Annotated in this window: 64 protein-coding genes (1 of these 64 only partly in view); 25 read left to right on the top strand and 39 right to left on the bottom strand. The window is 43.9% G+C overall.

Going from position 1 to position 55,839, the window contains the following annotated elements; all coding sequences use genetic code 11:
* On the bottom strand, positions 1–449 hold the start of the coding sequence (locus tag ICN37_RS03505) for a DUF3422 domain-containing protein (protein ID WP_215320159.1). It extends 889 nt beyond the left edge of the window; only the first 449 of its 1,338 coding nucleotides appear in the window; it begins with the start codon at positions 447–449; the stop codon falls past the left edge of the window.
* Between the two features lie 70 nt (positions 450–519).
* Complete coding sequence (locus ICN37_RS03500) at positions 520–1,944, bottom strand: TAXI family TRAP transporter solute-binding subunit (RefSeq protein ID WP_216154908.1); 1,425 nt, start codon at positions 1,942–1,944, stop codon at positions 520–522.
* 87 nt (positions 1,945–2,031) lie between these two features.
* On the opposite strand from ICN37_RS03500, the gene ICN37_RS03495 reads away from it, so the two are divergent.
* The 4 genes from ICN37_RS03495 to ICN37_RS03480 all read left to right on the top strand — a co-directional run bounded on the left by ICN37_RS03495 (position 2,032) and on the right by ICN37_RS03480 (position 5,690).
* A complete protein-coding gene (locus tag ICN37_RS03495) occupies positions 2,032–2,733 on the top strand; it encodes a pirin family protein (RefSeq protein ID WP_216154906.1) in 702 nt (233 codons plus the stop codon).
* A 53-nt stretch (positions 2,734–2,786) separates the two neighbouring features.
* The gene (locus ICN37_RS03490) at positions 2,787–4,334 is read left to right on the top strand and encodes a UxaA family hydrolase (protein ID WP_216154904.1); all 1,548 of its coding nucleotides are present in this window, start codon (positions 2,787–2,789) and stop codon (positions 4,332–4,334) included.
* Between the two features lie 61 nt (positions 4,335–4,395).
* Positions 4,396–5,376, top strand: coding sequence for a DnaJ C-terminal domain-containing protein (locus tag ICN37_RS03485; RefSeq protein WP_216154902.1), 981 nt, complete (start codon positions 4,396–4,398; stop codon positions 5,374–5,376).
* 5 nt (positions 5,377–5,381) lie between these two features.
* Positions 5,382–5,690, top strand: a complete 309-nt coding sequence (locus ICN37_RS03480; protein ID WP_216154899.1) for a chaperone modulator CbpM — start codon at positions 5,382–5,384, stop codon at positions 5,688–5,690.
* A gap of 9 nt (positions 5,691–5,699) precedes the next feature.
* Here the strand turns inward: ICN37_RS03480 and ICN37_RS03475 are convergent, their stop codons facing one another.
* Positions 5,700–7,640, bottom strand: a complete 1,941-nt coding sequence (locus ICN37_RS03475) for an ATP-binding cassette domain-containing protein (protein ID WP_216154898.1) — start codon at positions 7,638–7,640, stop codon at positions 5,700–5,702.
* Positions 7,641–7,707: 67 nt separating this feature from the next.
* Between ICN37_RS03475 and ICN37_RS03470 the strand changes: the two genes are divergently transcribed.
* Complete coding sequence (locus ICN37_RS03470; RefSeq protein ID WP_216154895.1) at positions 7,708–8,304, top strand: AAA family ATPase; 597 nt, start codon at positions 7,708–7,710, stop codon at positions 8,302–8,304.
* Positions 8,305–8,365: 61 nt separating this feature from the next.
* Here the strand turns inward: ICN37_RS03470 and ICN37_RS03465 are convergent, their stop codons facing one another.
* From ICN37_RS03465 to ICN37_RS03455, 3 genes are all read right to left on the bottom strand, one after another.
* Positions 8,366–9,001 carry an OmpW family protein gene (locus ICN37_RS03465; RefSeq protein ID WP_215320181.1) on the bottom strand — a complete coding sequence of 212 codons (636 nt, stop codon included), beginning with the start codon at positions 8,999–9,001 and terminating at the stop codon, positions 8,366–8,368.
* A gap of 169 nt (positions 9,002–9,170) precedes the next feature.
* The gene (gene hemN, locus ICN37_RS03460; protein ID WP_216154894.1) at positions 9,171–10,586 is read right to left on the bottom strand and encodes an oxygen-independent coproporphyrinogen III oxidase; all 1,416 of its coding nucleotides are present in this window, start codon (positions 10,584–10,586) and stop codon (positions 9,171–9,173) included.
* Positions 10,587–10,604: 18 nt separating this feature from the next.
* Positions 10,605–12,218 carry an NAD(P)/FAD-dependent oxidoreductase gene (locus tag ICN37_RS03455; protein ID WP_216154892.1) on the bottom strand — a complete coding sequence of 538 codons (1,614 nt, stop codon included), beginning with the start codon at positions 12,216–12,218 and terminating at the stop codon, positions 10,605–10,607.
* Between the two features lie 121 nt (positions 12,219–12,339).
* Here ICN37_RS03455 and ICN37_RS03450 point away from each other — a divergent pair, with 121 nt between their 5' ends.
* Positions 12,340–12,885, top strand: coding sequence for a YaeQ family protein (locus tag ICN37_RS03450; protein ID WP_216154890.1), 546 nt, complete (start codon positions 12,340–12,342; stop codon positions 12,883–12,885).
* Positions 12,886–12,894: 9 nt separating this feature from the next.
* Complete coding sequence (locus ICN37_RS03445) at positions 12,895–13,311, top strand: putative toxin-antitoxin system toxin component, PIN family (protein WP_216154888.1); 417 nt, start codon at positions 12,895–12,897, stop codon at positions 13,309–13,311.
* On the opposite strand, the gene ICN37_RS03440 is transcribed toward ICN37_RS03445, so the two are convergent.
* Positions 13,306–14,304, bottom strand: coding sequence for an LLM class flavin-dependent oxidoreductase (locus tag ICN37_RS03440; RefSeq protein WP_216154885.1), 999 nt, complete (start codon positions 14,302–14,304; stop codon positions 13,306–13,308). The two genes, ICN37_RS03445 and ICN37_RS03440, sit on opposite strands and share 6 nt — an antisense overlap.
* 33 nt (positions 14,305–14,337) lie before the next feature.
* Between ICN37_RS03440 and ICN37_RS03435 the strand changes: the two genes are divergently transcribed.
* The 3 genes from ICN37_RS03435 to ICN37_RS03425 are packed head-to-tail and all read left to right on the top strand — an operon-like array spanning position 14,338 to position 15,178.
* On the top strand, positions 14,338–14,559 hold the full coding sequence (locus ICN37_RS03435; RefSeq protein WP_215320193.1) for a hypothetical protein: 222 nt from the start codon (positions 14,338–14,340) through the stop codon (positions 14,557–14,559).
* Between the two features lie 10 nt (positions 14,560–14,569).
* Positions 14,570–14,770: a SlyX family protein gene (locus ICN37_RS03430; RefSeq protein ID WP_215361387.1), complete on the top strand. Its 201-nt coding sequence runs from the start codon at positions 14,570–14,572 to the stop codon at positions 14,768–14,770.
* A 60-nt stretch (positions 14,771–14,830) separates the two neighbouring features.
* Entirely contained in the window at positions 14,831–15,178 is a 348-nt protein-coding gene (locus ICN37_RS03425; protein ID WP_215320197.1) for a phage holin family protein, read from the top strand.
* Positions 15,179–15,205: 27 nt separating this feature from the next.
* Here the strand turns inward: ICN37_RS03425 and ICN37_RS03420 are convergent, their stop codons facing one another.
* The gene (locus tag ICN37_RS03420) at positions 15,206–17,005 is read right to left on the bottom strand and encodes an AsmA family protein (RefSeq protein ID WP_216154883.1); all 1,800 of its coding nucleotides are present in this window, start codon (positions 17,003–17,005) and stop codon (positions 15,206–15,208) included.
* 66 nt (positions 17,006–17,071) lie between these two features.
* Here ICN37_RS03420 and ICN37_RS03415 point away from each other — a divergent pair, with 66 nt between their 5' ends.
* Positions 17,072–17,416, top strand: a complete 345-nt coding sequence (locus ICN37_RS03415; protein ID WP_216154881.1) for a zinc ribbon domain-containing protein YjdM — start codon at positions 17,072–17,074, stop codon at positions 17,414–17,416.
* Positions 17,417–17,465: 49 nt separating this feature from the next.
* On the opposite strand, the gene ICN37_RS03410 is transcribed toward ICN37_RS03415, so the two are convergent.
* A complete protein-coding gene (locus tag ICN37_RS03410; protein WP_215320203.1) occupies positions 17,466–17,681 on the bottom strand; it encodes a YdcH family protein in 216 nt (71 codons plus the stop codon).
* A gap of 217 nt (positions 17,682–17,898) precedes the next feature.
* Between ICN37_RS03410 and ICN37_RS03405 the strand changes: the two genes are divergently transcribed.
* Positions 17,899–18,777 (top strand): hypothetical protein, encoded by an 879-nt coding sequence (locus ICN37_RS03405; RefSeq protein ID WP_215320205.1) that lies wholly within the window; start codon positions 17,899–17,901, stop codon positions 18,775–18,777.
* Positions 18,778–18,809: 32 nt separating this feature from the next.
* Here ICN37_RS03405 and ICN37_RS03400 read toward each other — a convergent pair whose 3' ends face one another.
* From ICN37_RS03400 to ICN37_RS03380, 5 genes are all read right to left on the bottom strand, one after another.
* Positions 18,810–19,067 carry a hypothetical protein gene (locus ICN37_RS03400; RefSeq protein WP_216154880.1) on the bottom strand — a complete coding sequence of 86 codons (258 nt, stop codon included), beginning with the start codon at positions 19,065–19,067 and terminating at the stop codon, positions 18,810–18,812.
* An 80-nt stretch (positions 19,068–19,147) separates the two neighbouring features.
* Positions 19,148–20,194 carry an ACR3 family arsenite efflux transporter gene (gene arsB, locus ICN37_RS03395; protein ID WP_216154878.1) on the bottom strand — a complete coding sequence of 349 codons (1,047 nt, stop codon included), beginning with the start codon at positions 20,192–20,194 and terminating at the stop codon, positions 19,148–19,150.
* Positions 20,191–20,670 carry an arsenate reductase ArsC gene (locus tag ICN37_RS03390; RefSeq protein WP_215320211.1) on the bottom strand — a complete coding sequence of 160 codons (480 nt, stop codon included), beginning with the start codon at positions 20,668–20,670 and terminating at the stop codon, positions 20,191–20,193. The genes arsB and ICN37_RS03390 overlap by 4 nt, the downstream gene beginning before the upstream one ends.
* 17 nt (positions 20,671–20,687) lie before the next feature.
* Positions 20,688–21,149: an ArsI/CadI family heavy metal resistance metalloenzyme gene (locus ICN37_RS03385; RefSeq protein ID WP_216154875.1), complete on the bottom strand. Its 462-nt coding sequence runs from the start codon at positions 21,147–21,149 to the stop codon at positions 20,688–20,690.
* Positions 21,146–21,472 carry a helix-turn-helix transcriptional regulator gene (locus ICN37_RS03380; RefSeq protein WP_215320215.1) on the bottom strand — a complete coding sequence of 109 codons (327 nt, stop codon included), beginning with the start codon at positions 21,470–21,472 and terminating at the stop codon, positions 21,146–21,148. The genes ICN37_RS03385 and ICN37_RS03380 overlap by 4 nt, the downstream gene beginning before the upstream one ends.
* 143 nt (positions 21,473–21,615) lie before the next feature.
* Between ICN37_RS03380 and ICN37_RS03375 the strand changes: the two genes are divergently transcribed.
* Together ICN37_RS03375 and ppk2 (ICN37_RS03370) are read left to right on the top strand one after the other, a co-directional pair.
* Positions 21,616–21,906, top strand: coding sequence for a serine/threonine protein kinase (locus tag ICN37_RS03375; protein ID WP_216154873.1), 291 nt, complete (start codon positions 21,616–21,618; stop codon positions 21,904–21,906).
* Positions 21,906–22,679, top strand: coding sequence for a polyphosphate kinase 2 (gene ppk2, locus ICN37_RS03370; RefSeq protein ID WP_216154870.1), 774 nt, complete (start codon positions 21,906–21,908; stop codon positions 22,677–22,679). Before ICN37_RS03375 ends, ppk2 (ICN37_RS03370) begins: the two co-directional genes overlap by 1 nt.
* A 4-nt stretch (positions 22,680–22,683) precedes the next feature.
* Here the strand turns inward: ppk2 (ICN37_RS03370) and ppk2 (ICN37_RS03365) are convergent, their stop codons facing one another.
* The gene (gene ppk2, locus ICN37_RS03365; protein ID WP_216154868.1) at positions 22,684–23,589 is read right to left on the bottom strand and encodes a polyphosphate kinase 2; all 906 of its coding nucleotides are present in this window, start codon (positions 23,587–23,589) and stop codon (positions 22,684–22,686) included.
* 50 nt (positions 23,590–23,639) lie between these two features.
* Complete coding sequence (locus ICN37_RS03360) at positions 23,640–24,434, bottom strand: 1-acyl-sn-glycerol-3-phosphate acyltransferase (protein WP_215320223.1); 795 nt, start codon at positions 24,432–24,434, stop codon at positions 23,640–23,642.
* Positions 24,435–24,537: 103 nt separating this feature from the next.
* Between ICN37_RS03360 and ICN37_RS03355 the strand changes: the two genes are divergently transcribed.
* The 4 genes from ICN37_RS03355 to ICN37_RS03340 are packed head-to-tail and all read left to right on the top strand — an operon-like array spanning position 24,538 to position 27,733.
* Entirely contained in the window at positions 24,538–25,347 is an 810-nt protein-coding gene (locus tag ICN37_RS03355) for a UDP-2,3-diacylglucosamine diphosphatase (RefSeq protein ID WP_370623812.1), read from the top strand.
* Complete coding sequence (locus ICN37_RS03350) at positions 25,344–26,372, top strand: glycosyltransferase family 1 protein (RefSeq protein ID WP_216154867.1); 1,029 nt, start codon at positions 25,344–25,346, stop codon at positions 26,370–26,372. Before ICN37_RS03355 ends, ICN37_RS03350 begins: the two co-directional genes overlap by 4 nt.
* Positions 26,373–26,385: 13 nt before the next feature.
* The gene (locus ICN37_RS03345) at positions 26,386–26,790 is read left to right on the top strand and encodes a diacylglycerol kinase (RefSeq protein WP_216154865.1); all 405 of its coding nucleotides are present in this window, start codon (positions 26,386–26,388) and stop codon (positions 26,788–26,790) included.
* Positions 26,791–26,809: 19 nt separating this feature from the next.
* Complete coding sequence (locus tag ICN37_RS03340) at positions 26,810–27,733, top strand: GNAT family N-acetyltransferase (protein WP_216860886.1); 924 nt, start codon at positions 26,810–26,812, stop codon at positions 27,731–27,733.
* Positions 27,734–27,803: 70 nt separating this feature from the next.
* Here ICN37_RS03340 and ppx read toward each other — a convergent pair whose 3' ends face one another.
* The 8 genes from ppx to ICN37_RS03300 form a co-directional block, all read right to left on the bottom strand.
* A complete protein-coding gene (ppx, locus tag ICN37_RS03335) occupies positions 27,804–29,366 on the bottom strand; it encodes an exopolyphosphatase (protein ID WP_255538454.1) in 1,563 nt (520 codons plus the stop codon).
* A 111-nt stretch (positions 29,367–29,477) separates the two neighbouring features.
* Positions 29,478–29,690 carry a GDCCVxC domain-containing (seleno)protein gene (locus tag ICN37_RS03330; protein ID WP_215320231.1) on the bottom strand — a complete coding sequence of 71 codons (213 nt, stop codon included), beginning with the start codon at positions 29,688–29,690 and terminating at the stop codon, positions 29,478–29,480.
* 54 nt (positions 29,691–29,744) lie between these two features.
* Positions 29,745–30,461, bottom strand: coding sequence for an MgtC/SapB family protein (locus ICN37_RS03325; protein WP_216154863.1), 717 nt, complete (start codon positions 30,459–30,461; stop codon positions 29,745–29,747).
* Between the two features lie 11 nt (positions 30,462–30,472).
* Positions 30,473–32,218, bottom strand: coding sequence for an alkaline phosphatase (locus tag ICN37_RS03320; protein WP_216154861.1), 1,746 nt, complete (start codon positions 32,216–32,218; stop codon positions 30,473–30,475).
* Between the two features lie 93 nt (positions 32,219–32,311).
* The gene (locus ICN37_RS03315) at positions 32,312–33,742 is read right to left on the bottom strand and encodes a DUF2252 domain-containing protein (protein WP_216154859.1); all 1,431 of its coding nucleotides are present in this window, start codon (positions 33,740–33,742) and stop codon (positions 32,312–32,314) included.
* A gap of 60 nt (positions 33,743–33,802) precedes the next feature.
* Positions 33,803–34,243, bottom strand: a complete 441-nt coding sequence (locus ICN37_RS03310) for a tautomerase family protein (protein WP_216154857.1) — start codon at positions 34,241–34,243, stop codon at positions 33,803–33,805.
* Positions 34,244–34,266: 23 nt separating this feature from the next.
* Complete coding sequence (locus ICN37_RS03305; protein WP_215320241.1) at positions 34,267–34,764, bottom strand: arsenate reductase ArsC; 498 nt, start codon at positions 34,762–34,764, stop codon at positions 34,267–34,269.
* A 27-nt stretch (positions 34,765–34,791) separates the two neighbouring features.
* Positions 34,792–34,968 carry a hypothetical protein gene (locus tag ICN37_RS03300; protein WP_216154855.1) on the bottom strand — a complete coding sequence of 59 codons (177 nt, stop codon included), beginning with the start codon at positions 34,966–34,968 and terminating at the stop codon, positions 34,792–34,794.
* A gap of 476 nt (positions 34,969–35,444) precedes the next feature.
* Here ICN37_RS03300 and ICN37_RS03295 point away from each other — a divergent pair, with 476 nt between their 5' ends.
* Positions 35,445–35,921, top strand: a complete 477-nt coding sequence (locus tag ICN37_RS03295) for an MgtC/SapB family protein (protein WP_216154853.1) — start codon at positions 35,445–35,447, stop codon at positions 35,919–35,921.
* Positions 35,922–36,004: 83 nt separating this feature from the next.
* A complete protein-coding gene (locus tag ICN37_RS03290; RefSeq protein WP_215320248.1) occupies positions 36,005–36,205 on the top strand; it encodes a hypothetical protein in 201 nt (66 codons plus the stop codon).
* A 2-nt stretch (positions 36,206–36,207) separates the two neighbouring features.
* On the opposite strand, the gene phoR is transcribed toward ICN37_RS03290, so the two are convergent.
* From phoR to ICN37_RS03250, 8 genes are all read right to left on the bottom strand, one after another.
* On the bottom strand, positions 36,208–37,506 hold the full coding sequence (gene phoR, locus ICN37_RS03285) for a phosphate regulon sensor histidine kinase PhoR (RefSeq protein ID WP_216154851.1): 1,299 nt from the start codon (positions 37,504–37,506) through the stop codon (positions 36,208–36,210).
* 64 nt (positions 37,507–37,570) lie between these two features.
* A complete protein-coding gene (gene phoB, locus ICN37_RS03280; RefSeq protein WP_215320251.1) occupies positions 37,571–38,284 on the bottom strand; it encodes a phosphate regulon transcriptional regulator PhoB in 714 nt (237 codons plus the stop codon).
* A gap of 14 nt (positions 38,285–38,298) precedes the next feature.
* A complete protein-coding gene (gene phoU, locus ICN37_RS03275) occupies positions 38,299–39,006 on the bottom strand; it encodes a phosphate signaling complex protein PhoU (RefSeq protein ID WP_215320253.1) in 708 nt (235 codons plus the stop codon).
* 13 nt (positions 39,007–39,019) lie between these two features.
* Positions 39,020–39,856: a phosphate ABC transporter ATP-binding protein PstB gene (pstB, locus tag ICN37_RS03270; protein WP_223146584.1), complete on the bottom strand. Its 837-nt coding sequence runs from the start codon at positions 39,854–39,856 to the stop codon at positions 39,020–39,022.
* An 8-nt stretch (positions 39,857–39,864) separates the two neighbouring features.
* Positions 39,865–40,731 (bottom strand): phosphate ABC transporter permease PstA, encoded by an 867-nt coding sequence (gene pstA / locus ICN37_RS03265; protein ID WP_215320256.1) that lies wholly within the window; start codon positions 40,729–40,731, stop codon positions 39,865–39,867.
* Positions 40,728–41,714 carry a phosphate ABC transporter permease subunit PstC gene (gene pstC / locus ICN37_RS03260; protein ID WP_215322329.1) on the bottom strand — a complete coding sequence of 329 codons (987 nt, stop codon included), beginning with the start codon at positions 41,712–41,714 and terminating at the stop codon, positions 40,728–40,730. The genes pstA and pstC overlap by 4 nt, the downstream gene beginning before the upstream one ends.
* Before the next feature lie 73 nt (positions 41,715–41,787).
* A complete protein-coding gene (pstS, locus tag ICN37_RS03255; protein ID WP_216154849.1) occupies positions 41,788–42,810 on the bottom strand; it encodes a phosphate ABC transporter substrate-binding protein PstS in 1,023 nt (340 codons plus the stop codon).
* A 181-nt stretch (positions 42,811–42,991) separates the two neighbouring features.
* Positions 42,992–44,005 (bottom strand): CorA family divalent cation transporter, encoded by a 1,014-nt coding sequence (locus tag ICN37_RS03250; RefSeq protein ID WP_215320261.1) that lies wholly within the window; start codon positions 44,003–44,005, stop codon positions 42,992–42,994.
* Between the two features lie 112 nt (positions 44,006–44,117).
* Here ICN37_RS03250 and ICN37_RS03245 point away from each other — a divergent pair, with 112 nt between their 5' ends.
* The 3 genes from ICN37_RS03245 (at position 44,118) to ICN37_RS03235 (ending at position 46,431) form a co-directional block, all read left to right on the top strand.
* Positions 44,118–44,948, top strand: a complete 831-nt coding sequence (locus ICN37_RS03245; protein WP_216154847.1) for a hypothetical protein — start codon at positions 44,118–44,120, stop codon at positions 44,946–44,948.
* An 86-nt stretch (positions 44,949–45,034) separates the two neighbouring features.
* A complete protein-coding gene (locus tag ICN37_RS03240) occupies positions 45,035–45,454 on the top strand; it encodes a hypothetical protein (protein WP_216154845.1) in 420 nt (139 codons plus the stop codon).
* Positions 45,455–45,456: 2 nt separating this feature from the next.
* Positions 45,457–46,431, top strand: coding sequence for a hypothetical protein (locus ICN37_RS03235; protein WP_216154843.1), 975 nt, complete (start codon positions 45,457–45,459; stop codon positions 46,429–46,431).
* Positions 46,432–46,823: 392 nt separating this feature from the next.
* Here the strand turns inward: ICN37_RS03235 and recQ are convergent, their stop codons facing one another.
* From recQ to ICN37_RS03210, 5 genes are all read right to left on the bottom strand, one after another.
* Positions 46,824–48,662, bottom strand: a complete 1,839-nt coding sequence (gene recQ / locus ICN37_RS03230) for a DNA helicase RecQ (RefSeq protein ID WP_216154841.1) — start codon at positions 48,660–48,662, stop codon at positions 46,824–46,826.
* 308 nt (positions 48,663–48,970) lie between these two features.
* Positions 48,971–49,897, bottom strand: coding sequence for a 5'-nucleotidase (locus ICN37_RS03225; RefSeq protein WP_216154839.1), 927 nt, complete (start codon positions 49,895–49,897; stop codon positions 48,971–48,973).
* A 14-nt stretch (positions 49,898–49,911) separates the two neighbouring features.
* Positions 49,912–50,181, bottom strand: a complete 270-nt coding sequence (locus ICN37_RS03220; protein WP_216154837.1) for a DUF1488 family protein — start codon at positions 50,179–50,181, stop codon at positions 49,912–49,914.
* Positions 50,182–50,246: 65 nt separating this feature from the next.
* Positions 50,247–51,200 (bottom strand): hypothetical protein, encoded by a 954-nt coding sequence (locus tag ICN37_RS03215; protein WP_216154835.1) that lies wholly within the window; start codon positions 51,198–51,200, stop codon positions 50,247–50,249.
* Positions 51,201–51,320: 120 nt separating this feature from the next.
* A complete protein-coding gene (locus ICN37_RS03210) occupies positions 51,321–52,559 on the bottom strand; it encodes a hypothetical protein (RefSeq protein WP_216154833.1) in 1,239 nt (412 codons plus the stop codon).
* A 173-nt stretch (positions 52,560–52,732) separates the two neighbouring features.
* On the opposite strand from ICN37_RS03210, the gene ICN37_RS03205 reads away from it, so the two are divergent.
* Positions 52,733–53,296 (top strand): hypothetical protein, encoded by a 564-nt coding sequence (locus ICN37_RS03205; RefSeq protein ID WP_216154831.1) that lies wholly within the window; start codon positions 52,733–52,735, stop codon positions 53,294–53,296.
* 180 nt (positions 53,297–53,476) lie between these two features.
* Here ICN37_RS03205 and ICN37_RS03200 read toward each other — a convergent pair whose 3' ends face one another.
* Complete coding sequence (locus ICN37_RS03200; RefSeq protein WP_216154829.1) at positions 53,477–53,956, bottom strand: cupin domain-containing protein; 480 nt, start codon at positions 53,954–53,956, stop codon at positions 53,477–53,479.
* A 222-nt stretch (positions 53,957–54,178) separates the two neighbouring features.
* Between ICN37_RS03200 and ICN37_RS03195 the strand changes: the two genes are divergently transcribed.
* Complete coding sequence (locus tag ICN37_RS03195) at positions 54,179–54,853, top strand: outer membrane protein (RefSeq protein WP_216154827.1); 675 nt, start codon at positions 54,179–54,181, stop codon at positions 54,851–54,853.
* A gap of 50 nt (positions 54,854–54,903) precedes the next feature.
* Here ICN37_RS03195 and ICN37_RS03190 read toward each other — a convergent pair whose 3' ends face one another.
* Entirely contained in the window at positions 54,904–55,401 is a 498-nt protein-coding gene (locus ICN37_RS03190) for a hypothetical protein (RefSeq protein WP_216154825.1), read from the bottom strand.
* Positions 55,402–55,839 lie beyond the last annotated feature (438 nt).

Here is a 55,839-nt window from a genome sequence, read left to right as displayed (position 1 = left end):
AATAGTGGGCGATGCTCAAAAACTAAATCTAAAGCAGAAATTCTTTGGCCGCCAGCCTCAGAGATGATCGGGCAACCTAGATCCTTAAAAAGTAAATCTAACTCGCGCTCATTTTCCAATCTAGACTTGAGCAAAGGTTCTTTCACCTTCGACTTGTTGTGAAAAATTACCGCAATGGTTGCGAATTCTCCGTGCAACTCCCACTTCACCAGCACTCTTTCGGGCTCTGGCGCTAACCGCAAGATCATAAAAGAGTGGTCATCTGTATTTGGAGGACGTCCTAAGGCATTGCCTAATTTTTGCACCCACTGGATTTGTTGCTGACGAGAGGCGGCATCCAATAAAAAGGATTGGGATATCACCCTTTCATTTGGCCACAGTGGGATTGGAGGACGTGCATGAACCTCTTCATGCAAGACTGCTCTAGAGGGATGGTCGTAAGGTCTCATAAAAGGGTATAAATTTCTAAGTTATTACGATCATATACCCAGATTTATAAGCTAATAAGGCGCCATAAATCTAATAGCGCATATTGCCAGAGCCTAGGTCAACAACTTCATCAAATTGATAGGGGTGTACGCCCCTATTCAAGCAATTACGCACGTAATCAATACTGGCTCGCAAGGCATAGTAGTCGCCAGACAGGCGCTTAGAAACTTTAATATTTAAAGCTTGATACTCAAGTAAGTTAAGCCTCTTTAGATACTCATCCCGCTGTTGACCGTCAAACCCATTCAGTAATTCTTGCTCCAAAGATTTCAAAGAGCTGTATAAGCGATTAATCTTATTTTGCATGCGCTTAGTGCGATAACTTGGCAAAGACTGCAAAATTGGATAGCCTAAAATACAGAATGGGAGAAACACGAATACCAGACGGCTAATTAGCTCTGCAATCCAAAAGGGGAAATAAGCCGCCAATAAAGGATAATTATTTTTCTCGTAATGAACTGCAACTGGGCTTTCAGTTACTCCGGAGTCCTTGAAGGATGGAAACTCCCCTCGTTCGGCAAAGAAGGACGCCTTGCCATTAATTTCTCTGGCAGCCTCAAGAAACAGAAATTGAATAGCCGGATGCATACGATCATCAATCAATAAATTGGTAGTTGTGGCGAGCAACTTCATATCAGTTGGCGGAAAGTTACGCGGCAAACTAAAGGCTCCCTGGGGTACGTTAAGGATATGTAGATAGGAAATTAACTTAGCAAAAGCCTCTGCCCGTTTAAAGGTCACTAGATGCACACTCGGATCCTGCAACAAGACCTGGACATTTGGGGCCTCATAAGCATCCACGATAAAAATTCCATCGATTTCACCTGCCTGAAGCGCTTGAACCGCGTCATTTCCAGAAAGATTAAGAACTTGCACTCCTTTTTCGTAGCCGGCGGCTTTCAGTATTTTGGTTGACTGAGCATAGGTACCGCTACCCTCAATTCCTACGGAAATCTTTTTACTAACAAAATGTCGCATTACAACGCCAATAGAATCCGACTCGGCAGACTTCAGCTCCGGACCACGATAAAAAAACCAAATAGGATCATAGGCAATTGCACCCAAGGATTTAATCCCCTTGGCTTCATTAGCGGAATCAATACCGGCTTGAACGAATGCCGCTTGCAAAGGGTCATTACGATCCGATAGCCGATCTAAATTTTCTTGCGCCCCCATAGTGCGAACAAGCTCTAGAGTGACACCTTTTTTCTTGAAAAATTCCACATATTTTTTCCCAAGCACTTCATAGGAGCCACCAGGCGATCCGGTCGCCAACATAACGTGTCTTGGTGGGGGTGGATCTGCATACAACCAGATGCCAATAAGGATTAACAAAAGAAGGGTTAGAAGCGGCCAGGTCTCCCTCAGAAATTGCGTAAAGTCATCCCACTTCTCCTGAGCGCTCTCAGAAAATCCCAAGAATGTTTCATGAATGTCTTGTTTAAAGCTTCCCATGCGCTACCAATCGGCAAATATCATTAAAGATAATGATAATAGGCTTATTCTGATTCTTTCAATTAGCCTTTTAACACCCCTAAAAATATGATAAATCTTAGAAAATCCCAGGATCGCGGCTATGCCGACCATGGCTGGCTTAAAAGTTTTCACTCCTTCTCATTTGCGGGCTACCATGACCCCCGCTTTATGGGCTGGGGGAATCTGCGCGTCATCAATGAAGATCGCGTAGCTGCTGGCATGGGCTTTGGCAAGCACGGTCATCGCAATATGGAAATCATTAGCTATGTTTTATCAGGGGAGCTCGCCCATCAAGACAGCATGGGAAACGTCGAAGGCATTCCCCCTGGGGATGTCCAGCGTATGAGTGCGGGCAGTGGAGTCACTCATAGTGAATTCAATCACGCCAAAGATCAAACTACGCATTTTTTACAGATCTGGATAGAGCCCAATGTCTTGGAAATTGAGCCCAGCTACGAGCAGAAAACCATTCCCGCCATTGAAAAATCTGGGAAGTTGCGCATCATCGCATCCCCTACCGGAAATGATGGGGCCGTCAAGATTCATGCTGATGCCAAGATTTACGCTGGGGTTTTTAACAACTCTCAATCAGCCTGTCTTGAGCTTAATATAAATCGTAAAGCTTATGTTCACCTGATCCGCGGATCGCTCATGATTAATAATCAAAAATTGACCGGTGGAGATGCCCTGATGATCGAGAATGAACCTTCTTTACAAATAAGCGATGGAGTAGATGCGGAAGTGCTTTTTTTTGACTTGAGTCATTAAGTATTACTTTGCAACTGCTTACGATCATATATCGCCCATAATTCTTAAAGATCATGATTGAAACTTCTGAAAAAAAACTCGCTGGCCCGATTATTCGTCTTCACTCGAATGACAATATTGTGGTTGCCAGGGTTGATGTTGGAATTGGCGTTGAAGTCTTTAGCGAGAATTTTACAAGTCGCAGCCAAGTACCTGCTGGCTACAAAATTGCCACCAAAAAGATCCTCAAGGGCGAGCCAATTCTGAAATACAACGTTACGGTAGGTTTTGCAAATACCGATATTGAACCCGGCACAATGGTACATAGTCACAATACCGAGTTTCGCGAGTTTGATCGTGACTATGCTTACGCCAGCGAATATAAGCCGACCCAATTGTTGCCCGAAGCTCAACGAGCTACCTTCCAGGGCTATGTCAGACCCAATGGAAAAGTAGGAACGCGTAATTACATCGGCATCTTATCGACAGTAAACTGTTCAGCAACCGTTGTGAACAAAATTGCAGACTGGTTTACCCCCGAAAGATTGAAAGATTTTCCCAATGTAGACGGCGTTGTGGCGTTTAGTCATGACATCGGCTGCGGCATGGAAATGAGTGGTGAGCCAATGCAATTGCTTCGCCGTACTATGGCTGGGTATGCTCGTCACCCCAACCTAGCAGCCGCTCTAATTGTGGGTCTCGGTTGTGAGCGTAATCAACTAAAAGGCTTGATGGAGCAAGAAGACCTGGCCGAAGGAAATACTCTGCATACCTTTATCATGCAAGAATCGGGCGGCACGCGCAAAACCATTGAGGCAGGTATCGAAGCTGTCAAAGCACTTTTGCCTGCAGCCAATCAAGCAAAACGGCAAACAGTGTCGGCAAGTCACCTGACGGTTGGCTTACAGTGTGGCGGTTCCGATGGCTTCTCTTCAATTACAGCCAATCCCGCACTAGGTGCCGCGATTGATATTTTGTCCCGCCATGGTGGCACTGGAATTCTTTCGGAAACTCCAGAGATTTATGGTGTAGAGCATACCCTTACCCGCCGCGCTGTTAGCAAAGAAGTGGGTGAAAAGCTCATTAAACGAATTCGCTGGTGGAAAGATGAATACTCTGTTGGTAGAGATGTGCAAATTAACGGACAAGTAAGCCCTGGCAATCAAATTGGTGGTTTAGCCAATATTTTTGAGAAGTCCCTAGGCTCCTCCATGAAGGGTGGCACTGGCCCCCTAATGGAAGTCTATAAATATGCCGAGCCAGTGAGCACTAAAGGCTTTGTATTTATGGATACCCCGGGATTTGATCCCGTATCCGCCACCGGCCAGATCGCTGGCGGCTCCAATCTGATTGCTTTTACTACCGGCCGTGGATCCATGTTCGGCTCTAAGCCTGCTCCCTGCATCAAACTAGCTACCAATACGCCAATGTATCAGCGCCTCACTGAAGATATGGACATTAATTGCGGTGAGATTTTGGATGGAACCGTCTCCGTTCAGGAGATGGGACAACGGATCTTTGAGTTATTTCTGCGAACTGCTTCAGGAGAGGCCTCCAAAAGTGAACTTCTTGGCCTGGGAGATTATGAATTTGTTCCCTGGCAAATTGGGGTAATGAGCTAAGAGAACTGTAGAATTAATCCTATTAGCTCAACCCAGACAGAAAACGAACTGAAACAGGCTTATGAAATTTAGGGATTACTACGAAACTCTTGGCGTAGCTCGTGGCGCCACTGAAGCTGAGATTAAATCAGCCTATCGCAAGATGGCGCGTAAGTTCCATCCAGATGTCAATAAAGAACCTGGTGCTGAAGAGCAGTTCAAGCAAATCGGCGAAGCTTATGCCGTTTTAAAAGACACTGAGAAACGTGCGGCATACGATCGCTTTGGCGAGAACTGGAAAAACGGTCAAGACTTTACCCCTCCCCCAAACTGGAATGAAGGCTTTGAATATTCTGATGGCGGCTATGGTGGCAGTCACCCGGGTTATGGTGGTGGCTTTGAGGGCGATCAAAGTGAGTTCTTTGAATCTCTGTTCGGTCGCGGCAAACATCGCCAAGGTGGTCGTGGTGGCAATCCTCGCCAGGGTATGAATCTCAAAGGCCAAGATCATCACGCCAAAATTTTGATTGATCTTGCAGACGCGTACAACGGTGCCAAACGTACGATTGCGCTACACATGCCCGTGCAAGATGCGAGCGGCCACGTCAGCACCCAAGAACGCAAGTTAGACGTCAGCATCCCTAAAGGCATTAAGGCTGGCCAAAATCTGCGACTCTCTGGACAAGGTGGTCCTGGTGTTGGCGAGGGCCCAGCTGGTGACCTCTATCTCGAAATTGAATTTCATCCTAACGCTATTTATCGCGTAGAAGGTAAAGATGTCTTCATCGACATTCCTTTAGCTCCCTGGGAGGCGGCACTGGGAACAACTGTTAAGGTGCCCACACCAGCTGGCAGCACTTTGGAATTAAAGATCCCCGCAGGAACTGTTGCTGGTCGTAAGATGCGCCTCAAAGGTAAAGGCATACCAAGCTCAGAGCCAGGTGATTTATATGCCGTACCTTCTATCGCCCTGCCACCTGCTGATATTGAATCACAAAAAGAAGCCTATCAAATATTTGAAAAGGCTTTTGATTTCAATCCTAGATCTCACTTGAAGGGATGATGAATATGACGCAAACTAATATTACTTGGATTGAAGGTACAGTTGTAGAGAATGAAGTGCACATGACAATTGTTGAACTTTCTCATGCATCACGTACACCAGAAGATCTCATCATGACTTGGGTATCTGAAGGTGTTTTAAGTCCAGCAGGCTCATCACCTCAGGATTGGCGCTTTAGTGGCGACTCTTTGCGAAGAGCAAAAACCGCTGCACACCTCACCCATGATCTCGAGTTAAATGTGCCTGGAGTTGCCTTAGCATTAGACTTACTTGATGAAATCGCCCAGTTGCGCGCTCGTTTACCGCGCGACTAGGTTATAGCACTAAGACTCCGAACGACTCAGAAGCTGTTCCCAGCGTTGCAGCTTTTGATCTAAGTCAGCAGTGATTTCACTCAAGCGCGCTTGCATGCTCGCTGCCAACTCAGGTTCATTTTTATAGAGATCGGGATTGCTCATAGCAATACCAATATCGGTCTGCTCAGTTTCCAATGTCTCAATCTGTAATGGCAAAACTTCCAGTTCTTGGCGCTCTTTACCATTGAGTTTCTGAACCCCACTTTTAGCTATAGGCTTAACTTCCGCCTTAACTTCTACCTTTGCCTCTGCTTTGGCTTCAACTTTTTCTACAGCTTTCGAGTTGGCATTGGCATTTCCATTCGCTGCACGAATTTTGTCTGAGCGCGCTTTCTGGATTTTCCAATCCTCATAACCCCCCTCGTACTCACGCCAGAAGCCATCACCTTCGTTGGCAATAATGCTGGTGACGACGTTATCTAGGAAGTAACGGTCATGACTGACCAAGAAGACCGTGCCCTTATAGTCTTGCAGGAGTTGCTCAAGCAAATCCAAAGTATCAATATCCAAGTCATTTGTTGGTTCATCCAAGACCAAGACGTTTGCAGGCCGCGCAAATAGACGTGCTAGCAATAAACGATTACGCTCACCGCCCGACAAAGTACTTACCGGGGAATTGGTTCTCTCTGGAGCAAATAAGAAATCACTCAGGTAACTTTTAACGTGCTTTTTATTACCATTGATTTCAATCCACTCGCTACCTGGGCTAATGTAATCTTCCAGCGAAGCATTGAGATCTAAACCTTCGCGCATTTGGTCAAAGTAGGCCACCTCAATACGTGTACCCATAGTTGCAGTACCGGAGTCTGGTGCAATAGTTCCCAAAATTAATTTCAGCAAAGTTGTTTTACCTGCGCCATTAGGACCCAGTAAACCAACCTTATCGCCGCGCAAAATCGTTGCCGTGAAATCTTTCACGATTGGACGGTCGTAGGTTTTGCTGACGTTTTGAAGATCAGCCACAATCTTGCCGCTTCGATCTCCAGCAGAAACAGCCAACTTCACCTGCCCCATCGCATCTCTGCGTTCGGCACGGCTACTCCGTAATTTTTCTAAACGGGCAATTCGGGCAACGCTTCGAGTACGGCGAGCCTCAACCCCTTTACGAATCCAGACCTCTTCTTGCGCCAATAATTTATCGGCACGAGCATTAGCTAAGGATTCAGAGTTGAGCTCTTGCTCTTTTAATACTTCATATTGAGTAAAGTTACCTGGGTAACTGCGCAGAATGCCGCGATCGAGCTCAACAATCTGGGTGCAGACGTTATCCAAGAAGGCGCGATCATGGGTAATCAAAATTACTGAACCCTGATACTCCTTAAGAAGTTCTTCCAACCACGCAATCGAATCCAAATCCAAATGGTTGGTTGGCTCATCAAGTAGTAGCACGTCAGGCATCTCAACTAAAGCACGCGCTAAGGCAACCCGTTTCTTAGTACCGCCAGAAAGTGTATTGATTTTGAGATCAGACTCCAAGTGCAAACGGTCTAATGTTTCATAAACACGTTGCTCCCAATTCCAGCCGCTCAAGGCCTCTAATTGCGATTGCACTTCGTCAAGGCGATCATGGGAGGCATCATCCCACTCGCCAACGCTGAGGGCCTCGTATTCCTCGCGCAAGGCTTTTGCTTGAGCAACACCTTTGGAAACTGCCTCGAAGATAGTCTCTTCCGCCTCAAATATAGGCTCTTGGGGAACATATGCGATTCTGAGGCCTTGCTGATACTGCAAGAGACCATCGTCCAGCTTTTCTATACCAGCCAATATCTTCAACAAGGAAGATTTACCAGTGCCATTGCGGCCAATTAAGCCAACACGTTCACCGGATTCCAGTGAAAAAGCAGTGTTTGCGAGGAGGTCAACGTGGCCAAAAGCCAGTTTTGCATCAGTGAGTACGATTAAAGCCATGGCGACATTATCATCACTTCCCTAAAAGAGGAGATATTTCCACTTATTTCTGCGAGACTAGCTACTTATGGTCTGTAAATTAACTCCTTATGCGCCCCGCCTGATCCTCTTTGCGGGACATGCCGGCACTGGAAAGTCGACTTTAGCCAAAAAGGCTCTGCCTCTAATTATTGAGAAAACTGGAGAAGATTTTTTCTTTTTAGATAAAGACACCGTGTATGGCGACTTCAGCGCCCATGTCATGGGCCTCACTACTCAGAACCCAAATGACCGTGACAGCCCCTTCTACCTTGAGAATCTGCGCGATTGGGAGTACCAAGGTCTCATTAATATCGCCAGGGAGAATTTGCTTTTAGGGGTAAATGTCATTCTGATCGGCCCATTCTCGAAGGAGATTCAGAGTGGCAAGATGTTTGATGCGCAGAAATTGGGGGTGCCCCCACAGACCTCTATTCAGGTTGCTTGGATTGACCTAGAGGAGTCTGAAGCCAAAAAGCGGATGGAGAAACGAGCTGACCCAAGAGACGAATGGAAGCTTGCTCACTGGGATCAATATGCTAAGCGGAGAATAGAGCCGCCAGACCACGCTAAATTGCATCGGTTTAATAATTTCACCTTTAATGAAGGGGGGTTTGAAAAACTCGTCGATGACTTATCCCGGTAATTTTGAGACAAAAAAATAGAGCCCCTAAGGAGCCCTATCTCAAGACCCAAGTACTGAATTCTTAGAACTTGTAAGTTACGCCAACTGCTGGCATCCACGGGTTCAATGTCAACTTGCCAGATGCACCGGCAAGCGCTCCGCTACCAGTTACATTAGTACTCATAGTTGCATATTTCACATCAACGTTTAAACCCCAATTTCTATCCAACATGTAATCCATGCCAACTTGACCAACAAAACCAACGCTTGACTGATCAACTTGTACCTGATTTCCGAGCGCAGGGAAATTTTGACGATTTCCAAAGATGGTGTAATTGATGCCAGCGCCAACATAAGGTTTAAAAGCACCTAAGTCAGTAAAGTGGTACTGGGCTAAAAGTGATGGCGGTAAAGCTGTAATCTTACCGGCGTTGGCATTACCTGGGCCATAAGTAATATTCACCTGTTGCGGCCATGTCAACACCAATTCAGCTGCAATATTTTTTGTGAAAAAGTAAGAAACATCAAACTCAGGAATAACTTGATTTTTAGCTTTTACGTTTGCGGCTTGAACCAGGCCAGACTGTCCATTTTGCCAAAGCAGATCCACCGCGCGTACACGCACCATCCAAGGATTTTCTTGTGCCTGGGCTTGAGCTGCGATTGGGGCTAAAGATACAACTACAGCCATTGCCCCTACGAGTGATTTAATACGCATGATGGTTTCCCTTTTTGTTATCAATTTCGATGAAATCATTTTCGAATTGATACAGAGTGGGCGATTTGATACAAATCAAATCAACAGCCCCTGGGATTTTTTTCTTTGCTAAAAAGCAACAGTATTTTTGAGTGCATTTGATCTAAATCAAATTGCTTAAGGTTTGACACTACAAAACCTTGGAATAAGTCCCTTTAGCCTGGGATTCCCGGAGGTGCCGATCAAAAGTCATGGCCACTCGTCTAGCCAGGAGGCGACCCTTCGTGGGAACCAGAATACTTTCACCCTCCCAGCTGAGGAGACCGGCCTCCTCTAGACTCTTGAGTTCTTCCATTTCCGTCTTAAAGTAATTTGAGAATTCAATTTGATGCGATATTGAAAACGCTTTGGTGTCTAAGGCGAATTGGCACATCAACTCACCAATTAACTCACGGCGCAGAAGATCATCTTTATCAAGACGCAAACCTCGGAGTACCGGTAAGCGACCCGCATCTAATGCTTCGTAATATTCATCCAAAGTACGGACATTCTGAGAGTAGCAATCATCCACTTTACCAATAGAAGAGATTCCAAATGCCAAAAGATCGCACTCCGCCTGGGTGGAGTAACCCTGGAAGTTGCGATGCAACCTTCCTTCTTTTTGGGCTATAGCCAATTCATCATCAGGCTTAGCAAAATGATCCATGCCAATAAAGACGTAGCCAGCCTCGCCTAACCGTGCGATGGTATTAGACAAAATATCCAACTTATCAGCAGCAGCAGGCAAATCAGATTCAGCAATGCGGCGTTGCGGCTTAAAGATATGTGGCAAATGCGCATAGTTGTAAACAGACAAGCGATCTGGATTCATGGCCAGCACTGCATCTACCGTTTCTTTAAACGTTTCCGGTGTTTGCTTTGGTAGACCGTAGATTAAATCGACGCTGCGTGATTTAAATCCATACTTTCGGGACCAATCCATCACCGCTTGAGTTTCTTCAATCGTTTGCACGCGATGAACAGCCTCTTGAACTGCTAAGTTGAAATCCTGAACACCCAAGCTAATGCGGTTAAAGCCCAGATCAGCCAAGAGTGCAATATCTTGCTCAGTAACACGGCGTGGATCAATCTCAATTGAATACTCACCGTCAGGCAGCAGTTCAAAATGCTCGCGAGTGTGCTGCATCAACTCGGTCATCTCTTCATGAGATAAAAAAGTAGGCGTGCCTCCACCCCAATGCAATTGCGTAACGGGAATCTTTTTCTGAGCATCCATGGCTTTAGTAACCATGGCCATTTCTTTGGCAAGATACTTGATATATTTAGCGCTACGCCCATGATCCTTGGTGATGATCTTGTTGCAACCACAGTAATAGCAAATATTGGGGCAAAACGGCAAATGAAAATATAAAGACAGCGGCTCATTCGCTTTAGCCACCCGCTCTAATGCCCCTAGATAATCAGCCTCAGAAAAATCCCCATGAAATCGATCTGCACTTGGATAAGAGGTATAGCGCGGTCCATTAATATCAAACCTCTTCAATAACTCCGGATGAAAAAGAACTTCTTTTTCTTCGGTCGATGAATGAGTTACTGCAGAATTCATGGGGTTCTTATGTGATATTTACTTTGACAGATAGTCTAGCGCGACTGCTTCTGCTACCTTAATCCCATCAACACCTGCCGACAAGATTCCACCGGCATAGCCAGCACCCTCTCCCGCTGGATAAAGGCCTTTGATATTCAGACTCTGATAGTTGGCGCCTCGAGTAATTCGCAAAGGGGAAGAAGTGCGTGTCTCCACGCCAGTTAAAACAGCATCCTTCATAGAGAAGCCTTTGATTTGCTTTTCAAAAGCTGGAATCGCCTCACGAATGGCCTCAATGGCATAAGCAGGCAAGCTTGCTGCCAGATCCGTTAAATGAACGCCGGGCCTATATGACGGCATGACGCTACCGAACTGAGTTGAAGGCTTGCCTTCTAAAAAGTCGCCAATCAGTTGACCCGGCGCTTCATAAGTTCTACCACCTAATTCAAAAGCCTTTGATTCAATAGCACGCTGAAACTCAATTCCCGCCAATGGGCCACCCGGGTAATCTTCTGGAGTAATGCCAACAACGATTCCCGCATTGGCATTTCGTTCGTTACGAGAATATTGGCTCATGCCATTGGTTACAACTCGATTCGGCTCGGAGGTGGCAGCGACCACTGTCCCACCAGGGCACATGCAAAAACTATAGACGGAACGACCATTTTTGGCGTGATGAACCAACTTGTAATCTGCCGCGCCAATTAACTCATTGCCAGCATGAGGACCCAGGCGTGCTTTATCGATCAGTGATTGGGGATGCTCAATCCGAAAGCCAACAGAAAAGGGCTTAGATTCCATGAAGACACCGGCATGATGCAAGGCTTCAAAGGTATCCCGTGCACTATGCCCCAGAGCCAAGATGACATGGTTGGCAGGTAGATCTTCTTGCCCTTCAATCTTGACCCCTGTAATTTGCTCATTCTCAATATCAAAGCCAATCACCTTTTGCGAGAACCGAATCTCACCACCTAAGTCAATAATTTCCTGACGCATTTTCTCGACTACGCCAACTAGGCGGAAGGTGCCGATATGCGGCTTAGCTACATAGGTAATTTCTGCGGGAGCGCCAGCTTTCACAAACTCATGAATGACCTTGCGCCCATAAAACTTAGGATCTTTAATCTGACTGTACAACTTACCATCTGAAAACGTACCAGCACCGCCTTCTCCAAATTGCACATTGGATTCTGGATTTAAAACATTCTTACGCCATAAGCCCCAGGTATCTTGCGTGCGTTCGCGAACTTTCTTGCCGCGCTCAAGAACGATAGGCTTAAAACCCATTTGCGCCAATACTAGAGCGGCAAAAATACCGCATGGGCCAAATCCAACGACTACTGGGCGCAGTGCTTTTCCAGAATCTATAGCTTCAGGGGCTTTTGCTACAAAGTGATAGTTCGTATCCGGGGATGGTCGTACATGAAGATCTCCAGAAAATTGCTTCAGAAGAACATCTTCATGCTTTGCAGATAAGTCTACTGTATAGATAAAAGAGAGAGCGACGTTCTTTCGAGCATCGTAACTACGCTTAAAGACCTCAAATCGTATTAAGTCTTTAGCGTCTAAATTGAGGTGCTTCAATATCGCCTTCTCCAGAGCTTCTGGAGCATGGTCAATTGGCAGACGTAATTCAGTAATACGGATCATGGGTTTTTACGGTACACAGTACTTTGAGGTATTTCCAGGCTCATCAGGAGCCCCAAGTCAAATAATACTGGTTATAGGTTAGCTCAGGCTAGGAGTTGGTTCATAAAGGCGATAATACGTCATGGCTCTACGCGCAACTATCCACAAAGTCGACCTTCATGTCGCAGATTCTGACCGCCACTACTATGGCAGCCATTCATTAACTATTGCTAAGCACCCTTCTGAGACTGAGCAGCGGATGATGATCCGCATCATCGCCTTTGCATTGCAGGCAAATGAGGATCTAGTGTTTACAAAGGGTTTGAGTGATACCGACGAACCCGATCTGTGGATTAAAGATCTTACCGATGCAATCAAGTTGTGGATTGAAATCGGTCAACCAGACGAGCGTCGTATTCTGAAAGCCTGTGGTCGTTCTGATCAAGTGATTGTCTATTGCTACGGCGGACATACCAGCAAAATCTGGTGGGATGGCATTGCCAACAAACTAACTCGTGCTCGCAATTTACAAATAATCTCTATACCAGCAGAACAAGCGGAAGAGCTGAACAAGTTGGTTGAGCGCAGCATGGTGATTCATGTCAATGTTCAAGATGGTGAGGCTTACGTCTCCTCTGATAAAGGGCAGGTCACTATTACCCCAGAGATTTGGCGCAACAATCAATAGGCGTTAGAAATGAAGGTAGTAGTTTTCGATACCAATGTCCTGCTAGATCTTTTTGTCTTTAATGACTTTAGAGCGCTTCATTTAAAGCAAGCGCTGATCGAAGGCAAAATAAATGCGCTCGCAACTCCAAACACTTTAGAAGAATTTGCTGATGTGATTGCTCGCCCCCTGTTTTCGCTCGATGAAGTACAACAAGAGCAAATTCGCCAGAAATGGCATGGTTTAGCAAGCATGATGGATGATAAAAACTTAGCCAAAGCACCCTGGCTATGCCAAGACCCGGATGACCAAGTCTTTTTAGACCTGGCTTACACCGCAAAGCCCTGCTTCTTAATCAGCAAAGACAATGCAGTGCTGCGATTTGCGAATCAGGCTGCAAAAGAACAAGTATTCATTACCGCAGATTACAACGTAGCGATCTTATAGGCTTTGCGCGGCCTGTGCGGCGATCTCAAATGATCTGAGACGAGCTTGATGATCGAAAATTTGCCCAGTCATGATGATTTCGTTTGCGCAAGTCAGATCCAACCAACGACGCATTCCCCGCTTTACCGTCTCTAGCGAACCAACCACTGAAACCTGCAAGGTATGATCTGCCGCCGCTTGCTCATGAGGCGCACAAAATTCATTCATGTCAGCAATTGGGGGTGGTAATTGCCCGCGAGTATTGCGCCGCATTCTGACAACATTTTGTTGCAAAGTAGTAAACAGATATTGAGCTTCTTCATCGGTATCTGCTGCAACTACATTCATCACAAATGCTGAATAGGGTTTATCTTGTTGTGCCGATGGCTTAAAGAGCTCACGATAAATCTTCATTGCCTCTAAAAGTTGCTCTGGCGCAAAGTGAGAGGCGAAGGCATAAGGTAAGCCAAAGTGAGCGGCTAATTGAGCCCCATACAAACTAGAACCCAAAATCCAGATGGGAACATTGCTATCCACTCCCGGTATTGCTTTTACAGATTGTCCTTCTTGTAGCGGGCCAAAATAATGCTGTAACTCACGGACATCCTGTGGAAAACGATCATCACTACCCAATAAATCCCTACGCAATGCCCTGGCAGTCATTTGGTCGGTGCCGGGTGCACGACCCAAGCCAAGCTCAATTCTTCCCGGGTATAAAGCTTCTAGGGTGCCAAATTGCTCAGCAATCACTAAGGGAGCATGATTTGGCAACATAACGCCACCTGAGCCCACCCGGATATGGGAGGTGCCAGCAGCGATGTAGCCAATCAAGACTGCAGTTGCAGAGCTCGCATTGCCCGTCATATTGTGATGTTCTGCCACCCAATAGCGGGTATAGCCCCATTTTTCAGCATGCCTTGCCACATCCAAGGAGTTGCGCAGTGCATCGGCAGCAGTAAAACCCTGGGGAATCGGAGATATATCTAGAATGGAGTATGGGATGGAATTTGCCATCGCTAGATCATACCGAGAAAGTGCATTGTTGACATGAGTAAACCCAAAATGGCCGATCCTGACGATGGCCTCTTTAAGCCAGGCAGTAGATTGCGTCACATTAAGACTGGTGGATTTTATAAAGTGGTCTTCTTGGCTAACGTAGAGGCAAATCTTGAGCCAGCCTACGTTTATGAATCCATGCAATCTCATGATTTTTGGATTAGGCCAAAAGCAGAAATGGAAGATGGGCGCTTTGAGCTTATCTCAGAATAGAAAGTAAGTTATGTCTGAAGAACGCATCACTAATCTAGAAATCAAATTGAGCTTCACAGAAGACTTAATTGAAAAGCTCAATGAGACCGTCTACAAGCAACAGCAGCAAATCGAATTTCTGTATCGCGAATTAAAGGCAATTAAAGAACAAGCCAGCGGTAGCGGAGGCGGAGGCGCAAGCCCTCAAGATGAAATCCCCCCGCACTATTAATCAACTGCTAATATAGCCATTAGGCATAAAATCCTTACAACACCAGCAAAGGAATCATCCATGAGCAACTTAACTCTATTTCTAGTCCAGTGGGGCTTAACTTCTTTATCCCTTTGGGTTGCCAGTTATATTTTTAGTGGCTTGCGCTTTGCGGATGGCGGCTCATTATTAATTGCCGCCCTCCTATTAGGATTTGCCAATGCGATCGTTAAGCCTTTGCTCATTCTTTTCACGCTACCGTTAACGGTAGTAACTATGGGCCTCTTCTTGCTCGTGATTAATGCTTTGGTGTTGATGCTGGTTTCTGCAGTAGTAAGTGGTTTTACGATCTCTAGCTTCTGGACCGCTTTTTTTGCCAGCATCTTTATTTCTTTATTCAGTCTCTTTGTTAGCGGCTTAGTTTTTTAAAAGACTGGTTTACGAGCTTAGCTAGTCTTACTTGCTAGCAGGATAGATATCAGACCAAGAGTGCAGCGCTGTTTTACATGGCTGCGACTTGGTCGCTAATGATTTAGCATTCTCCGCCGCAATACTAATACCGCCGGTTAAGAAACCTAGCCCAATGGAGACGGCGCTATTCACCACCCCTGCCTTATTCACTCCAGTTTGCGGGTTTTGTAAGGTTCCCTCAATTTTTACAAGTCCGGCCAGATTCAAGCCCGTTGTAAGGCCTGATTTTTCTCTTGGATTAATATTGATATTGAGAGCCTCGTCGGCAAGATTGATCGTGCCCGCCAAGGTGATATCAAGACGGTCCGTCTCAATGCCAACTGAATTCTGAATATTTACCATTCCACCATTGATGGGTAGGTAAGCAACTGCACAATTTAAGATAGTTTGATTGGATTTCTTGTACATTGGATTGATAGCATCTATTACAGTGATAACAAAGTCCCCGCCTTTATTGATGAACTTTGAATCTAATTTACTTTGCCCTAGTGAAACCTGAATAGCGCCATTAGCTCGACTAGCTATTTGATGTGGGCTCATCCCGCTCCCCTGCAAGCTCCAAGCGACTTTTGCATCACCACCAGATACTCTAGAGCTTGAATCAGTGACGGCAATAATTTGCTCTAAGGTAAAGTCTTTAGCAATACCCTTCACAGAAATCTTAGGCGTAGGGCTGGTGAACTGAGCAATGGAAAGTTGTGCTTGGGCACTTCCCTTGCCTACATTAAAGCTGAAATCGCTCGCATCAATCCTATCCTTCTGAAATCGGAGTGTCGTTTTGAAGTTAGTAAACGGCGCCTGATGCGGAATCCCAAGCTCAGTAATATTAATGTTGATCGAGCCGTCAGCCAAAGGCAAAAGATCAAAAGGCAGAGCGTCATCGGAGAATAAATACTTTCCTTGGGTCTTGTGTGTAGATGCTTGAGGAGTTTTTCCAGCTGATCCAGCAATAGCAACAGAACCCGCTAAAGGTCCTAAATCAAAGGATTTTGAATTGAGATTGATATTGAATTTTGGCAATAGATCTGGCTTTTTATCAATATCGCCCGTAATTGCAAGCGACTTACCGTTTAAGGTTAGAACTAAATCGAGATCTAGGTTTACTGGAGATTGATTCCAGGCGAAGTAAGCATTACGCAGTGAAGTTGTTTTACCCTTTAGATTTAGGGTGTAGTTAGCGCGCTGAACATCTACCAGAATCGTAGACCTTCCATCGCTAGCGTCTAAAGAAATTTTGGGAATGCTAATCGGGCTAGCTGCTTTTTCTCCGTCTTGATAATTGATATGGGCATCTACGACATCAAGAGTGTTAATGGAGACAAGGGCGTTATTAGAGGAGTCGCTATTTGCAGACTGCGTTACTGAACCACTGGCAACTATCGTAGGTGGAGTGAGGTTCCAATTACCCTCCCCAGCTTTATTGGTTTGTAAGTTCGACTCTAGCCCTCTTATACCGATTCTGCTGATTTCAACGCTACCTTTCAGAAGCGGAAGTATCCTAATATCTAATTCAATATGCTTGAATACAAACAAATCAGGGTTGCTTGCCCATGAGGCATTGCTCAAAGATACCTGTTCGGCTTTTACGCTAATTGATGGGAAAAGACTCAGACTTACTGGACCGGCGATTTTCAACTCACGCCCAGTAGCCTCTTTGACCGAAGCACTCAGGAGCTTGGTTACCTGGGCAGGATTTACAAAAGATGATGCATACCATGCACCCAAACCTATTATGGCAAGACAGCCTATCAGAGCAATAAGAATAATCTTCAGGGTTTTATTCACCTAACCATTCTAAATCGAGTGCTAAATGCGGGACAAGACTGATCACCTGTAGACTAAAATGAGTCAATGAGCACAGATAATCTACCAAAGTGTCCTGCCTGCCAGGAAGATATGACCTACCCCGATGGGGAAAATTACGTTTGTGCCCAGTGCGGTCATGAATGGCCTATGGCTGCTGTTGCAGAAGAGGCTGAGGCTGGGCTCATTGTGAAAGATGCCAATGGAAATTTATTGGCAGATGGCGATACAGTCACCCTCATTAAGGACCTCAAGGTCAAAGGCTCTTCCACCACCCTGAAGGTTGGCACCAAGATTAAAGGGATGCGTCTGGTATCAGGTGATCACGAAGTCGACTGCAAAACAGAAGCAGGCAATATGCTACTCAAAGCCTGTTTCCTGAAAAAAGCCTAGATCTACAAAACCTAGGCTTTTCCAACTTATTGCTTGCTTAGTTAATTAGCTAGTTGCTTGCCTTCTTTAAGACGGCATAAATCTGATCTTTTAAAAGGAGCTTTTCTTTTTTTAAGGTCTCGATTTCTTCTGGGGTACTCGGCTCTGAATGGGATTCCATTCTTTGGATCTTTTGATCTAAATTGTTATGCTTATCAAATAAATGTGAGAAATGACGATCTGTCGTTTTCAGCTTGGTGATGAGTTCGCGATATTCAGGAAACATAGACCCTCTTCATATTTAGGTTAGACAAAACTTCACGCTTTTAGTGTAGCAACCCTGCATTGCAAGAACAATGGCTACGTCCATCTATTTATTTCACCCCTACCCTTGTAATCCGCAGGAAAAACCCCATATAGGAAAGGCGAATTCCCCAGGGAATTTGCAGTAATATCAGATAGTGCATCAAGCACAATAACTACCGAAAGAAGGGTAATAAACCATGGCTACAAAGAAGTCACCAGCAAAAAAGAAAGTAGCTACCAAGGTGGTAAAAAAAGCCCCTGTTAAAAAAGCTGTCAAGAAAGTTGCCGCTAAGAAAGTGGTAAGCAAAAAGACAGTCAAAAAGGTAGTGAAAAAACCAGCAGCCAAGAAAGTGGCCGCAAAGAATCCTGCTGCCAAAAAAGTAGCAGTTAAAAAATCAGTGGCAAAGAAACCTGCGGCCAAAAAGCCTGTAGCGAAGAAAGTTGCCAAGAAGACTGCAAAACCCGCTTCATCTAAATCACCTAAAGTAGACCAATATGGTCTTGAGCAAGATGATGAGTTTTACGGTCTGTATTTTGCAAAGTCTACCAACAAGGGATTGGTTGAAGTAAAGCCCTGCACTTTCTCACTGATGTATTGGTGGAAAGGTTTGCTTGGCTACCCTGACATGATCGAGATATCCAAGGGAAGCAATACTGCTATGTTGCAGTTTGAATCCACATTTGGTGGTGGCGATTCTGGCGAGACTGAGTTAACTGAAAAAGATGTACTGGATATTGATCACATCATTGAAGTAGACGAAGAGGAAATGATGATCTCCCTCTACTCCTATGTACCTATCCCAGTGCCTGAGAAATTGGTTGGGGCTTTGAGCCTAGCCGTTCTCAACATTAACCCAGAAACTCGCTATGGCAGTCTAGAAATCTGCCCAACCGAGAATGAAAGTGGCGAAACTGAGCACTTCTTGCGTTACCGTACTGCAACCTATTTGCGTGGCATCAAGTCTGGCAAAGTGGAGGCAATCGAAAGCATGGTTACCAATGGCTCTGAGTTCTTTGGTCTTGCTTTAGATGCAATGTGCGTCAACAAGTCGATTAAGAAGTGGTTGCTTAGCTAAGATCCAATCAATGGCGGGCTAACTAATCGCCACTATCTACAAAGATAGATATAAGTTAAGGGAAAACGGTCATTGACCGTTTTTCTGCTTTCTAGAATCGTCACAGTTCTTTTGCCCTGCTTCTTGCATTCTGCAAGAGCAGCTTCCTGGGCCTCGCTCTCTTTTGCAGTCTTAGGCGCATGTACACCAATCGTGCCATCAGATTGTTGATAGACGCCAAATTCACTTTGCGGTGTAGAGCAAGCTGCTAACAACAAACACATCAGTAGAAATAGAGAGCGACTTAACATTTTGAATGCTGCCTAACAGATAAGAGATAGATGAATTCTATCTTATCTCCAGTTATGGAAAGCAAGAATTTACAGCCAAATTAGGCGGCCTGGAAGAGCTTCTCTTTAAGCATGAGTGCAACCGAGACTAAGCCCACCATAATGGGCACTTCTACCAAAGGTCCAATCACCGCAGCGAATGCAGCTCCCGAGTTAATGCCAAACACTGCTATTGCAACGGCAATGGCTAACTCGAAGTTATTACTAGATGCCGTAAACGATAAAGTGCAGCAGCGCTTATATTCAATACCCATTTTTATGGTGATAAAGAATGTCAGTAAGAACATCACTACAAAAAAGATTAACAATGGAATTGCGATAGTAATGACATCAATTGGTAACTGAAGAATTAACTTACCCTTCAAACTAAACATCACCACTATAGTAAAGAGCAAGGCAATTAATGTGAGCTTTCCAATTCTTGGAACAAATGCATCTTGATACGACTCTCTCGACACAAATTTGAGTGAAATATATCTCGTTAAGAAGCCAGCCACACAAGGAACGCCTAGATAGATAGCAACTGTCTTAGCGATCTCGCCAATAGTAATATTGACAACAGAGCCTGCAAAACCAAAATATGGCGGTAGAACTGTCAAGAAGAAATAGGCATACAGACTAAAGAACAGCACTTGGAAGACGGCATTAAAGGCAACCAAACCAGCAGCATATTCTGTTGAGCCTTTAGCAATATCGTTCCAGACAATCACCATTGCAATACAAGGCGCTATCCCAATGAGTATTAAGCCGGCCATATACTCCGGCTGATTGGGCACAAAAATGATGGCCAAGAAAAACATCAACGTAGGTGCAACAATCCAATTGAGTAAGAATGCCAATCCAAAGATCCGCTTGTCTCTAAAGACGTCAGGCAAGTCTTCGTACTTCACCTTCGCAAAAGGTGGATACATCATCAATATTAATCCAATGGCTATTGGGATATTGGTAGTACCAGATTGAAAAGAATTAATGAATCCCTCTACTCCAGGGACAAAATATCCCAAGCCAATACCTGCCGCCATGGCAGCAAAGATCCAAACAGTGAGATATCGATCTAAAAAGGAAAGTTTGCTAGTAACTGTACTCATGATTTGGCGTGAATTTCTTTGAGACTCATCGAATCTAATTTCTCCAACGGCATTGATGCAAGAATATCAATGCGCTTCTTAAGTCCATTCATGACCTCAACAAAAGCCGTCTTTTTCTCCATGTCGGAACCCTCTACTTTTGATGGATCAGGAAAGCCCCAATGGGCAGTTGCTGGACTACCCGGCCAAAATGGGCACTGCTCACCAGCTGCATTGTCACAAACGGTAATAATAAAATCCATCTTAGGAGCGTCAGGCACTCCAAATACGTCCCAACTCTTGGACTTTAATTTTGCAGGGTCCATACCCATCTCCACGGCAATTTCTCTAGCAATGGGGTTAACACTAGTGCCCGGAGTTGAACCTGCAGAGTAGCCGACAAACTTACCACTAGGATGGGTAGACGCTAATGCCTCACCCAGAATAGATCGGGCGGAATTATGAGTGCATAGAAATAAGATGTTGTATTGCTTCATTACTGATCCTTAATTAATTAACAGCAAGATTTTTTTGTAATAGATGCCACTGATACTGCTGTCAAGGTTGGCGGCACACAACATGCATCGTCCCCGCTTTGAGCAGTATTAAAAACAGGGATTGTGTCTAGGGTATGAAATGCTTCCCATGGAATACCTGCAGGATCATTGACCCAATACTTATCTGATTTTGCATAACAACATGCGGTACCCATCTCCTCGATTACCCCCTCGTCAATCGTATCGAGGCGCATCTTCATCTCTTCAAGCTCAATATTGTTTTCTACCTGAATACCTAAATGATTAATACCCATGGGGGCTCCACGAGCTGAAATAGCAAAATTAACTTTAGGATCCTCTAGCTGCCATTTTGCGTAATCGCCCTTAAGAATAGTTGGCCCACACCCAAACATCTTCGCGTAAAAAGGAATAGAGGATGGAATGTCAGTCACCGCCACGTGAACATGAAGTCTTTTCATTTGCAAATCACTTTCTTTTTCTTTACTGACTCACAAGAATTTCCACCGCAGCAGTTTTCAAGTAAGAACCCGCTTAACTCTTGAACTAAGTTTGCATTGGGTCGATAGATGAGATTGCGACTTTGACGCTCTACTGAGAATAGATCAGCGCCAACCAGTTCTTTAAGGTGGAAGCTGAGTGTGGCATTGGCAATACCTAATTTTTCAATAATCTCACTAGGCGTTAATCCAGTATCTCCACGCTGCACCACCAAACGAAAGATATTTAAGCGGGTCTCTTGGCCCAGCGCCAGGAACACCTTGATAGCATCAGTATTTTTCATATTTCCAATTATATCGAAATATATATTTCTTTCTTACAAGCGATGTCACAAAACTGACATATATGTGTCACATATGCTTGAAAATAGGAGAAATAAAACGTAGGATCGGGTAATTAGATATACCAATCCACCTAGGAATCAGCATGAGCCAGAAGAAATTAGTAAAGCAGCTATTAAAAAAGCTTGATAAATTAGAGTCCGATAGAGAAAAGCTCATAGACAAGCTTGGAAAAGCACTGGATAAGTTAGATAAAAAAGTGGCCACCAAAAAAGCTCCGGCCAAGAAAGCTGTGACAAAAAAGGTTCCTGCGAAGAAGGCTCCCGTAAAGAAAGTCGCCGCCAAAAAGACGCCCACGAAGAAAGCGCCTGCTAAAAAAGCTGCCTCCAAAAAGTCTGCTCCTCCACAGCCATCAAATACAAATGAAGCAAGCTAATGGGCCAAAAAGGCAAAGATAAACTAGAGCGATCTAGCTATGATGATCAACTTCGTTTATTGCAAATTGAGTTGGTTAAGCTACAAAATAGTTTAATAAGCAAAGGTGATCAAATATTGGTCATTCTTGAGGGCCGTGATACGGCAGGCAAGGATGGCACTATTAAAGTCATCACTCAACACTTAAGCCCTAGAGAAACTCGCGTGGTTGCACTTGGCAAACCATCTGATAGCGAATCTGCTGAATGGTACTTTCAAAGATATGTAGCAGAACTACCCAAGAAAGGTGACTTTGTTCTATTCAATCGCAGTTGGTACAACCGTGCTGGCGTTGAGAAGGTCATGAATTTCTGTACCAAGCCGCAATATGCCAACTTTATGGGAACCGTAAATGAGTTTGAGTCCATCTTGGCCAGCTCAGGCATGACTATTCTTAAATATTATTTAGATATCTCTAAAATGGAACAGGCTGCTCGTCTTGCAGATAGAGCTAAGGATCCACTCAAGCAATGGAAGATTAGCCCGATTGATCAGCAAGCGCAGAAATATTGGAATGCCTATAGCAAGTGTAGAAATGACATGCTAGAAAAAACTAGCCCTAAGGATGCACCCTGGATCATCGTGAAAGCGAACGATAAAAAAGTTGCTCATCTCAACATGATTCAAGATCTGCTATCAAGAGTCACGTATCCTGGCAAAGATAAAAGCTTGCTGAAGGCTAACGAAGATATTGTCTTCACGTGGGACGGCAATCTATCTAAGCTCGAAAAATAAGCCTTCAGAAAACCTCTGGAACATACATTTCAGGCGGTACTGGCCCACGTAGATAGTCTGGATTGTGCACGCGCTTTGGCAAAGTAATCTCTGGGTGATCAATCTCTTGATAGGGAATTTGATTCAATAAATGCGTAATGCAGTTGAGACGTGCTTTTTTCTTATCATTGGCGGCGACCACCCACCAAGGAGCCTCAGGAATGTGCGTACGTTCAAGCATGGTTTCTTTGGCCTTTGTATAAGCCTCCCAAAGCCTTCTTGCTTCCAGGTCCATTGGGCTTAACTTCCACTGCTTTAACGGATCATGAATACGCATCATGAAGCGGTTATATTGCTCGTCATCTGAGATAGAGAACCAGTACTTGATCAAGATAACGCCTGAACTAATCATCATGCGCTCAAGGTCAGGAACTGTTCTTAGAAATTCTTCGTACTCATCATCAGTACAAAAACCCATTACCCTCTCAACGCCAGCACGGTTGTACCAACTTCTATCAAATAAAACGATCTCGCCGCCAGCAGGCAACTGGGATATATATCTTTGAAAGTACCACTGTGTTTTCTCGCGCTCGTTTGGCGCAGGTAGGGCAACCACTTTGCATACACGCGGGTTAAGTCTCTGAGTGATTCGCTTGATCGCGCCGCCCTTACCTGCAGAATCACGACCTTCAAATAAGACTGCAACTTTGAGTTTATTGGCTACAACCCAGTCTTGGAGCTTAACTAATTCACCCTGAAGTCTAAAAAGCTCACGAAAGTAGACATTACGTGGAATTTGAGAGCTCTCGCTTCCATCGTGCGATAGACGATCATCATCGAGCTCCATTTCAAGCTCCTCGTCCATGCTATCCAGAATCTCTTCTTGGGCACGGCGATACCAGTCGGCCATTTCGTTATGCTTCGATGTCATTGGTTTACGCTCCTAGACTAGATTTATAGCTAGAAATGATGACACATTTATTACATCAGCCGAGGATTGCCTTTTATATGAGCAGAGATAGCCTCTTGGCTGTGCAATGCCAGCCACTTTCGGTCACTCGATGCATCTGGACTGGCCCCTGAGGGTGGTAAAAAGACCAGTTCTACTATCAGCTTTCGATCTTTCAGGATCCTATTCATGGATTCGAGCAAGCCCATATCACCCACAAATGCCGGCGCCTCACTTCTATCACCAGATAACAAAGATCTATAGGTAATTGCCAAGGAATAGACTGGCGCCTGAGCAATAACAGCCGATTCAAATAAATTAGGCTTGAATGGCAGGACGCCCTCACCTATTGTGGATGTACCCTCCGGAAAAATGCAGACAGACTCAGCTTTAAGCACATCACTCACTTCGTTAGCAACATGCCTTCCATGACGAGCGCTATCACGCCTGATAAATACCGTACCCAATTGTTTCGCCATCCATCCAAATATAGGCCAGCCCTCTACATCAGATTTTGCAACAAATCGAATAGGCTTAAACGCATTAATAGCGTGAATATCCATCCAAGAGATATGGTTTGATGCCAGCAGATAGGGGGTGGCAGGAAGAATTTCTGCATTTTTGAGTCTTAATTCAACACCAAAAATAGATAGCAACCTTTTTGACCACTTTTGAATATGCCTATTTTTGGCCTCCTGAGTGGCAAATGGGAACTGAAAAGACAAAGTAGCTAATCCGCCAATCACATGACCCCACACTAAAACCCACGAGAATGCAGAAGCCCAATATTGAAACGGGGGCTGTTTGAGGTATTTATTTAGACTCATACGTTATAGGAATATAAAACACATTCGGAAAATGCTACGTCGTCATAAAACTGACTTGGAACTGTCATTCTAGTTTCATACTCAGTAGGCTTAATACTGTTTCATGATGCATTACAAAGCCATCTGGATTTCAGACGTACACCTAGGAACATCAGGGTGTCAGGCAGACTACCTTCTGGATTTCTTAAAACACAACGAAGCAGATAAATTTTACCTAGTTGGTGACATTATTGATGGCTGGAGACTGAAAAAATCTTTCTACTGGCCTCAATCGCATAATGATGTAGTACAAAAACTCTTGCGTAAGGCACGCAAGGGAACCGAAGTCATCTATGTTCCCGGAAATCATGATGAAAGCGCCAGACAATTCTTTGGAATGTCTTTTGGTGATGTCAAGGTAGTTGAAGAGGTAATTCATACAACAGTAGATGGCAGAAAACTATGGGTCACCCATGGCGATCAGTTTGATGGCGTGATGCAATACGCCAAGTGGCTTGCATACGTTGGTGACAACCTCTATTCGCTTATTCTTTATATAAACCGTTACTTTAATATGGTCCGCGCCAAGATGGGTCTGCAGTATTGGTCGCTATCGCAATACCTTAAACACCAAGTAAAGAATGCCGTCAGTTATATCGCAGACTTTGAGCACATTATGGCCAGAGAAGCACGTCTACGTGGTTGTGATGGGGTTGTATGCGGACATATTCACAAAGCAGAAATTCGCGAGATTGATGGCTTGTTGTATTGCAACGATGGTGATTGGGTCGAGAGCCTTACCGCACTAGTTGAAACACAAACAGGTGAACTCAAAATTATTCACTGGACACAGATCAAGGGTGAGCCAGTTGAGTCACCTCAAATCACTCTTCAACCCGCTATCGAATCACTCATCAAAGAGGCTGCGCTATGAAAATTATGATCATTACGGATGCATGGGATCCACAAGTAAACGGTGTTGTCCGCACCCTAAAACAAACCCGCGCTGAATTAACCGCAATGGGGCATCAAGTAGAGATGATTACACCAACAGGTTTTAAATCCATCCCCTGCCCAACCTACCCGGATATTGCTCTCTCACTCTTTCCAGGAAAAGAAGTCGCTCGTCGCATTAAAGAATTTGCACCGGATGCAATGCATATTGCCACTGAAGGCCCACTAGGTTTATCAGCTCGCGCCTTTGCAGTAAAGAATCGCCTGCCATTCTCTACCGCTTATCACACACGCTTCCCTGAATACGTCAAAGCGCGTACCGGCATCCCTTTAGCAATAACTTATGCATTTATTCGGTGGTTCCATGGCCCATCAATGGCTGTGATGGCGCCAACCATTGTGGTTAAAGATGATCTTGAAAAATACGGCCTCAAGAATGTGGTCTTGTGGTCAAGAGGCGTTGATCTGGATATTTTTAAGATTCAAGATTCAAAGGCATTGAATACTGCGCATCCCATTTTTTTATACGTGGGCAGAGTTGCTGTTGAGAAAAACATCAATGCATTTTTAGAAATTGATTTACCAGGTTCAAAGTGGGTGGTAGGAGATGGTCCAGCGATGGCTGGAATCAAAGAAAAATATCCAGAAGTGAACTATCTGGGAGTTCTTCAGCAGCATGAGTTAGCAAAAGTGTATGCAGCAGCAGATGTATTTGTATTTCCTAGCAAAACCGATACATTTGGCTTGGTGTTACTAGAAGCCATGGCATGCGGCACACCAGTGGCAGCTTACCCCGTGACAGGCCCGATTGATGTCTTAGGCAACTCCAATTCAGGCGCCATGAACGAAGACTTGCGTGAGGCTTGTATGCAGGCCCTGAAAATTCCTCGTGAAGTAGCACGTGCACATGCTGAGAAATTCTCCTGGAGAGCGGCCTCAGAGCAATTTGCCAATCACCTTAAGCCCGTACCAACAACAGAAGTTCATGTAACAGCACTAGCCTAAAGAAAAACGTATCTTGAACTCTCCATATCACATAGATCAGAACCCCCATAAGGGCAATCGAGGCCTTGCCAGAGCATGGCATGCAGCCAAGAACTCTTGGTGTGGTTTGGTTTATGCATTTATGGAAGAAAGTGCGTTTAGACAAGAGCTGACTTTATTTGCCTTGCTAACACCAGTCGCCCTCTTGTTGCCGATCACCCTGCTAGAAAAGTCATTACTAGTTTCCTCGTTGATGATGGTGCTTGTTATTGAACTATTAAATTCCAGTGTGGAAGCGGCGATCGATCGCATCTCATTCGAACATCATGACCTCTCTAAAAGAGCGAAAGATTTTGGTAGTGCCGCTGTCATGCTTGCTCTATTTGTAGCTGCTCTACTCTGGGCCGCAGTCTGCATCCCCCTACTTCTAACACTTTAATCATCCACTAAGGCCAGTTATGTCTGACATCCCTAATCCAATTGGTTCATTTGAGATCTTTTCCCCTAAAAAGGTCAAAGCCTTAAAAAGAATCAAGCCAAATCCCCTTAAAAAACTCACCAAAAAGTTGGCTAAGAAGCTGTTTGGCAAAAAATTTGTCACTACATCCAGAGCTGAGCTCAGAGAAATAGCTCCTGTTCCTGCGATTCAGATTGATAAGCCTAAAAAACCGGCATTTCAAATTGTTTGGGCAAGCACACCGGGCGAGGTTAAAGAGGCACAAAGATTACGCTATAAAGTATTCGCTGAAGAAATGGGCGCCAATCTCCCAAAGAACGTCGAAGGCTTAGATGTAGATGAGTTTGACTCTTATTGCGATCATTTATTGATTCGCGATCAAGATAGCCTGAAAGTAGTTGGCACCTATCGCGTACTGCCTCCACATAAGGCACAAGAAATCGGTCGCCTCTATTCTGATTCCGAATTCGATCTATCCCGCATTGATCACCTACGTCCTAAATTGGTTGAGCTCGGTAGGTCTTGTGTTCACCAAGACTATCGCTCAGGAGCCGTCATCATGGCGCTATGGAGCGGCTTGGCTCAGTATATGCAAAAGAATGGCTATGAAATTATGCTTGGCTGCGCTAGCATCCCCATGGCTGATGGAGGTCACTTTGCAGCGAGCCTCTACAACTCCCTAGGCAATGATCAAATGGCGCCAACGGAGTTCCATGCCTTCCCGCGTTTACCTTTGCCTTTAGATAAATTAAATGGCGGCTTAGATGTACAGCCTCCACCGTTAATCAAGGGCTACTTGAAGCTTGGCGCCAAAATTTGTAGCGCCCCAGCTTGGGATCCAGATTTCAATACAGCCGACTTATTGACAATGCTCCGTCTCTCAGAAATCAACCCGCGTTACGCAAAGCATTTTTTGGGTTTGTAAGTCAGGAGCATTAATTGCAAGACAAAAGCTACTTCGTATTGAAGTGGCTTTTTTATTCTGAAATGCACATCTACTTAAAGCTAACTTGGTAGGAGCGCCCTACCCTTTCCCATTCTGCCGCCTCTTTCAGGAGGCTAAATTCAGTCAGGGGATGCTCAGCAACCCATTCCTTAGAAAGGCTAACTAAATACGAGCCAGCATGTTCAGAAACTTTTACCTTCGGAAAGTTGGTGTCATTGCGGCCGCGACACAGCACTTGAGCAAGTCGCAAACAAAAAAGCATACGCCAGTCTTCAAAGCTAACATTATTCGCTAGCTTGCCTAGTTTGCCAGTATGTCCAATCAGCAAGGCGGCAAGCCTAGCCTGATCATTCTTAGAGAACCCAGGCATATCTGCATTGCCCGCTATATAAGCAGAATGCTTGTGATAGCCATTGTGAGAGATTGATAAGCCGATTTCATGTAGGTTGGCAGCCCACTGCAATAGGGCAATATTATCAGCTCTACTCTCTGATTCTGGCTTTGGTAATTGCTGCAAAAAATCAGCAGCTAATTTACCAACCCGATCTGCCTGCTCTCGATCAACGATATAGCGTTGCATAAATTGCTCTACAGTCACATATCGCATATCGTGATGTTGCGATCGACCAAGTAAGTCATATAAGACACCGCTACGCAATGCAGCGTCCGTTACTTCCATCTCTTCAATGCCCAATTCATCGAATGCTGCCAACATAATTGCTAAACCGCCTGGCCACACAGATCTTCTATCATCCTTCAGACCCTCTAGCTCCACTTGATTTACATGTTCATACTTGAGAAGGTGTTTTTTGAGATTCTTAAGGCCTTCACGGGTAATCATTCCGCTTGAGCTATTGACGCGGCCCATTGTTAAGCCGTCGCCACTGCCATTGAAATGATTATTTCCAATGAGATCAGCTAAAGCTCTAGCGGTACCGGAAGAGCCGATAACCTGCTTCCAGCCGCTTCTTAAATACGCGCCAGAAATAACCTGTATTTCACGGCGAGCTGCCAACTCAGCCTCCTTAAAGGCATGAGCATCAATATTTCCCTTAGGGAAAAATCGCATACTGTGAGATACGCAGCCGATATAAAGGCTTTCCATCAACTTAGGCTCATAGCCTTTGCCGATAATAAATTCAGTAGAACCACCGCCAATATCAATCACCAATCTATTACCCTGTACAGCCTGAACCTCATGCGCCGCTCCAATATAAATCAGCCGTGCCTCCTCAACCCCAGCAATGACTTCAATCGGGAACCCTAGAGCTAGTTGCGCATCTTCTATAAATTGTTGGGAATTTTTGGCAACGCGCAAAGTATTCGTTGCGACCGCTCGAACATTGGCAGGATCAAAGCCGCGAATGCGCTCTCCAAAGCGCCGAATAGCAATCAAACCCCGTTGATAGGCATCATTACCAAGCAATTTATTTTCAGTCAGACCAGCAGCCAGGCGGACTGTCTCACGCAAGGTATCAATAGGGCGTAACTGAGTGCCAGAGGGGGTATTTACCGCTTGGGCCACCAGCATGCGAAAACTATTCGATCCCAAATCGACCGCAGCAACAAGGTCTTCTGAATGAACTAAAGGATCTACGGGATTGCTGGCCAAAATATTCCCCAAAAATGGAATGCTGTATCAATTGTGTCTATTTTATGTAAAAACCGTGACACATTGATGAAAATGCTAGCAAGCCTTTGTGGCCGGGAATAAGAGCTCTGATTAGGCTGCTAAGTTTTGCTCTGAACTGGAACAATCACGATTGCCAAAGCTACATAAGATGCAGCAATCACCAGACTTTGGCTTCAAAATAGCACTACAGGTGCGGCAACGATATAAGTGCTGAGAAGAGCCCTGCTCAATCTGAATAGCCTCTGAAGCTTGGCAATAAGGGCAGGTAACGATAGATTCTAAAAATGCAGCGTTTGTATTCACAACGCAATACTGAACCAAAAATATTTCAATATTGTGTCAATACATATAAATAGCTTAATCCGTTGTACTAGGGCTCCAGAATGCCTGAGTCACGAACTCTTGATCAGCAATCTTAGCAATCAACTGATCCATTTCATCTCCATCAACAGCCGATGCAGTTAAAACAGCCTGTATTTCCACATCATCACTTCCAAATTGATGCACCTCAACGTCTTGGGTTTGATACCCTGCTTCTTCTAGCGTCTTAATAAATTGCTTTAAGGCATGCTTTTGAGCATGCTTAGGGGTGATGATATATACCGAATTGGTCACCTCAACCGAGATGGTATCTAGTGGCTGACGATTGATAAAAGTCACCACAGGTCGCAAAAGAGTATTAGCAGCCAAAATAAATAAAGTCGCCAATCCGGACTCCAAAATTAGATCTGCACCAGCACAGGCACCCACCGCTCCTGAGGCCCATAAGGTGGCCGCCGTATTAATCCCACGAACATTACCTTCCTCGCGCATGATGACGCCAGCACCTAAAAAGCCAATGCCAGAGACAACATAAGCCATTACATGCACAGCCCCATCATGACCCGTCAGACGATTTCCAGCATCAACAAAAATCGCAGCGCCAATAGCTACCAGAATATTAGTTCTTAAGCCTGCAGTTCGTTGGCGATACTGACGCTCTAGACCAATTAAACCGCCAAAGAAAAAAGCCGCAGTCAGACTGATTGTGGTATCAGTTAACGACGCGTAATTAATGTTGCTAACAAACTCCATAGGACTAGTATTTATTTAGAGCCAAGACCTAATGACTCTACCATTACTTTGAATACCTCGGTGTTATCCATGAAACCCTTGAATTTATCTGCCCCCGGACCCATAGCATTCAGAACGGCATCATCTGCTGTGTGCACCCCAGACTCTTGGTGCGAGGGCAGATTTCCGCCCACATGAATCGCATCCTCCTGAAGTTGGAGATATTTTGGATTGGCTACATATTTACCGGAATCATCTTTAACGGCAGGAACAAAAGTGCCACCCAGTTTTGGATGTAAGGTCTCATAATGATCTGGGTAGTTGCCATAGAAAAATGCGATGCGTTTAGATACATCGATCTTATTTGGATAACCCTGGATATCCGCTTTTGGGTAGTTTGGGTAGCCTGCCTCAGCATAGGTGCCCACCTTTTCACGCAATGGGCCCGGCTTATCGTCGTGCACCACCCCGCTAATGGATCCGCTATGGGTGTGATCGGGCGTTACGATGATCAAAGTATCCGGATGCGTTTTAGCAAAATCTTTAGCAATCTGCACGGCGTTACTCAACATGATGGTGTCGAATGCCGCCCGCTCCCAATCGAGAGGATGGTTGAACTTATCAATTAATGCTGCCTCAACCATCAAGAAAAATCCATTAGGATTTCTAGATAGCACATCAATGGCAGACTGCGTCATCTCCGTCAAATCTGGCTGATTAGGGTATTGCTCAACCGTATTCTTTTTCAAATACAGGCGATCCAGTGATCCATCCATATTGTCCGGATGAAAGACGCCAAATAACTTTTTAGTCGTCTTATTTTCAGACGCAGAAATCAACTCCTGCTTGGTAAAGGCCAACTGATAACCATCAGACTTAAAACTGTCTACCAAATTCTTTTCATCTTTACGTTTTGAACCCTTGGTGGATTGCGGATAAAAATAGGCTGACCCTCCACCGAGAATGACTTCTGCACCGCTAGATAGTAGTTGATCAGCGATATATTGTTTGTCTGCCCTGCGTCTTGTATGAGAAACCATAGCGCCTGGCGTTGCATCTTCTAGTTCAGCATCAGAAACGATACCTATCGCCATCTTGGTATTGCGCTTGATGAGCTCTGCAATCGTTTCCACCTTGGGATGTGCGAGATTATCACTGGCCCGGGATACATAGACTCCCATGGCATTTACTGCTGTCTTATGCCCCGTCGTATATGCACTCATAGAGTTGGCAGAGTCTGTAATAAGGGAATCAGACCCCGATGTCCCAATCATGGCAGTATTTGGCATATCGTCAAAGGCTAATCGACCTTGATACTTGCCCTCCTGAATACCTTTGGATAAAACTCTAGCAGTTGTTCGATTAGCAATCGTCATCCCATCACCAATAAATAGAATCACATTCTTAACACGGCGAGGACCCGTTGCGTAAACATTCCAGGTTACCTGTAATTTCTCTTGGGGTGCTCGAGCGATGATTTGATATTTACCAGCTTTTGATAGCTGAACATCCCTAAATAGAAAGGAGCTACCTCTACCATTTTCATTTGAAATGAACTCTGGTTTGGCGCCAATGGTTTTATTGATTGGTGAGCCGTTAAGTTCGATAAGAACCTCTTCAGGAGTGGTAACGGCATTGAATTCAACCTTGATATCGAACTTAGAACCCGCCAATATTGAGGCTTGATCGATTGGATAAATTGCTGCAGCTTGCGCTAGTCCAGCAAAGCTACCCAAGAAGATAACAAATGTAGTTCTCAGAAATGGTAATGTATTCATGGGATAAATAGTGAACAAGATAGGTCAAATTAGACTATCTCCCAATCAAATGACAATTTGATGACCGCCCCACAGTACTCTAATTCAGAGCATTCATGCCTTGGCTGCCTTAAGTCTTCCACTCTTAACGGCCTTACGGAACAGCTCAAAGTCATGCTCATTTTGCTTTGCATAAGACCTGGCAAATGAATACATGGCCGCACCAAACTCTTTTTCCTCACCACAATACCCAGCAATCTCAGCTGCATCGCCAGAACGGGCATGCCCAAGAGCTAGTGCCCAGCCATACAATTTGGAATAATCTGCAAAATTCTTTAAAGAAACTCCGCCTGGGCCAATCGGTATACCGCCTTTCATATCACGTAATTGACGTAGATAAAACCCCTGGCTTTTATCAATATCAAATTGCATAGAGCCGTAATTCAAAAAGATATCTGGGGCACCTTGGAGCAATCTCTGACCAGCCACGACGCGCTGACCCATATCACGATAGATTGATTCACCCAAATACGGACTCAAGACAGATTTTTGGGCTTCCTTGTATTGCAAGAATAAGGGATCGCTTTCACTATCACCCTCAAAATAAAGAACCATGCAATTAGTCCCCACACTTCCAACCCCAACTATCTTGCGTGCAAAATCCTTCAAAACATAGCGCTCAAACAGAATCTTGCGATCAGCCAGCAAGGTGCTTGAATAATTCAGTAAAGCCTTATCAATGAGTGTACTCAAAGGATGACCAAAAGCATTCTTTTTGAAATGCTCAATTAAGGGAGGCTTATTGATAATCCTTCTATCTTTGCCAACAAGAGTGGTGAGTTTTTGTAAGACCTGCACATTTCCCTGCCCTTTAGTCTGCCTTAAGTAAGCGTCGATTTGCTTTTGGTGATCTTTATTAAAATGCTTGCGAATATTTGTATCGCTAATGAATTCTTGTGCCAAATCTAAATAGGGCATCTTTGCATATTGAAGCATCCGCTTTTGATATTCAGCGCAAATGCGTAACACTATTTTTTTGCTTAATGCTTTATCGCCACCATTGCTTTCACATGCAATCACTGCACTAGCAACAAGACGCTTCAGATCCCACTCCCAACTACCGGGCAGAGTTTCGTCAAAGTCATTGATGCCAAATACCAGACGATGTTCTGCAGTTCCAAACAGGCCAAAATTAGAAACATGCATATCTCCACACAGCTGAACTGTAATGTTGGTATTTGGCTGATTAGCTAAGTCTTGAGCCATGATCGCAGCACCACCACGGTAAAAAGCAAAAGGTGACTGCAACATTCGTTCGTAACGAATTGGAATCAAGGACTCGATACGAGTCTTGGCTTGATTCTCAAGAATTGTGATGGGATGAATCCGATGTGGTGGTGGCGTATAGATACCCTGCTGAGCAAAGCTCACCACCTTACGCAAGGCCTTGCCATCTGCCATACGCTTTTTGATGCTAGGTCTTGGATTGCTAAAGGACTCTACCGACCTAAGTACAGCAAATTTAGGCTTCTTCTGTGGGTGCATGGGCTACCTGGGTAATGAATATACCCACCCATATTAAAGCTATTTCAAAAACAGGTCTAACTATGAATTCAGGAAATTTAGCTTCTTCTGAATGCCTACCGGCAGAGTCGAGAACCAAACACTATCGTCCCCGACCGCAGGTAATATTTGGCCATATTCGATCATTTGACAGGGAATAATTTCATCAATATATGCCCAAATCTGATGACCCGCCAATCCAGAGACGCTCTGAATGGCAACCTCAAGCTCAACGAGAAGTTGTTTTTTCATTTGCTCACCTCTACCGCTGCGGATTTGCCCGCTTAAAAAGAGGTGGGGTTCATCAAGAAGAACGCTACCAATAAAACAATCATGCGGATCCAATTGCTTAAAAATGACTTGGGCAAAATAAGTCTCAGCACCAGTGACATCAGCATGAATTTTAGTAATTGCTTTAGCAATAGTAAATTTTTGATGAGTTGTGAGCGAGATTCCGGCGTAATTGATGCTATATGTAGCCATAGTGAGGTATACCTGTGAATGCTTTAGTCACAGTGTTGATGAATAGAATGAAGCTCATCTTTAATTTGCAAATGATCCAATTTATCAATTGGAAGATCAAGCAATAACTCGATGCGATTTCTCAAACCCATCTCAACTTTTCTAAACGCACCCCACATTTCTTGATCGGTACCAGTAACAGCACCTGGGTCCATAAAGCCCCAATGTGCAGTTGTAGGATGGCCGGGCCAATAAGGGCACTCTTCACCTGCAGCAGAATCACAAACGGTAATAATGAAATCCATATGTGGCGCATCATGCCTACCAAACTCATCCCAAGACTTACTTCTAAGCAATTCGAGAGGGTATCCCATCTCTCTAGCGAGTTTCAAAGCAATCGGATGTACAAATTTCTTTGGATTCGAGCCCGCTGAGTACCCTATAAAACGACCATGACTAAGAGTGGTTGCAAGTGCTTCAGCAAGAATGGATCGAGCTGAATTACCGGTACACAGAAATAAAATATTGTAAGAATGAGTCATCAATCAATAGCCATTAAAGAACACTAATTAAATAATTTCATCTAAGCGTAGTGAGAATCTTTTATCGAGTACAAATTGATCGATCTTTGGGCCTACCAAATCTCTACTGGCTTGCATTTCATTATTGACGGATTTGAAATTCGCATTTCCCTGAACTTCATTCCGAAATACATCAGATAGGTATTTTGTTAAATCTGCATTCATAGGGTTTTCGCTTTCTAGTAAATCATCGATATCGCTATCCTATGGCTTATATATTTCAATTCTATTAAAGCGTTTAAAAAAGAAAAACCCAGTATAGGCTGGGTGTAAAGGAAGAGCGGTACAGATTTGTCTTGGTCAGAAACTTTCTGACCCATTAAAGATATCAGTGCTTTGTTACAAAGAAATGACCAGATTATGAAAATAAAATTAACTACCAAGACGATGGGAAGCGTAACGACTTGCATAAGCTAAGCGTGCTTCGTACCAGACTTGCCAAATTGCTAATAAAGTTTTTTTCATATAAATCTCTATGATGAAAGATTAATTGGGACATTTTTATTTTGTAAAAATGCCATTGGTTTAACAATTGAATTATTTACCGTCGAAGTGACAAGGTGAAGGCGCTTTTGTGACCGATTGACACAGCTGCGATACACTCCGACTTATATAAACACTTATCCAACAAGGAAATTCAGATGTTTGATTGGGATCTCTACAGCACTATTGCCCTCAGATTAGCCCTGGCCCTCTTTGTTGGATCTGTGCTCGGCCTAAACCGCTGGCTGCACCATAAATCTGCCGGAATTCGGACCCACTCTTTGGTAGCCATTGGCTCAGCCACGGCTGTTATGCTTATCAGCGACTTTGTGAAGGATGATGCGCAGTCTGTTAGCCGTGTTCTTCAAGGGCTTATTACCGGCCTTGGCTTCTTGGGTGCCGGTGTCATTATTCGGGAGCAGCGCTCACAGCGAGTCCACGGGCTAACTACAGCAGCAAGCCTTTGGGCTTGCGCCCTGATTGGGGCGGCATTTGGGGCTGGGCAATTTGCCCTTGGGGGATTCTCTTTGGGTGCAATATTGCTCACCTTACTGATTGGCGGTCCTATGGAGCGGTTGTTTGCCAGGCTAAATGGGGTTAGGCGTAGCTCCGAGATCTCGAATGAGCCTGACTGAAATCCATTAAAACAGTCAAAAAATAGATTTTTGTCATATTACTTTGCTAGGATTGCACATCCCAACAATGACAAGCATATGCCATGAGTGATTATCGATATGAAGACGCAGTGAAACAGCTGCAAGAAACTGGTGCTATTGGGCTGGTTGACCTTAAAAGCCTTCCACATGAAGATCTAGTTGAGTTGCTTGAAGAGATTAAGGTTTGGTGCCTATACGCAAGCGGAAAGGCGGAAAAGCTGACCAAAGAATCCAAGAAGAAGAAGAAAAAGAAGAAAGACTAGATTTAAAGGGTTAAACGCTCTTTAGGAAAGCGCAGCGTAAAAGTGCTGCCTTTGCCGGGCATGCTTTCTATTAATAACTGAGCTTGATGACGACTTGCAATATGCTTGACGATTGCCAAGCCTAGGCCGGTACCACCCGTATCACGAGAACGACTTCTGTCCACTCGATAAAAACGCTCCGTCAGCCTTGCAAGGTGCTCTGAGGCAATCCCGGGGCCAGTATCTGTAACAGAAAATTCACCCTGCCCTTGTGCATTAGCGCACCACCTTACATGAATTGAACCTGCATCTGGCGTGTAGCGAATTGCATTTGAAACTAAATTACTAAATGCTGAGAGTATTTCTCTTTCCTCACCCAACAAGCATTGCTTATCAGCAACCTCAAAACTAAAGCTATGCTTTCCTTGGGATAAAGCCTCAGCATCATTTCTCAGCAATGCCATCAAAGTTTCAGTATTGATCTTGTTCATTGCAGCTGGCAATGAATTTGCCTCCAAATTTGCTAGCGTCAACAGGTCCTCAACCAAACTTTTCATACGGTGCGCCTGGGACATCATCATGTCAAAATATTGATCGCGTTGACTCTTCTCGAGATCCAGGGTTTGAACGGTCTCTAGAAATCCCATTAAGACGGTAATAGGGGTTCTCATCTCATGGGATACGTTAGCAACGAAATCGCGCCTCATAGAATCTGCTTTTTGCAGATCGGTCACGTTTTGCACCAACAACAAATTACGTTGATTTCCAAATGGAAATGCTTGCACCATTAAGCTAAGGCTACTGTCTGGCCCCATTCGCTCTAAAAGTAATGGCTCTTCAAAATGACGTCTGCTTAAATATTGAATAAATTCTGGGCGACGAATAAGAAAATTAATCCGTTGCATGACATCACGCTTATAGTTCAGGCCAAAGAAACTTTCTGCAATTGAATTGCACCACTCAATATGATCGCTTTCATCAAGCATCACGATGCCATTAGGAGATGCTTGGAAGGCCTCTATAAAGTGCTCATGCTGCTGCTCAATAATGCGCATTCTCTGCTTTAAGCTTTTTACCAAACGCTGCAGCTTAAAAAAAATCTCTTCCCAAAAACCACTAGGCAAAGGCATGCTCTCAACGGTATCTGACTGAATATTCTTTAATAGGCGCGCTAGATTGACGTAAGAGTAAATCAAAGGAATGGACATTAGGGCAATACTTATAAAAATAGCCCATTGAGCACCCCATGTATAGAAGGCGGTAAATGAAGCTATCAAAACAAAGCATGCAAAGACAATGTAGCGCGAGATGGCAGAAATCATGGTGCAATCTTAGACCATCTTAAGGAGAGCCCTGAAGTAGCCTTAAAAGCCTTAAAAATAGGCCCTAGGATTCAGTTGGTATCTTGGTGATGCGGTAGCCGCTACCTCGAACTGTCTCAATAAATCGATCGCAGTCAAAAGGGCTTAATGCAGCCCTTAAGCGTTTGATGTGAACGTCCACAGTGCGCTCTTCGATATAGACCTCATTGCCCCATACTTTATCGAGCAAATTTGTACGTGAATGCACTCGTTCTGGGTTAGCCATGAAGTACTGAAGAAGTCTATATTCAGTAGGGCCAAGGGATATTGGCTTTGGCTCAGAATTAGGCCAAACTGCTAAGACTCTGTGGGAGCTGGGATCTAACTTTAGTGGGCCAACCGTGAGGGGACCAGTATCGTCAACGGCGGTCTGTCTTCGCAGTAGCGCTCTAACCCTAGCAATCAGCTCCTTGGGCGAGAATGGCTTGGTGACATAATCATCGGCCCCGGAATCTAAACCCAAGACTTTATCTACCTCTTCACTTTTAGCAGTCAACATCAGGATTGGTAGTCCCCTTGTACGATCATTTGCTCTTAATTCTTTGGCAAACTGTACGCCGGACTTTCCAGGAAGCATCCAGTCCAAAATAACCAAGTTCGGCAAGCGCTCTTTCATCATGCCCAAGGCTATATCAGCCTGCATGGCCTTTTCAACTTCGTAACCAGCATGAGTTAGATTAATTGCAATTAACTCTGCAATTGATGGCTCATCTTCAACTATTAGTATGCGGTGAGTCATGTTCAGGCGCTGGTTTACTGCTTATTGGCTTCGCGCACCAAGTCTTCATGCGGAATATGACGCACATCGGACCCTTTTGCGATGTAAATCACGAATTCTGCAATATTCTTAGCGTGATCGCCAATACGTTCGATAGCCTTAGCAATCGTTAACATATCTAATCCAGTGCTGATAATGTGCGGATCTTCAGACATATAAGTAATTAACTTACGAACAAAGCCTCTGAATTCCTCATCAATTTGACGATCTTCCGCAACCACCTCTGCAGCGGCTACAGTGTCTAGCCTTGCAAATGCATCTAAGCTACGACGCAATAGATTAATGGCCATTTGCCCTGATAGACGAATTTCGGCAACGTTAATATTGTGTGGGGTACCAGACTCAATTAAACGCTTAGTGCGCTTGGCAACGCGCTCCGCCTCATCGCCCGCTCGCTCCAAATTCGTAATCGCTTTAGATACCGCCATTACCAAACGAAGATCTCGCGCAGTTGGTTGACGACGCGCAATTACTTCAGTGCAAGCTAAATCAATTTGGATCTCAAGATCATTTACAAGTTTTTCGTTTTCAATCACGATGTTGCAAGTATCAAGATCCATTTGCGTGAATGCACGCATAGCTGTGGAAATTTGAGACTCAACCAATCCACCCATTTCAAGCAATCGGCTTGAAAGCGAATTAAGATCGGCATCAAATTGTGAGGATAGGTGTTTATCTGGCATTTTGTATCTCCAATTAACCGAAGCGGCCGGTGATGTAGTCTTCTGTTTCTTTACGCTTAGGCTTGATAAAGATTTCGTCTGTTTTACCATACTCGACCAAACTACCAAGGTACATATAAGCAGTGTAGTCGGATACGCGGGCTGCCTGTTGCATATTGTGAGTAACGATAGCAATGGTGTACTCATGCTTTAGCTCATTGATCAGCTCTTCGATTTTTCCAGTCGAAATTGGATCCAAAGCAGAAGTTGGCTCATCGAGCAAAATGACTGATGGCTTGACTGCAACACCACGAGCGATACACAAACGTTGTTGTTGACCGCCAGAGAGAGATAAACCACTTTGGTTTAACTTGTCTTTTGCTTCAGTCCATAGAGCAGCTTTATTCAAAGCCCATTCAACACGCTCATCCATTTCAGAACGAGAGAGTTTTTCATAGAGGCGCACACCAAAAGCAATGTTTTCATAGATCGACATTGGAAATGGGGTTGGTTTTTGGAAAACCATACCAATACGTGAACGAAGCAGGTTCAAGTCCTGCCCTGGCTCCAAAATATTCTGGCCATAGAAATTGATTTCACCTTCAGCACGTTGCCCTGGATAGAGGTCGTACATACGATTCAAGGTACGTAGTAATGTGGATTTGCCGCAGCCTGAAGGGCCAATGAATGCTGTCACTTTACCCTGCTCAATATCCAGATTAATATTCTTGAGGCCCTGGAAAGCACCGTAAAAGAAATTCAGATTTCTGACTTCAAGGGCATTAATTGCTGCCTGTTCTGAATGTTGATTTGTTGTTTCCACTTTACCCCCTTGACCATCAATCTTATTTAAGTCAAACATAGTTTTCATATTACTCATCATCCCTGGACCTTCTCACGAAATACCACTCGTGCCAAAATATTCAAACCGAGAACGGTAAATGTAATCAAAAGAGATCCACCCCAAGCAAGACTTACCCAGTTGTCATAGGGGCTCATCGCAAATTGGAAAATAACCACCGGTAAATTAGCCATAGGCTTATTCATATCTGTGGAGAAAAATTGATTGCTCAACGCAGTAAACAATAAAGGCGCTGTTTCGCCGCTAACTCTAGCAAGAGCTAGAAGAATGCCGGTCATGATACCGCTTTGTGCAGCGCGCAAGGTAACCATAAATGCCACTTTCCACTTAGGTGTTCCCAAAGCATAAGCCGCCTCACGCAAACTTCCAGGTACTAAGCGCAGCATATTTTCCGTGGTACGCACAACCACTGGAATTGCAATCAGAGCTAATGCAATAGTGCCCGCCCATCCTGAGAAATGCTGTACCTTAGCAACATATAAGGCATAGACAAATAGCCCAATTACGATTGATGGTGCGGACAGCATGATATCGGTAACGAAACGAGTCAAAGAGGCCACTCGACTTCGATCACCATATTCAGAAAGATAGAGACCCGCCAGCACACCTACAGGCGTGCTGATAAATGTACATGACCCAACCAATAAAAGGCTACCAACAATTGCATTAGCCAATCCACCACCCTCAGTGCCTGGAGCTGGTGTGCTTGCTGTAAACATATTTAGATTGATTGCAGAAAACCCTTTAATAAAAAGGATGCTTAAAATCCAGATCAAACTTGCCATTCCAATTGCCATTGCAATCATGGATAAAGTTAGGCCAATTTTATTGGTCCTTTTTCGACGGGCAAACACGGTCATATCAAAGTTAACGTTTGAACTCATGATTTAAGTCCTTGCTTCTTTTCCATGCTGATCAACATCCATTTAGCAAAAGCCAATACAACAAACGTAATAAAAAATAGAGCAAGTCCGAGCGCGAAAAGAGATGAGTAATGCAAACCAGCCTCTGCCTCGCCAAACTGGTTGGCTAATGTTGATGCTATTGAGCTTCCTGGCGCAAAAAGAGAAGCTGAAATACGCTGCGCATTACCAATAACGAAAGTAACAGCCATCGTCTCTCCAAGCGCTCTGCCAAGACCTAACATCACACCGCCAATTACCCCCGCTTTGGTATATGGCAAAACAATGTTTCTTACTACTTCCCAAGTAGTGCAACCAATACCATAAGCCGACTCTTTTAGAACAGGAGGCACGATTTCAAAGACATCGCGCATGACCGATGCAATAAAAGGAAGGATCATTAACGCAAGAATTAATCCCGCGCATAACATTCCAATTCCGTTTGGTGGGCCAGAAAATAAAATTCCGATAAAAGGAATTTGACCAAGAGTGGCCTGAAGTGCCGGCTCAATATAGTCACCAAAGATTGGTGCAAAAACAAATAAACCAAACATGCCATAAATAATAGATGGTACTGCTGCCAACAACTCCACCGCAGTCCCAAGTGGACGCCTTAAGGGTGGAGGGCAAATTTCAGTCAAGAAAAAAGCAATGCCAAAACTAAGTGGTACTGCAATCAATAGTGCAATCACCGAGGAGACCAAGGTGCCATAAATAGCAATTAATCCACCAAAATCACCATTAACAATATCCCAGGCTGGTGTAATGAAAAATTGCGGTCCAAACTCTTTCAATGCAGGCCATGCATTCACAAATAAGGAGCCAATAATCCCCAAGAGCGCAAAAAGCACAGAAAGAGAGAAAAATTGAGTTACGCGGTGGAAAAGAAAATCTTGAATGCGTTGAAGACGCGCAATTCTTGCGGCCACTAGCGTCGGCGCGCCCGCTGATTCCAAAGTATTCATCATTAGACTTAAGCTAAAGTTAAAAAACGACCCTGGAAGCCAGGGTCGTAATGATCAAAAATACAAAGAAGAATTACTTAGTGTCAACCTGTGACCAAACTTGTTTGCGAATGTAATCTACAGTTGCATCAGGCATTGGAACGTAATCCAATTCTGAAGCTGCTTTTTTGCCATCTTTGAAAGAGTACTCAAAGAATTTCAATACTGCAGCAGCTTGAGATTTGTTTTCTGGCTTTTTGTAAAGCACCACAAAAGTAGCGCCGGTAATAGGCCAGGATTTTGCACCAGCAGCATATGTGATGAATGTATTCATGCCAGGAAACTTAGACCAATCTGTACCAGCGGAAGCGGCTGCAAATGCTTCAGCAGTTGGAGAAACCATTACGCCATCAGCATTGCGAACTTGTGTGTAGCTCAAATTATTCTTTTTGGCATATGCATACTCAACATAACCAATGGAATTCTTAATGCGGGCTACGTTTGCAGCAACGCCTTCATTACCTTTGCCGCTAACTGTAGAGGCTGCAGGCCACTTGACTTGGGCACCAAAACCAACCGCTTCTTTAAAGTTGCTGCTTGCCTTAGAAAGGAAACTAGTAAAAATTGCAGTAGTACCAGAACCATCAGCACGAGTAACAACAGTGATTGGGCCTGAAGGAATCTTCATACCTGGGTTCAACAGAGCAACGCGCTTATCGCTCCAATCGGTTACGCTACCCTGGAAAATATCTGACAACAAGTCGCCTGAGAGCTTGAGCTGATTTGGACCAACACCTTCAATGTTCACAACAACTACAACACCACCAATAATTGCAGGGAACTGAACCATGCCATGACTTTGGAGATCATCAAATGCCATTGGGGCGTCGGTAGCACCAAAATCTACTGTCTTAGCTTTAATTTGTTTAATACCACCACCTGAACCGATAGACTGGTAGTTAAGGCCATCACCACTTTTAGCCTTATAAGACTCAGCCCATTTGCTGAGCACTGGATAGATGAATGAAGAGCCAGCTCCAGTCATTTCAACAGCGTAAGCTGTAGGGGCCAAAGCAATAGCACCGATGACTAGTGCTTTTTTCAAAAAAGATTTCATGTGATTAGTCCTGGTATTGAAATAACGCAACATTGCGATAACGAGACAATACGTTTTCACTGTGACGATTTAATGACAAAGTGTCATTAAGGAAAAATTCATTATAAATCAATGGTTTATACAATATTTTCCAGCTCGCTATGATGCAATTCGACCAACTGGGGAGGACTTAATCAGGAGATTAAATGATCCTTTTTAGTTTTAATGCAGCAAAAACTGCCGCACCAGTAACAGACATCAGAACCATGACTTCATAAAAAGACCCTCTTAATCCCGGCAGGTCCTCCATATTCATACCCATCACGCCGGTAATTAAGGTCATTGGTAAAAAGATTACCGTCATTACGGACAACACTTGCAAGTTCTTGGCATTAAATTCTGCTACGTGGGCTGCCTGCTCGTCTTGCAGTACCTTTGCGCGGTCGTAAAGACTAGAAATCTCCTGCACCAAGTAGGAAAGCAAGTCCAAATCATCATTTAAGCGATGCTTATCTTCCTCGCTAAACCAGTATGGGAGACGCTTTAATAGGCGATGTAAAGCGATTAATTCTGGTGAAAAGTGTCTTCGAAGCCGACTACATTGAATGCGTATCCTGCCAAGATTTTCATGCTCTGGAAATTCCCTTCCTTTGAGAAGTTTTTCCTCCAAATCATCCATATTCTCAGAAAGATGTACCAACAGCGTTCGCAATTGCTCGGCACGCAAGTCCAGTAGCTCATGAAATAATTCAATGACAGAGGCTGGGTTGAGTTGACCATTTCTTAAGTCATACCGCAATTTATCGGTAGTTCTCAGGGGGTTGTTGCGCAAAGAAACCATCAGCTTTGGCCGGACAATCGCCCAAAGGGTTCCCAAGCCGGAGTCACCGCCCTCCTCCCCAAACTCTTGCTGAAAGTCGTTCATGACCATTAAAAGACAATCATCTAACTTTTCAATGCGTTCCAAACGACTGAGGTTGACACCTTCTTGAATCATCTCTACCACACGCTCTGGAATCAATGGGGTATTTTCGAGCCACCGCTGAATTTGGGAATTAGATAGATTTAAATGCAGCCAGATAGAGATATCAGGATTTTCAAGTGCCTCAGAAATTTCAAACAATGGAATTTCATACCCATTACCTGAAATGGGCATAGCCCAAGCGAATACAACACCTGCAACTGGAAAAGGTTTTGCAATGATTTCTAAAGTCATCACTAAATTGTATGGCACACAACAAGTGACACTAAGTACACCTGACATCAAAATGACATGAAATTAGTCTAAACAGATTGTTTGAACAATAAGCAGGTCTTTGTAGATTCCAATGAAAGCGTTATTCCTTGCGTTTCTGCTTTTACCAGCATTTGCCTATGCTTTTGAGCCCCTGAATACCGATGATGCAGGTACTGTAAAGGCTGGAGGGAATCAAATTGAGCAATATTTTTTCTCCATCAACCGAAATGGTGGATCCCAGCAAGCAGACGTAATGACCCCAGGCGAAGAGTACACCGGCCGAACCGATGCAAAAGCATTTCCATTTACGTACACGCGTGGACTAAGCGACCAATTAGAGGCATCGCTCTCTGCAACCTACTATAACGAGCCATGCGGTACTTTCTCCAAGTTCTCAAATTATGTACTAGCAAGCAAGTGGCGCTTTCATGAGGATAACGATCTAGGGTATGCCCTCGCCATTAAGCCAACGGTTGTATTGCCTGCCGGTAAACAGCAGCAAGTTGCAGGCTTAGGCTTAGCTGCCTTGAATTATGGCGTGAACTTCATCACCTCTAAATACTGGGAGGACATCGAGCTGCACGTGAACGCTGTTTATATGCGCTCGCCATACAACACGAATTACAGTGTCGGGACTGCTTCTGATCCTAATCGGACAAATATCTTTTTAGTGTCTATTGCTCCTGTTTGGTCTATTTCTAAGAATTTAAAAATCGCTTTAGACCTTGGGGCAGCAACTAACCCACCATCAACCGAACAATACTTAAGTCATTACGCCTTGATAGCGGGGATTTACTCCCTTACTAAGACTATAGATCTTGGTATTTCCTATATGCGGACCGGAGCAAACTATGGTGAAACTTTTGCAGCGCAATCGGCCGGGGCAACACGAAGCGAAGTTGGGATTACTTGGAGATTTTGAAATTTGATTAGATGGCGGATATGAAATTGTCACAATTTCGTAGCAAACTCAAAGGAACCCCATTACATTTAAATTGGAGCAACTAAATGTACTATCAGATTATTCCTTTAGAAATGGGCTCCTTAGTAGAGCGCAACCTATTTCAGAAATCCAATAAAGAAATTAAGTGCGGCATGGTCTGGAAATTGGGCTCCGTTATAACCGAAAGTAAACCCACCTTTATTAAGGCATACGACCCAAATATTGGCATCTGTATTGAAGATATCCCTGGTGGCGCCATTAGCAAGACTTATGGTGGGGAAAAAGTGATTTATTTTTCCGATACCATCGAGGAAGATGAGCAAGATGAATTAACGGAGATCTTTTATCAGAGTAATAAAAAATATTCTAAGAGTTATGAAGATGTTTTCCATGACCTAGGCTGGAAGCAAGTAAGCTCAGTTTCCTATATTTTTGGCGAGCTTGAAATAAAGGAACTAGATGATGCACTCACCTCTTACAAATAAGCATGAAATTACTTAAATCAATACTTGCTGGACTACTCTTCGCTTGTTCTTTGGGTGCAACCGCTCAATCATTAGAGTCATTTAAATTTGTAGCCTTAGGAGATATGCCTTACTCCATCCCTGAAGACTACCCCCGCTACGAGAGATTAATCGCCGCAATCAACCAAACTAATCCGAGTTTTAGCCTATTTATTGGCGACACTAAATCAGGCTCAACACCTTGTAGCGATGAATACAACCAAAAGGTTAAGGGTTATTTCAATCAATTCACATCCCCCTTAATTTATAGCGTTGGGGATAATGAGTGGACTGATTGCCATCGACCGATGGCTGGATCTTATGATCCCATTGAACGATTAGACAAACTCAGAAGTACTTTCTTTAATACTCGTAAGAGTTTGGGTAAGCAACAATTAGAGCTCACCAGACAATCTGATGTTGACCCTAAACATCAAAAGTTTGTTGAAAATGCTTACTGGGTAAAAAACCATTTTCTATTTGTCAGCATACACATTCCCGGCTCTAACAATAATTTTGAACGAGATGAACAAGCAAAAGCGGAATATTACGAACGTAACCAAGCTAATATAGATTGGATCCAAAACAGCTTTGCGCTGGCTCAAAAGATGAATTATTTAGGCATCATCTTTTGCTACCAAGCCAATATGTTCTACACACCCGCGCAGGCTGTGAACCCAGATAGCGGCTATCGAGATACATTGCAGGTATTAAGTAAGAATGCTCAAGCATTCAAGAAGCCTGTACTGTTAATTCATGGCGATAGCCATCGACTTATTCTTGATCAGCCGCTGAAAACGGCTGATCAAAAACATACTCTGGAGAACGTATTACGACTAGAGGTGATGGGCGCAGAACAAGTCCAAGCCGTAACGATTGGGGTAAATCCAAAGTCTGAGCAACCATTTAGCTTTACACCAATTATGCTCAGAGAAAATATATCTACTCCAAGACCCTAAAACCTAACCAAGGCATTCCACGCTCTAAATCTCAGACTATGAAATGTCATCAAAATCGCATCAACATGTCACATTCCATTAGTAAAGTGGAGCCCTACTTATGGGAGATGAAGTGCAATTCTCTTTTTACTGGTTGTAAATAGTTTGTACTAACAGCCCATAGGTAACCAAATTCTTTAGTTTCACGAGGGCATCATGAGTGGCAAACGACATCAAAGCGAAGATGCGAGCCTTGAGAAGAAGCCTGAAGTCAGCGAGGAATCCCATTCTTTTTTAAAGAAAAGATTAATTTGGCAACGCCTAGCTCAAAAAAAGATTAAAAGGACTCTTAAAGCTCGATTCAAAATAGATGCCAAAAAATAATTGACGATGGTTCTAATCCCTATTTTGATTTAACTGAGGCGCTCTAGGTTTTCCTGAATAACTTCTATAAAGTGTTCGCCATATCGATCTAACTTGGCCTGCCCCACCCCGCCAATAACGCTAAATTGATCTAAGGTGGTTGGTGTAGACCTCACCATCTCCTGCAAAGTGCTGTCATGAAAAATTACATAGGGTGGAACCCCTTGCTCACGTGCCAGCTCAGTACGCTTAGCTTTGAGTGCCTCCCACAATTTTTCATCTGCAACATTACTAAAGGGATGCGTAGAACTTTTCTTTGCTCCTGATTTTGTAGCCTTTGCTTTGGAGTAGCCCGTTTCTTTGCGCAACCAAACCTCTTGCTCGCCACGTAGGACCGGCAATGCGATCTCATCGACCAACTTTAAGCCCCCATGCAGGGCAATGTCTGCATCTAGATAACCGCCTGCTACTAGTTGACGATAAATGCTATTCCATTGAGCCTGGTTGAGTTCTGCACCGATGCCAAAAGTGCTGACCTGCTCATGAAAGTACTGCTTGACTCTGGGAGTAACCTTGCCAAGGAGAACATCAATTAAATGGGTCACACCAAAACGCTGGCCTGTCCGATAAACGCATGACAACGCCTTTTGCACCTCCTGCGTGGCATTCCAAGTTGCCACTGGCTCTAGACAGTTATCACAGTTCCCACAGCCGCCAGGATGCGTCTCTCCAAAGTAGCGCAAGATTGTTTGATGGCGGCATGATGTGGATTCGCAATAACCCAGTAGTGCGTTGAGTTTTTGGCGCTCTACCCGCTTACGATCTTCAGAAGCCTCGCCAGAATCGACCATTTGCCGCAAGCTCACAACATCCCCGAATCCATAAGCCATCCAGGCATTTGCGGGTAAGCCATCACGTCCTGCGCGCCCTGTTTCCTGGTAATACCCCTCCATACTTTTTGGAAGATCAAGATGAGCTACAAAGCGAACGTTGGGCTTATCAATACCCATGCCGAACGCTACGGTTGCGACCATGATGACGCCCTCTTCACGTAGGAAACGTTTTTGATTGGCGCTACGTGTTTCAACGCTTAAGCCTGCGTGATAAGGCATAGCATCCCAGCCGCGGTCTACCAACCATTGCGCAGTCTCTTCTACACTGCGACGCGATAGGCAATAAATAATGCCTGAGTCATCGGCATGCTCGACATCTAAAAAGTGCTCTAACTGCTGTTTAGCACTCTGCTTTTGCAGAACACGATATTTAATATTGGGACGATCAAAGCTGGAGACAAACTGCTGGGCAGATTCGAGCGAAAGGCGCTCTACGATTTCGGCTCGAGTTGGCGCATCTGCGGTTGCTGTTAAGGCGATACGAGGTATCTTAGGAAATCGCTCATGTAAAACAGTTAGCTGGCGATATTCCGGACGGAAATCATGACCCCATTGAGAAACGCAATGCGCCTCATCAATCGCGAACAAGGCAATTCCAGGGCCTGAATTAAGTCTATCGAGTATCGATAGAAAACCAGGGTTCATGAGACGCTCAGGCGCCACATAGATTAAGTCAAGATCCCCAGCCAGCAACTGACTGGTCACCTTTTGAGATGTAGCCGCATCCAAACTGGAGTTTAGAAAAGAGGCTTTAACGCCTAACTGGGTTAATGCATCAACCTGATCCTGCATTAGTGCAATCAGGGGTGAAACTACTACGCCAACACCACGTCGAACAAGTGAGGGAATTTGATAGCACAGCGACTTACCGGCGCCAGTGGGCATCAGAACCAAAGCATCGCCGCCTGCCACTACATATCTAACAATAGACTCTTGAGCCCCACGGAATTGATCAAAGCCGAAAACATCATGAAGAACTTGGTGGCTCGACTGCAAAAGTAATACTCCCCTGTCTTATTCAATAACTGCGGATTGCAAACTATATATAAATAAAAAGCCCCACGTCATGCGGGGCTCTTTCGATATTTTCTCTATGCAAACAAATATAGAGTCTAAATGGCGGTGGACGCAGTCACCGTCCACATTGTCTCAGCATCCGACCCTTCTAACAGGGAAATTTACAGGGTATTTTGGCAAAATGAATCAGATTTTCCAAAAATAGACGGCCAACCCTCTAAATATATAGCCATCTGCCTAAATCCACGATTTTGGAACAGGGAATATCAGGGAATTGCTGCCGGGTGCTATGGCTTATTGGCTATACCAAATGGAATATGCACCATTGGAATGTCACCAGCCTCCGACTCTAGATGACTCTTTTGATCGTCAAAAAACATATGCGGCTTAAGAATCGACAATATTCGATCCTTTTTCATGCCACCTAAAAAGAATGTTTCATTGGCGCTAACACCCCAGGCTTCCAGGGTGGTTACCACCCTTTCATGAGCAGGCGCATTGCGGGCGGTCACAATGGATGTCCTAATGATCCGCCTATAACTAGGGCTCTTTTCTTGCTCCCTATCTTCAAGCTTTTGCATGAAAGAGAGCTTTTTAAAGAGATCGGCCAGTGGGCCTGGTTCATGGGGTATATGAGAGTTAGCAACTTCATAATTATGAAATTCTGGCAAATCTCCGCCCTTGTATATTGCCTCAGACTCATCGTCCGCAATTACCCCGTCAAAGTCAAATGCAATCCTTAGCTCTTCTTCTGACTCATCATCCACCACTTTGCTGGGGAGTACTACTCCAGCCGGATACCCAGCCTGAATTGCCTTTGATACATCACCTTCATTGGCAGTCAAAAACAATGAAGCGTTAAAAGCGGGAATATATTCATAAGGAGACTTACCTTCCATAAATATTGCTCTGGAAATATTTAAACCATAGTGCGCTATAGATCTAAAAACACGCTTTCCCGTTGTGGCCGAATTTCGAGATAGCAAAACCACTTCAACGGGCATCTTGTCAGGAAAGCGCTTATTTATATTAAGAAACCGTCGAATAAAGGGGAAAGCGACCCCCTTTGCCAAAACGTTGGTTAAATTCTTCTCTTGAAAATCTTTATACGCTTTTGCCCCATCAGAGCGAAAAATGGCATCAGATTCAGATAAATCGAAAAGAGCGCTAGAAGATACGGCGATTACAAGCTTGCGATCAATTGGGTAGGCCATTTTTAAGATTTAAATTAACCAATGGGGTTTATATCGCCCGTATAAACCACGGCCAAATTATTATTCAAATGTCCTTTAAGTATCTTGTCTTCTGCCAAGCTCAATAAAAGGGCTCTATGCCGCTCAAACTGAGCCATTGGATTCATTTGCAAATCAGTAGGATCTATGTCTTGCAATGCCTCATAAGTGAAATGGCACCTAACCCATACTCCATCGACCCTTGCTCGAAATAAAACTCCGCCATCATCCGCATTTATTGCAGGGCCTGTAAATTCAATATTCATAAAAAATCCTAATTTGTATCTATAAAGACATCCAGTTCTATTGTGACGCAATAATTAATGCATAGCTATTTATATATCCTAGATAGCTGTCTATTCAAAAACCACTTTCTGATCCTTATTAATGAATTTAGCAATCTAAAAAGACCCTGAGGGATAACGACATCCAGAATTACCAAAAATAAAATTGTATGGACAATCAATAAAAAATCGCTTCCCACTAGATAATCTAAATAGGTGCCTGGATTAGTCGGTAAATAGAAGAGACAAAATAACGCGACGATAAATGCATATATAACAATTACGCGTTTTGCAGCTCGATACCCAGCTAGCTCTATAAAATCATCCTCGGTAACTTTTAAATTCTTGGGTAAATAACCATCTAGGTACGTGCTTCTATCAAGGCTTTCATCAAGAGTTCTGCCAAAAATTTTCTTTAAAATAATGGCAATGATTGGGATTATTACGCTTAGAATCCTCACTGGTAATGAATCAATATAGGCTTTTGCTCTCCTTTTAGCCCCCTTGATTAAATGAACCGAGTTGCAATGCTCAAGAAATAATTCCTCAAGAATAGCTACCCCAAGGACCTCATTGCCGCCGGAGTCCACCAAAGTATTTCTATTCTGATCATAAAAATATTCTCCAACCAAGTCCAGATCCATAGGCTTCGGGGTCTTTGAGCTTTGGATCACAGATTCTCTTGTAGGGCACTCCTTATCTGAATAGTCGTAATCCCAATTCTTAGCACGATATGTACTCATCATGGATATACGAAATCGTATGGGGGCCAATCCATCTTCACTCACGCGCTTCTCTTCACATACAACCCATATAACAGCTACATTGTCAGCAACGCCAAATTCATTTTTTGCGGGCTTAAACCTAATGCCTTCTGGATAAGATTTTTGAATAGAAAACCCAATCCTTACGTCAGTAAGAATAATTGGGTTAATAAACCCTTTAGCCGCAACATCGCCAAAAATTTCTAAAAACTTCGTTGAATTAACAGATTCCATCATCACTTAATCCCTTTTAAAGTTGCTACTGACCACTAAATACAACTTAATATGATCAAAAATAAAGGCCCATAAAGGACAATAGAAGCTCTCCGATTATGCTCGACCAAATTAACTATCTAACTAAAAACCTTTCGCAGCAAGCATAGATAAAATTAGTCCGGCAATGCGACCTTTCAAATAAAAAAGTTGTGCTGGAGTAGCTTTCGAACCAAGTCGGTGGGTATCACCGTTTAACAGCTCAAATAGATGTATTGCAGCCGTCAAATCTGCCTCATAAAATTTATCAAATTGGCCACCGGCAACCCCAGAAAATAAAAACTTCAACCTAGCCCTTCTCGTAGGTCTTCCCTCATGTAGCTCCCCACCTGATGCAATAACCTCCGAATCAGGGGAAAGTCTATGCAAAATATGTGTCAATAACTCCCTAAATGAAGTCATAGAATGTCTCTGCCAATCAAAGCCGCCTTGCTCAATAGCACTAATTCCGCCAAGGTAAGCCTCCAGCAGATCCTTATCAAAGGCGAGCAATCGCGCTTCAATGGTCTCCGATGCATATCGCACAACGGAATCAAGGCTGCCACTCTCATCAAAGGCCTTTGACTCAAAAAAACTAATTGCCGAAACCAAATTGCTCGACGTATACAGCTCTGTAGCCGGTAGATTTAACAGCTCAAATGAAGTATTAGCAAAAACAGAGGGGGATGAACTAATATTTAGCCAAGCAGTGGCACCTTCTTGAGACATTCGCGAGAGCGAATCATGCAATTTATCAATACTGGCTGTTAAAACACCTGGAAAGGCTTTAATTGAGGATTTATCTCCCAAAAGAGATGTTTGATTTTTGAAAAAATCAAGTTTGAATTCCGTGACGTATAAACTCGTCGCCGACGAGATATAAGTAGAGGCAATTTCTGATGTTCTATTCAACAAACTAATGTTGTTGCCCCCAAAAGGAGGGGTAATTTTATTTATTTGTTCTAAACGAGAAGATATCTTTTCTAGCTCACTGCGATATCCCCCTAAATTCAAAAAATTAGCCGCATCCTCATAATTCTTTGAGGCATTAAAAATAGATTCAAAAGGGGAATTTCCATGCGTAGCATCCCAGCTTGAGATACTGGACGATGAAGAATTGCCAAAAAATTGACCATATGAATCTTTTAGGGTTGATGCTCTTAGAGCCTCAGATAACTCGGCTACAGAAGCCAAACCATTTAAAGTGCCAGCATAATCATGCTGAATTTTTGTAAACACCAAGCTGTCCATTGGTTTTCTCAATGCTCTCAAGGTATCTAGACTCAAGGCTAACTCATTAAATCCAGTCTTAGTCTCACTCTGATGATTTAAGAAATTTTGCATAGGCGACCTTTCCATAAGGTGCACCAAATAGGAAATAAGGTGCACCAAATAGGAAAATAGCTGTCATTTGATTTATATCAAATTCGTGTATATTGCTATTAACAGACTTTTGAGTTTCCTATCACTTGATAAAGCAAATCTGAGATTAAAACCCCTCGCCTTTGGATACGAGAATGAACTTTAAAAAACTATTGCTAGTTTCAATTACCTTGTTATTGGGGGTGATGAGCGGTGGGGTAATGGCCTCGCCATCATCTGTTACGTACCTGGGCGGCAACGAATATGCCTATTACGATGGCTCAAGTACAACAAACTATTTTTTGGGCTTCACTGTAGCGAATTATTCTTCAGATAGCACCCCCTTTAATACTGCGAATATGGTTTGGTGGGGCAATTCAGGTGTTGCTAGTTTATTTGCAAATGCAGCAGCAGGCGCAAGTTTGGGCTCCGATCCTAGTATGAACTATGGGTATAACCCTGGTTTTGCTTATTCAGGCAGCTATACATCACCCAGCAATTGGTCGCTCTCTATGTTCGACTCGCAGGGTAGCACAGTAAACTCTTTCACTATCGGCCCACCTTCTTATGGTAGCTGGACTGTCGCCACATCTTCACTTACTGCCGGCGCCCCTGAAATCGATGGCTCACTTGCACCTAAGGTTGGTTTCTTGCTCGGTTGCCTGTTCTTGATGTTTGGACGTAAGAAACAAAACTCAGAGCCAATGACGACCGCTTAAGTCACTTAAATCTGTATCCAATTGACCTGCTTCGGCAGGTTTTTTGTTGCCTGCGAATGGCAGCTGTGGGTCGAGTTGAGCCAGCGGAGTTAGTTCAATCGAATGTATATTAAGGAGTCGAGAGCGATCATACCCTTGGCGGTGAAAAAGAATGGGAAAAAGGTAATTTTTGGATCTATATTAACGATTTGGTGGCACAAATTGATCCTGAAGATTTTGATGGCGTGGTTCCACCACGGTCCACAATTCCCCACCCTTGGGGGTAAAAAAAATATCAAGCATTACTGCATCACTAGTTCCTGAATTAACACCAGCCATCTTTTTATCTGCAGGCATTGCATAACAAGTTCCGGCAATTGCCTTCTGTGGAGGGGCATCCTCTAAATATAGAGTCATTTCTCCCGAGATGACGCAGGTCGTGCCACTTGAAGGGTGTTGATGAATTGGTGTTCTAGTCCCCATTAGCCTAATTGTCTTCATAATCACAATGTCATTACCCGAAGGATGTTGCTGATTGAGCAATAGGGATTCGGCTGCCCTAGCAACTTCAGCAGGAAGGGTGTAGCCATTAATCACTTCATCGGTTTTTATTTCTGTACTTGCGAAAATATGTGCCGAATAAATCAGAAGTGCTATAAGTACCGTTAAATAAGGTTTCATTTTTTCTTATTGAGGATTTGACTAATTCTAGCTCGGCAGCTTCGTGCAAGAGTTTAATTAAGCTCTGGCCGGACCCTTGCCACACTCGATGATACTGGGGAGCGGATTGAAACCCAAGATCGTTCGTTATAATCAACCTAGCGGACCTTTTGTACGATTTAGTCTCTTATTGGGTCTATCGACCTAGGTTTTTAAGATTAGATAAATTCTTGGGCGATTAATATGAGATTTTTTAAATACTGTGGTTCAACGGTTCTCTGTCTCATAACATCGGGTCTATTTGCATCTGCTGCAAATGCACAGTCAGAGAACTGGCAAGGCACTTATGGCCAGGTTGGTATTGGTTACCAATCCACCTCTTTGAGCTATTCCCCATGGACTTACTACCCCTCGGGGGGTAGTGCTCGTCCAGGCACTTCATCTGCCAATAATGCAAACAACTTTGCACTCGCTCTCGGGGTGGGGTATTACTACGCCTTTAGCCAGTCCTTTGTATTAGGAATAGGCGGTGAATATGCTCCGCTGGCAGGCGCCAAAGCAAATACGACTTCATCCTACAGTGGCGCCTCATCAAGCTCCTACGGTCAATACAATGTTCAGTCTGCCTACAATCTTTTTCTTTCGCCAGGCTGGGTAATTGATAAAGAAAAACTGGTATATGCCAAGATTGGCTACGCTGGAGCCCAAATTAAGACTAGCTCGAGCAACACCTATAGCTATAACGGTTATTCCCTTGGCCTTGGTTACAAGCAATTCATTACAAATACTATCTATGGATTCGGCGAGGTCAATTACACCGATTATGGTAATTCCAACAATCGGACCGATTACAACTTTGCTGGAACCACAACATTAAAGGCAACTAATTTTCTTCTAGGCTTAGGATATAGATTCTAAAATGATCAAAGAAGAAAATAACTGACTAGACGGCACTGACCTCGTAAATTCTATTTTATTTTCTTATAGACCAAACAAGCAGCAGAATTTTGAGTCGTTAGGATAGTGGCATGACATATATTCATCATATTGTCACTTACATCACCAATGCCCATATCCGCATCTTCAGACATGATGAAGTTTTTACCATCCGGTTTGAAGGCGCCTACCAGTAAATGCGTTCCGCTTAATTTTGCTAAATCGGATGACGCAAAACCGGAAATTCTTTTTCCGCTAAAAAGGGGGCCTTCATTCTTATCAATGATCAAAAGTGTTGGCCGCTTGGGATTGACCTCGTGGATAAAATTGATTGGCAGGGGATTGTCCGTAGTTCCGGAGTTAGCACTTTGAATGCTGACCTGCTCCCAAGTCCCTATCATGTTGGGATACTCGGCGCTATTGGCAATGCCCATGAAAAAGAAAATATTGGTAATTAAAAAAGTAAATCTGATCATCGTATATTTCCATATGTAAGGTGAGCCCAATAGATTAAACATTTTTCTATTCAAATAGTCTATCGACTTGATATGCCTAAGCATCGAGGTTCTTGATATGATACCTGTGATCGAATGATGCATATATAGGATTGGACTATTAATAAACCTAGAGTAGGATTTCGTTTACCCAATGGATCATCTAATGATGGTGATTCTTATTTGAGATTAACTATTTAAACCCAGTTTCGGATGAATTTTTCTTTATAGCGACCGTCTCTTATGGGTCGAGGCTGTGTAAAAACACCTATTAATTCCCCTGTTGTTGTAAACACCTAAGCACTCTCAAACGTTAATTCAGTATCACTAATTAACGGGTGTTTATGAAGATGAAACGATTCATTACTGGCCAAGATCGAACCCAAAGTACGCTGTTACCAGAGTTACTTGATGAGTACATCACCGAAGAAAACCCCGTACGCGTCATTGACCTCTTTGTTGACCAGCTTGATT

Origin of the sequence: Polynucleobacter sp. P1-05-14, assembly GCF_018881675.1 — a bacterium.
Lineage (GTDB): Bacteria > Pseudomonadota > Gammaproteobacteria > Burkholderiales > Burkholderiaceae > Polynucleobacter.
Note: the sequence above shows the minus strand (reverse complement) of the source record. Positions and strands in the feature narration are given on the sequence as shown.

Coding starts and splice junctions, on each gene's coding strand:
- ICN37_RS03500 (WP_216154908.1), bottom strand. CDS start 1,944: ATGGGAAGCTTTAAACAAGACATTCATGAAACATTCTTGGGATTTTCT.
- ICN37_RS03495 (WP_216154906.1), top strand. CDS start 2,032: ATGATAAATCTTAGAAAATCCCAGGATCGCGGCTATGCCGACCATGGC.
- ICN37_RS03490 (WP_216154904.1), top strand. CDS start 2,787: ATGATTGAAACTTCTGAAAAAAAACTCGCTGGCCCGATTATTCGTCTT.
- ICN37_RS03485 (WP_216154902.1), top strand. CDS start 4,396: ATGAAATTTAGGGATTACTACGAAACTCTTGGCGTAGCTCGTGGCGCC.
- ICN37_RS03480 (WP_216154899.1), top strand. CDS start 5,382: ATGACGCAAACTAATATTACTTGGATTGAAGGTACAGTTGTAGAGAAT.
- ICN37_RS03475 (WP_216154898.1), bottom strand. CDS start 7,640: ATGGCTTTAATCGTACTCACTGATGCAAAACTGGCTTTTGGCCACGTT.
- ICN37_RS03470 (WP_216154895.1), top strand. CDS start 7,708: ATGGTCTGTAAATTAACTCCTTATGCGCCCCGCCTGATCCTCTTTGCG.
- ICN37_RS03465 (WP_215320181.1), bottom strand. CDS start 9,001: ATGCGTATTAAATCACTCGTAGGGGCAATGGCTGTAGTTGTATCTTTA.
- hemN (WP_216154894.1), bottom strand. CDS start 10,586: ATGAATTCTGCAGTAACTCATTCATCGACCGAAGAAAAAGAAGTTCTT.
- ICN37_RS03455 (WP_216154892.1), bottom strand. CDS start 12,218: ATGATCCGTATTACTGAATTACGTCTGCCAATTGACCATGCTCCAGAA.
- ICN37_RS03450 (WP_216154890.1), top strand. CDS start 12,340: ATGGCTCTACGCGCAACTATCCACAAAGTCGACCTTCATGTCGCAGAT.
- ICN37_RS03445 (WP_216154888.1), top strand. CDS start 12,895: ATGAAGGTAGTAGTTTTCGATACCAATGTCCTGCTAGATCTTTTTGTC.
- ICN37_RS03440 (WP_216154885.1), bottom strand. CDS start 14,304: ATGGCAAATTCCATCCCATACTCCATTCTAGATATATCTCCGATTCCC.
- ICN37_RS03435 (WP_215320193.1), top strand. CDS start 14,338: ATGAGTAAACCCAAAATGGCCGATCCTGACGATGGCCTCTTTAAGCCA.
- ICN37_RS03430 (WP_215361387.1), top strand. CDS start 14,570: ATGTCTGAAGAACGCATCACTAATCTAGAAATCAAATTGAGCTTCACA.
- ICN37_RS03425 (WP_215320197.1), top strand. CDS start 14,831: ATGAGCAACTTAACTCTATTTCTAGTCCAGTGGGGCTTAACTTCTTTA.
- ICN37_RS03415 (WP_216154881.1), top strand. CDS start 17,072: ATGAGCACAGATAATCTACCAAAGTGTCCTGCCTGCCAGGAAGATATG.
- ICN37_RS03410 (WP_215320203.1), bottom strand. CDS start 17,681: ATGTTTCCTGAATATCGCGAACTCATCACCAAGCTGAAAACGACAGAT.
- ICN37_RS03405 (WP_215320205.1), top strand. CDS start 17,899: ATGGCTACAAAGAAGTCACCAGCAAAAAAGAAAGTAGCTACCAAGGTG.
- ICN37_RS03400 (WP_216154880.1), bottom strand. CDS start 19,067: ATGTTAAGTCGCTCTCTATTTCTACTGATGTGTTTGTTGTTAGCAGCT.
- arsB (WP_216154878.1), bottom strand. CDS start 20,194: ATGAGTACAGTTACTAGCAAACTTTCCTTTTTAGATCGATATCTCACT.
- ICN37_RS03390 (WP_215320211.1), bottom strand. CDS start 20,670: ATGAAGCAATACAACATCTTATTTCTATGCACTCATAATTCCGCCCGA.
- ICN37_RS03385 (WP_216154875.1), bottom strand. CDS start 21,149: ATGAAAAGACTTCATGTTCACGTGGCGGTGACTGACATTCCATCCTCT.
- ICN37_RS03380 (WP_215320215.1), bottom strand. CDS start 21,472: ATGAAAAATACTGATGCTATCAAGGTGTTCCTGGCGCTGGGCCAAGAG.
- ICN37_RS03375 (WP_216154873.1), top strand. CDS start 21,616: ATGAGCCAGAAGAAATTAGTAAAGCAGCTATTAAAAAAGCTTGATAAA.
- ppk2 (WP_216154870.1), top strand. CDS start 21,906: ATGGGCCAAAAAGGCAAAGATAAACTAGAGCGATCTAGCTATGATGAT.
- ppk2 (WP_216154868.1), bottom strand. CDS start 23,589: ATGACATCGAAGCATAACGAAATGGCCGACTGGTATCGCCGTGCCCAA.
- ICN37_RS03360 (WP_215320223.1), bottom strand. CDS start 24,434: ATGAGTCTAAATAAATACCTCAAACAGCCCCCGTTTCAATATTGGGCT.
- ICN37_RS03355 (WP_370623812.1), top strand. CDS start 24,538: ATGATGCATTACAAAGCCATCTGGATTTCAGACGTACACCTAGGAACA.
- ICN37_RS03350 (WP_216154867.1), top strand. CDS start 25,344: ATGAAAATTATGATCATTACGGATGCATGGGATCCACAAGTAAACGGT.
- ICN37_RS03340 (WP_216860886.1), top strand. CDS start 26,810: ATGTCTGACATCCCTAATCCAATTGGTTCATTTGAGATCTTTTCCCCT.
- ICN37_RS03325 (WP_216154863.1), bottom strand. CDS start 30,461: ATGGAGTTTGTTAGCAACATTAATTACGCGTCGTTAACTGATACCACA.
- ICN37_RS03320 (WP_216154861.1), bottom strand. CDS start 32,218: ATGAATACATTACCATTTCTGAGAACTACATTTGTTATCTTCTTGGGT.
- ICN37_RS03315 (WP_216154859.1), bottom strand. CDS start 33,742: ATGCACCCACAGAAGAAGCCTAAATTTGCTGTACTTAGGTCGGTAGAG.
- ICN37_RS03310 (WP_216154857.1), bottom strand. CDS start 34,243: ATGGCTACATATAGCATCAATTACGCCGGAATCTCGCTCACAACTCAT.
- ICN37_RS03305 (WP_215320241.1), bottom strand. CDS start 34,764: ATGACTCATTCTTACAATATTTTATTTCTGTGTACCGGTAATTCAGCT.
- ICN37_RS03300 (WP_216154855.1), bottom strand. CDS start 34,968: ATGAATGCAGATTTAACAAAATACCTATCTGATGTATTTCGGAATGAA.
- ICN37_RS03295 (WP_216154853.1), top strand. CDS start 35,445: ATGTTTGATTGGGATCTCTACAGCACTATTGCCCTCAGATTAGCCCTG.
- ICN37_RS03290 (WP_215320248.1), top strand. CDS start 36,005: ATGAGTGATTATCGATATGAAGACGCAGTGAAACAGCTGCAAGAAACT.
- phoR (WP_216154851.1), bottom strand. CDS start 37,506: ATGATTTCTGCCATCTCGCGCTACATTGTCTTTGCATGCTTTGTTTTG.
- phoB (WP_215320251.1), bottom strand. CDS start 38,284: ATGACTCACCGCATACTAATAGTTGAAGATGAGCCATCAATTGCAGAG.
- phoU (WP_215320253.1), bottom strand. CDS start 39,006: ATGCCAGATAAACACCTATCCTCACAATTTGATGCCGATCTTAATTCG.
- pstB (WP_223146584.1), bottom strand. CDS start 39,856: ATGAAAACTATGTTTGACTTAAATAAGATTGATGGTCAAGGGGGTAAA.
- pstA (WP_215320256.1), bottom strand. CDS start 40,731: ATGAGTTCAAACGTTAACTTTGATATGACCGTGTTTGCCCGTCGAAAA.
- pstC (WP_215322329.1), bottom strand. CDS start 41,714: ATGAATACTTTGGAATCAGCGGGCGCGCCGACGCTAGTGGCCGCAAGA.
- pstS (WP_216154849.1), bottom strand. CDS start 42,810: ATGAAATCTTTTTTGAAAAAAGCACTAGTCATCGGTGCTATTGCTTTG.
- ICN37_RS03250 (WP_215320261.1), bottom strand. CDS start 44,005: ATGACTTTAGAAATCATTGCAAAACCTTTTCCAGTTGCAGGTGTTGTA.
- ICN37_RS03245 (WP_216154847.1), top strand. CDS start 44,118: ATGAAAGCGTTATTCCTTGCGTTTCTGCTTTTACCAGCATTTGCCTAT.
- ICN37_RS03240 (WP_216154845.1), top strand. CDS start 45,035: ATGTACTATCAGATTATTCCTTTAGAAATGGGCTCCTTAGTAGAGCGC.
- ICN37_RS03235 (WP_216154843.1), top strand. CDS start 45,457: ATGAAATTACTTAAATCAATACTTGCTGGACTACTCTTCGCTTGTTCT.
- ICN37_RS03225 (WP_216154839.1), bottom strand. CDS start 49,897: ATGGCCTACCCAATTGATCGCAAGCTTGTAATCGCCGTATCTTCTAGC.
- ICN37_RS03220 (WP_216154837.1), bottom strand. CDS start 50,181: ATGAATATTGAATTTACAGGCCCTGCAATAAATGCGGATGATGGCGGA.
- ICN37_RS03215 (WP_216154835.1), bottom strand. CDS start 51,200: ATGATGGAATCTGTTAATTCAACGAAGTTTTTAGAAATTTTTGGCGAT.
- ICN37_RS03210 (WP_216154833.1), bottom strand. CDS start 52,559: ATGCAAAATTTCTTAAATCATCAGAGTGAGACTAAGACTGGATTTAAT.
- ICN37_RS03205 (WP_216154831.1), top strand. CDS start 52,733: ATGAACTTTAAAAAACTATTGCTAGTTTCAATTACCTTGTTATTGGGG.
- ICN37_RS03200 (WP_216154829.1), bottom strand. CDS start 53,956: ATGAAACCTTATTTAACGGTACTTATAGCACTTCTGATTTATTCGGCA.
- ICN37_RS03195 (WP_216154827.1), top strand. CDS start 54,179: ATGAGATTTTTTAAATACTGTGGTTCAACGGTTCTCTGTCTCATAACA.